Consider the following 55,749-nt stretch of genomic DNA (forward strand, 5'->3'; position numbering starts at 1 on the left):
CCCCACCGCCACCGACATCGCGTTCGCGCTCGCCGTCCTCGCGGTCATCGGCACCTCGCTGCCCTCCTCGCTCCGCGCCTTCCTGCTCACCCTCGCCGTCGTCGACGACCTCTTCGCGATCCTGATCATCGCGGTCTTCTTCACCAGCGACCTGAACTTCGCGGCCCTCGGCGGCGCCGTCGCCGGCCTCGTCCTCTTCTGGTTCCTGCTCCGCAAGGACGTCCGGGGCTGGTACGTGTACATCCCGCTGGCCCTGGTCATCTGGGGCCTGATGTACAACAGCGGCGTCCACGCCACCATCGCCGGTGTCGCCATGGGCCTGATGCTGCGCTGCACCACCCGGGAAGGCGAGAAGCACTCCCCCGGCGAGCACATCGAGCACCTGGTCCGCCCCCTGTCGGCCGGTCTCGCCGTCCCGCTGTTCGCCCTGTTCTCCGCCGGTGTCAGCATCTCCGGCGGCGCGATCCACAGCGTGTTCACCCAGCCGGTCACCCTCGGCGTGGTCCTCGGTCTCGTCGTCGGCAAGGCGATCGGCATCTTCGGCGGCACCTGGTTCGCCGCCCGCTTCACCCGGGCGGAGCTCAACCCCGAACTGGCCTGGCCGGACGTGTTCGCCGTCGCCTCGCTCGCCGGGATCGGCTTCACCGTCTCCCTCCTCATCGGCGAGCTGGCCTTCGCCGGCGACGCCGTCCTCACCGACGAGGTGAAGGCCTCCGTCCTCATCGGCTCGCTCATCGCCGCCGTCCTCGCCTCCGTCCTGCTGAAGCTGCGGGTCCGGAAGTACCAGGCGCTCGTCACCGCCGAGGAGCGCGACGAGGACCAGGACGGCATCCCCGACATCTACGAGGAGGACGACCCCGAGTACCACCTCCGGATGGCCGAGATCTACGAGAAGAAGGCCGCCGAACACCGCGAGCGCGCCCGACTGGCGGGGGCACCGCGCGACGGGGCCGACCGTCCGGCATGATCTGAGTCGGACCGCAGAAGGACTCGGACCGCAGAAGAGAAGAGGGAGCAGCGATGAGCGACCCGTTCGACGGAACCGAGCGCAGCCTCGGCCAGCTGGTCGCCTCGGCGACCGCCGAGATGTCCGCGCTGGTGCACGACGAGATCGCCCTGGCCAAGGCCGAACTCCGCCAGGACGTGAAGCGCGGGGTGTTCGGCAGCATCATGGGGACGGGCGCCATCGTGGTGCTGCTGTTCTCGCTGCCGATGCTGAGCTTCGCGCTCGCGTACGCCATCAACACCTGGACCGGCGGGCACAACGGCAACGGCGGCTGGAACCTCATCTGGTGCTTCCTGCTGTCCTTCGCGTTCAACGTGCTGCTCGCGGGCCTCCTCGGGCTGATCGCCTGGGCCAAGTTCAAGAAGGTCAAGCCGCCGGAGAAGTCCATCGCCTCCGCCAAGCAGACGGCCGCCGTGCTCTCCACCGTCAAGCCGCACCCCCGCCCCGCGCAGGACAAGGCGCTGGAGAAGGCCTCCCCTGTGGCACGCTCGTCCGTATGACCCTCCCCGAGAGCGGCAACGGCGGGCCCGTACGGCTCGACGGGCCGTGGACCCATCGCGACGTCGCCGCCAACGGCGCCCGTTTCCACATCGCCGAGATGGGCGACGGCCCGCTGGTGCTGCTCCTGCACGGCTTCCCGCAGTTCTGGTGGACCTGGCGCCACCAGCTGCCCGTCCTCGCCGAGGCCGGTTTCCGGGCCGTCGCGATGGACCTGCGCGGGGTCGGCGGCAGCGACCGCACCCCCCGGGGCTACGACCCCGCCAACCTGGCCCTCGACGTCACCGGCGTCATCCGCTCCCTGGGCGAGCCGGACGCGGCGCTCGTCGGCCACGACCTGGGCGGCTACCTCGCCTGGACGGCGGCCGTGATGCGGCCCAAGCTGGTCCGCCGGCTGGCGGTCTCCTCGATGCCGCATCCGCGCCGCTGGCGCTCGGCGATGCTCGCCGACTTCGCCCAGTCGCGGGCCGGCTCGCACGTGTGGGGCTTCCAGCGGCCGTGGCTGCCGGAGCGTCAGCTCGTCGCGGACGACGCCGCGCTGGTGGGCGAGCTGATCCGGGACTGGTCGGGGCCGCGGTCCCCGCGCTCCTCGGACGACGAGACCATCGAGGTGTACCGGCGGGCGATGCTGGTCCCGTCGACGGCGCACTGCTCGATCGAGCCGTACCGCTGGATGGTGCGTTCCCTGGCGCGGCCGGACGGCATCCAGTTCAACCGGCGCATGAAGCGCCCGGTGCGGGTGCCGACCCTGCATCTGCACGGCTCCCTCGACCCGGTGATGCGGACCAGGAGCGCGGCGGGCTCGGGCGAGTACGTGGAGGCGCCGTACCGCTGGCGGCTCTTCGACGGCCTCGGGCACTTCCCGCACGAGGAGGACCCGGTGGCCTTCTCCGCCGAGCTGGTCAACTGGCTGAAGGACCCCGAACCCGATCGTTGAAGGACTCGCCCGGTCCGCTGACGGCCCCTCTGTTCCCCCCGGGGCGTACAGACTTCCTTCGAACGGCCATGTGCCCCGCGCATACTCCAATTGGAGTGCCCCGGGGTGGTTACCGACCTTGGGCCCCGGGCAGACGTCGAAGTATGGGCTGGACGCACGACTACGGTGACACGACCGCACACAACCGCCGCTCGGCCGCTGGGCCGGGCCCTCGCGAGGGGGGTGGCGCGCCGGACCTCGGCCGCGCGCACGCCGTGCAGGGGGTGGGGATCTCGCGCATCCTGCGCCGCCGGGCCCGCTGGGTCTCGGCCCGCCTCAGGCATCCACGCGACACCGCCTAGCGGCGGGCACCGGCCCCCGGGGCCGGTGGGCTACAGGGCGCAGGCCTGGGTGTCGACCTGCTGGTCGGCGGTCCTGCCGCGCTCGATGTCCTCGCGGATCTCGTCGGCCGTCAGTGCGTAGCCGGTGTTGGGGTCGTCGAGGGAGCGGGCGAAGATCACGCCGTAGATCTTGCCGTCCTCGGTGAGGAGCGGGCCGCCGGAGTTCCCCTGGCGGACCGTCGTGTACAGCGAGTACACGTCCCTGCGCACCTCGCCACGGCGGTAGATGTCGGGTCCGTCGGCGTTGATACGGCCCCGGACGCGCGCCGAGCGCACGTCGTACGAGCCGTTCTCCGGGAAGCCTGCGACGATCGCGTCGTCCCCGCTGCGGGCGTCCTCGTCGGTGAAGGGCAGCGGTGTGGCCTTGAGGTCCGGCACGTCCAGGACGGCGATGTCGCGCTGCCAGTCGTAGAGGACGACCTTGGCGTCGTAGAGCCTGCCCTTGCCGCCTATCTGGACGGTCGGCTCGTCGACGCCGCCGACGACGTGCGCGTTGGTCATGATCCGGCGGTCGGCGAAGACGAAGCCGGTGCCCTCCAGGACCTTGCCGCAGCTCTGCGCGGTGCCGACGACCTTCACGATGGAGCGCTGGGCGCGGGCGGCGACGGGGCTGTCCGCGAGCTTCGGGTCGGGGGGCATGACCGGGGTGATCGGCTCGTCGGCGAAGGGGTTGAAGACCGGGGGGAACCCGCTGCGCGCGAGGGTGGAGGTGAAGTCGGTGAACCAGCCGGACGCCTGATCCGGCATCACCTCCTGCACACCGAGCAGCACCTTGGAGTTCCGTACCTCCTTGCCGAGGGTGGGCATGGAGGTACGGGCGAGGCCGGAGCCGATCAGCCAGGCCACGAGCAGCATGGCGACGACGTTGACGAGGGCGCCGCCGGTGGCGTCCAGGGCGCGCACGGGCGACCAGGTGATGTGACGGCGCAGCTTGTTGCCCAGATGGGTGGTGAAGGCCTGGCCGACCGAGGCGCAGACGATGACCACCATCACGAAGACGACCGTCGCCGTGGTCGAGACCTCGCTGTGATCGGTCAGCTTGTCCCAGAGGATCGGGAGCAGCAGGACGGCGACGAGGCCGCCGCCGAGGAAGCCGATCACCGACAGGATGCCCACGACGAAGCCCTGGCGGTAACCGATGATCGCGAACCACACGGCGGCGAGCAGCAACAAGATGTCCAGCACGTTCACCGTCAATTGCCTCGCAGATTCGTTTTCCGGTCGCCGGGGGCAGCCTGTTCGTTCGCCGGGATCAGCCTGGTCGCCGGGGATCAGCCTGTCATGAGCGCCAGTCGAGCGGGACCTGCTTCGACCGGTCCCAGGGGAGCTCCCAGCCGGAGAAGTGCAGTAGCCGGTCGATCACACCGGCGGTGAAACCCCAGACCAGAGCGGACGCGACCGTGAACGCGGGGCCCTGGTGGCCGCTCGGGTGGATCGCGGTGGCGCGGTTCCCGGGATCCGTGAGATCCGCCACGGGCACGGTGAAGACCCGGGCGGTCTCGCCGGGGTCGACGACCCCGATGGGGCTGGGGGTGCGCCACCAGCCGAGGACCGGGGTGACGACGAAGCCGCTGACCGGGATGTAGAGCTGGGGCAGCACGCCGAAGAGCTGGACGCCCGCCGGGTCGAGGCCGGTCTCCTCCTCGGCCTCGCGCAGGGCGGCGCGCAGCAGCCCTCCGTCGGCCGGGGCGCCGTCCTCGGGGTCGAGGGCGCCGCCGGGGAAGGAGGGCTGGCCGGCGTGCGAGCGGAGGCTGCCGGCCCGCTCCATGAGCAGCAGCTCGGGTCCGCGCTCGCCCTCGCCGAAGAGGACGAGGACGGCGGACTGGCGTCCGGCGCCGCTCGCGGGCGGCAGGAAGCGGCTCAGCTGCTCCGGCTCGACGGTGCGGGCGGCCCGGTCGACGGGCCCGAGCCAGGCGGGCAGCCCGTCCCTCTTGAGCAGACCGCCGATACCGGGGCCGTGGATCTCTTCGTCAGTGCGCGTCATAGGCACCCCCGTGGTTCTCAACGCGATCGGTGTACGGGTTCGTTCCCTCCGGCGGGTCACCCGGAGGGGTTGAGCGGAGGGGTCTCGCCGGGGCGGGCTCAGTCGCTCGCGCCCAGTGGGGGCGCGGGGCGGCCGGGGTAGTCCGGCGGCGGGTTGAGCCGCTGGCCGGGGAAGCCGCCCTTCTCGTACTTGAGCAGCTTCCTGGCCTTCTCGGGGTCGGTCTCGCCCTCGCCGTACGAGGGGCAGAGGTGGGTGATCGGGCAGGCGCCGCAGGCGGGCTTGCGGGCGTGGCAGATGCGGCGGCCGTGGAAGATCACCCGGTGCGAGAGCATCGTCCACTCGCTCTTCGGGAAGATCTCGGCGATCTCCGCCTCGATCTTCACCGGGTCCTCCTGCTCGGTCCACTTCCAGCGCCGGACGAGCCGCATGAAGTGGGTGTCGACGGTGATGCCGGGGACTCCGAAGGCGTTGCCCAGGACGACGAAGGCGGTCTTGCGGCCGACGCCGGGGAGCTTGACGAGGTCGTCCAGGCGGCCGGGGACCTCGCCGTCGAACTCGTCCCTGAGGGCGGCGGCGAGGCCCATGATCGACTTGGTCTTGGCGCGGAAGAAGCCGGTCGGCCGGATCAGCTCCTCGACCTCCTCGGGCACGGCGGCGGCGAGGTCCTCGGGCGTGGGGTACTTCGCGAAGAGGGCGGGGGTGGTCTGGTTGACCCGCAGGTCGGTGGTCTGGGCGGAGAGGACCGTCGCGACGAGCAGCTCGAAGGGGTTGCGGAAGTCGAGCTCCGGATGGGCGTACGGGTAGACCTCGGCGAGCTCGCGGTTGATCTTCCGGGCCCGTCGGACCATCGCGAGCCGCGACTCGGGCCTGGCGGGCTTCACGGTCCGGACGGGCGTGGCGGGCTTGGCGGACTTGGCCGTTCCGGCGGGCTTCGCGGACTGGGCGGGCTCAGCCGCCCCGGCGGCCTTCGCGGGCTTCCGATTCGGCACGGCAGCCTTCCGATTTGCGGCTTTCGCCCGTTTCGACACGCCGTGTTCGCCCACGGCGGAATTACCTTCGGCCGACACTCTTTCAGCCCCCTTGGCCTGCGCTGTCACCGGCGAGTTGGACACCCGGCCAGCCTAGGGGCCACCACCGACATCCGCCCCGGGCGTGGCCGATCGGACCCCAATCCGGCCCCTGCCGTACGGACGGGCGGCTCGGTGAGTCAAACTTGCTGTGATTGATCGCACTGTTTTGTACGTCCGGCATCATGGGACCCAGGTCCCTGAGCAGGTCGACAGTATGGAGAGAACTCGTGGACGACGTTCTGCGGCGCGCCCCGCTCTTCGCGGCGCTCGATGACGAGCAGGCTGCCGAGCTGCGCGCCTCGATGAGTGAGGCGACCCTCGCCCGAGGCGACGCGCTCTTCCACGAGGGCGACCCCGGTGACCGCCTCTACGTGGTGACCGAGGGCAAGGTGAAGCTCCACCGCACCTCCCCCGACGGCCGCGAGAACATGCTGGCGGTCCTCGGCCCCGGCGAGCTCATCGGCGAGCTGTCCCTCTTCGACCCGGGCCCGCGCACCGCGACCGCGACCGCGCTGACCGAGGTCAAGCTGCTCGGCCTCGGCCACGGCGACCTCCAGCCCTGGCTGAACGCGCGCCCCGAGGTGGCCACCGCGCTGCTGCGCGCCGTCGCCCGCCGGCTGCGCAAGACCAACGACCAGATGTCCGACCTGGTCTTCTCCGACGTCCCGGGCCGTGTCGCCCGCGCGCTCCTCGACCTGTCGCGCCGCTTCGGTGTGCAGTCGGAGGAGGGCATCCACGTCGTCCACGACCTCACCCAGGAGGAGCTGGCCCAGCTGGTCGGCGCCTCCCGCGAGACGGTCAACAAGGCGCTCGCCGACTTCGCCCAGCGCGGCTGGCTGCGCCTGGAGGCCCGCGCCGTGATCCTGCTGGACGTGGAGCGCCTCGCGAAGCGCTCGCGCTAGTACGCGGACGGACATACGAGGAAGGCCGCCCCGGTCACACGACCGGGGCGGCCTTCCTCGTACCTGCGCGGATCGGGTCAGCGCTTGGAGCCGTCCACGATCACCGGGGCGGAGTTGCCGTTTCCGCAGGGGACGGTGTAGATCGCGTTCTTCGCGGCCGCCTCCTTGAACGCGTCGATGCACTGGTTCATCAGGACCTTGTCCGTCAGCGATTCGTTGAGGATCTTGTTGGCGCGGGCGATGCCCTCCGCCTCGATCCGGCGCCGGTCGGCCTCGGCCTTGGCGGTACGGGAGGCCTCGGTGGCCCGCTCGGTGGCCTGCTGCTGCTGGATCTTGCGATCGATCTGGCCCTGGAGGGCGTCCGAGGGCTTCACGTTGCGCAGGTTGACCGTGGTCACGGTGATGCCGCGCGGGGCCAGCCGCTCCTTGATCAGGTCGCCGATCTCGGCGTTGATCTTCTCGCGGTCGGAGGCGTAGCCCTGCTCGCTGGAGTAGCGGGCGAACACGTTGCGGACGATCTCACGGCTGTCGGGGTAGACCAGACGCTGCTGGATGGCGTCCTCGGTGCCCGCGAGCTTGTACAGCTCGACGGCCTTGGAGGGGACGACGGCCCACTTCACCGTCACCTCGGCGTACATGACACCGCCCTGCGAGGAGCGGACCTCGACCACGTCCTTGTCGGAGAGGTTGAGGTCGACCGGGCGGGTCGAGAAGGTCGTGACGCTGGTGAACGGCGACTTCACGTGCATGCCCGAGGTCATGGGCGAGCCGACCTTGCCGAAGGCGACCGGCACACCGACCTCGTACGCGCTGATCACGTACGTCATGCTCGCGATCAACGAGAAGAGACCGGCCAGAACCGCTCCGAGGGCGCCGAACTTCAGGCCCTTGGAGTCGTTGGCGCGGCCGATGAAGAAGAGCACCACTGCGGCTATGACCAGCAGGATGGCGATGACGAACACGGGCGTTCCCCCCGAAAGCTACGACCACAAGTAAGCGGAGCGTAAAGCACGGGTCAAGTCCCCCGCCGCGCCGGGGTCCACCTCGGGACAGGATCGTGACGCGCGCCTACGCCGACCCCCGCTCCCGCAGGTACTCCAGCTGCGCCCGTACGGACAGCTCCGCCGCCGGCCACAGCGAGCGGTCCACGTCCGCGTACACATGGGCGACGACCTCGGCCGGCGTCCGGTGGCCGTTCTCGACCGCCGTCTCGACCTGGGCGAGCCGCCCCGCCCGGTGCGCGAGGTAGAACTCCACGGCCCCCTGCGCGTCCTCCAGGACCGGCCCGTGCCCCGGCAGCACCGTGTGGACCCCGTCGTCGACCGTCAGCGACCGCAGCCGCCGCAGCGAGTCCAGGTACTCGCCGAGGCGCCCGTCCGGATGGGCCACCATCGTCGTCCCGCGCCCCAGGATCGTGTCCCCCGTCAGCACCGCCCCGTCGGCGGGCAGATGGAAGGAGAGCGAGTCCGAGGTGTGCCCCGGGGTCGGGACCACCCGCAGCTCCAGGCCGCCGACCGTCAGCACCTCCCCCGCGCCCAGCCCCTCGTCACCGAGCCGCAGCGCCGGGTCCAGGGCCCGTACGGCCGTCCCGGTCAGCTCGGCGAACCGGCCGGCGCCCTCCGCGTGGTCCGGGTGACCGTGGGTCAGCAGGGTCAGCGCGACCCGCTTCCCGAGCCGCCCGGCGGTCTCGGTCACCCGGCACAGATGGGTCTCGTCGAGCGGACCCGGGTCGACGACCACGGCCAGATCGGAGCCGGGCTCCGAGAGGAGCCAGGTGTTGGTGCCGTCGAGGGTCATCGCGGACGGGTTCGGCGCGAGGACGTTCACGGCGCGGGCGGTCGCGGGACCCGACTCCACGAGCCCGCGCGGCTGGCCCGGCAGGGCGGCGGCGTCGCTCATCGCGCGCCTCCCATCGGGATGACCTTGGTGAACTCCTCGTGCCCCGGCCAGCTCAGGACCAGCTCCTCGCCCTCCAGACGCGCCTGCGCGAGCACCGGGGTCATGTCCTGCTCCCCCGCCGCCGCGAGCGCCCCGGCCGTCGTGCCGTACGGCTCCAGGGCCCGCAGCGTCGAGATCGTCGGCGGCATCATCGTCAGCTCGCCCCGGTCGTAGCCGGCCGCCGCCTCCGCCGGGCGGATCCAGACCGTGCGGTCGGCCTCCGTGGAGGCGTTGCGGGTGCGCTGGCCGGCCGGGAGCACGGCCACGAAGAACCAGGTGTCGTACCGGCGCTGCTCGAACTCCGGCGTGATCCACCGCGCCCACGCGCCGAGCAGGTCGGAGCGCAGCACGAGCCCCCGCCGGTCGAGGAAGTCCGCGAAGGACAGCTCCCGGGCGACGAGCGCCTCCCGGTCCCGCTCCCACTCCTCGCCGGTCGTGTCGCCGACTACCGAGTCCTCGGTCTCCCCGGCGAGCAGGACGCCCGCCTCCTCGTACGTCTCGCGCACGGCGGCACAGACCACCGCCTGGGCCTGCGCGGGCCCGTCGAGACCGAGCCGGGCCGCCCAGGTCTCCAGGGAGGGGCCCGCCCAGCGCACCGGCTGCTCGTCGCGCGGGTCGACGCCGCCGCCCGGGTAGGCGTACGCGCCGCCCGCGAAGGCCATCGAGGTGCGGCGGCGCAGCATGTGGACCTCGGGCCCGGCCCCGGCGTCCCCGTCCCGCAGCAGCAGGACGGTGGCGGCACGGCGCGGGGCCACCGGCGTGAGCTCACCGGCGGCGAGGGCGCGGATACGGTCGGGCCACTCGGGCGGGTACCACTGACCATTCGACATGGCCGGATGCTATGCGCAAGCATCCGAATGCACGAGAGCCGGTTTCCCAGGCTGTGGAAAACCGGCTCCCTGTCGTACGGCTCGGCGGTCAGGCCTCGACCAGCTCCACCTGAACCTCGACCTCGACCGGCGCGTCGAGCGGCAGCACAGCCACGCCGACGGCGCTGCGCGCGTGCACGCCCTTGTCGCCGAGGACCGCGCCGAGCAGCTCGCTGGCGCCGTTGATGACGCCCGGCTGCCCGGTGAAGTCGGGGGCGGAGGCGACGAAGCCGACGACCTTCACGACCCGCTTGATCCGGTCCAGGTCACCGGCGACCGACTTCACGGCGGCGAGCGCGTTCAGCGCGCAGGTGGCCGCGAGCTGCTTGGCCTCCTCGGCGGTGACCTCGCCGCCGACCTTGCCGGTCAGCTGGAGTTCGCCGCCCACCATCGGGAGCTGGCCCGAGGTGTAGACGTACACGCCCGACCGCACGGCCGGCTGGTACGCGGCCAGCGGCGGCACGACCTCCGGCAGGGTCAGGCCGAGCTCGGCGAGCTTCGCCTCCACGGCCCCGCTCACGACTTGGCCCGCTTCAGGTAGGCCACGAGCTGCTCGGGGTTGTTCGGCCCGGGCACGACCTGGACGAGCTCCCAGCCGTCCTCGCCCCAGGTGTCCAGAATCTGCTTGGTCGCGTGCACCAGAAGCGGCACCGTGACGTACTCCCACTTGGTCATGGGGCCGACTGTATCCGCTGGCGCGGGGCGGTTCTCCGAGGCGGCCCTGATCCCGCCCCTAGGGAGCTTCTCCGGGGCGGCCTCCTGATTGGGCGCCGCCGCCAGTGGTTAGGCTCGACAACGTGAGCAGGCTCCAGGTCGTCAGCGGCAAGGGCGGTACCGGTAAGACGACGGTCGCCGCCGCCCTCGCCCTCGCCCTCGCGACGGAGGGGAAGCGGACCCTCCTCGTCGAGGTCGAAGGCAGGCAGGGCATCGCACAGCTCTTCGAGACGGAAGCCCTTCCGTACGAGGAGCGCAAGATCGCCGTCGCCCCGGGCGGCGGTGAGGTGTACGCGCTGGCGATCGACGCCGAGCGCGCCCTCCTCGACTACCTCCAGATGTTCTACAAGCTGGGCGGTGCGGGGCGGGCCCTGAAGAAGCTCGGCGCGATCGACTTCGCGACGACGATAGCGCCGGGCGTACGGGACGTCCTGCTGACCGGCAAGGCCTGCGAGGCGGTCAGGCGGCGCGAGAAGCACGGCGGGCACACCTACGACCACGTGGTCATGGACGCGCCGCCCACCGGCCGCATCACCCGCTTCCTCAACGTCAACGACGAGGTCGCGGGCCTGGCCAGGATCGGCCCGATACACAATCAGGCGCAGGCCGTCATGCGGGTCCTCAAGTCCCCCGAGACGGCGGTGCACCTGGTGACCCTGCTGGAGGAGATGCCGGTCCAGGAGACCGCGGACGGCATCGCGGAGCTCCGCACCGCCGAACTCCCGGTGGGCCGGGTGGTGGTGAACATGGTCCGCCCGCACGTCCTCGACGAGGCGGCGGTACGGGCCGCCTCCGGCGACCACCGGGACGCGATCGCGAGGACCCTGGCCGCCGCGGGCGTCGCCGACGGCGCGACGCTGGTCGAGCCGCTCCTCGACGAGGCCGCCGGGCACGCCCGGCGGGTGGAGCTGGAGCGGACGCAGCGCGTGGTTCTCGACGGCCTCGGCGTCCCCTCGTACGAGCTCCCCTTCCTGGGGGACGGGGCGGACATCGCGGGGCTCTACCGGCTGGCGAAGGAACTGCGGAAGCAAGGGGTGGGCGCGTGACGGAGAAGGCCGCCGACACCGGGGAAGGGCTCGACGCCGTCCCCGTCCTGGACCTGGACCCGCTGATCGACGACCCGGGCACCCGCATCGTCGTCTGCTGCGGCGCCGGCGGGGTCGGCAAGACGACCACGGCGGCGGCGCTCGGCGTGCGGGCGGCGGAGCGCGGCCGGCGGGTCGTCGTCCTCACCATCGACCCGGCCCGTCGCCTCGCCCAGTCGATGGGCATCGACTCCCTCGACAACACCCCGCGCAAGGTGGAGGGCATCAAGGGCTCGGACGGCGGCGAACTGCACGCCATGATGCTGGACATGAAGCGGACCTTCGACGAGATCGTCGAGGCGCACGCGGATCCCGAGCGGGCGCGGGCGATCCTGGAGAACCCCTTCTACCAGTCCCTGTCGGCCGGATTCGCCGGTACGCAGGAGTACATGGCGATGGAGAAGCTGGGCCAGCTCCGGGCCCGCGACGAGTGGGACCTGATCGTCGTGGACACACCGCCGTCCCGGTCCGCCCTGGACTTCCTGGACGCGCCGAAGCGCCTCGGGTCCTTCCTCGACGGGAAGTTCATCAAGCTGCTGATGGCGCCGGCCAAGGTGGGCGGCCGGGCCGGGATGAAGTTCCTCAACGTCGGCATGTCGATGATGACGGGGACCCTCGGCAAGCTGCTGGGGGGTCAGTTCCTCAAGGACGTGCAGACGTTCGTCGCGGCGATGGACACGATGTTCGGCGGTTTCCGGACCCGCGCCGACGCCACGTACAAGCTGCTCCAGGCCCCGGGCACGGCCTTCCTCGTGGTGGCCACGCCGGAGCGGGACGCACTGCGCGAGGCCGCGTACTTCGTGGAGCGGCTGGCCGCCGAGGACATGCCGCTGGCCGGTCTCGTCCTCAACCGCGTGCACGGCAGCGGCGCCGTCCGGCTGTCGGCCGAGCGGGCGCGGGCCGCCGCGGAAGATCTTGAGGAGGGGTGCATTGTGGATCAGGAGGGCGGGAAGACTCGACGGAGTGGCTCCCCGGCCACCGACCCCGAGCCGTCCGAACTCGCCACCGCCGCCGCACTTTCCGTACCCGAGGCTGCCCCCACAGCCGAACCGGCACAGGACACAGACAGAGACACAGACGCGCGCGCCGATCCCGCCGCGGACACCGAAGCGGACCCTTCCGCATCCGCCGACGCGGAAGCGAACCCCGACGCGTCCGCCGATGTGGACGTCGACGTGCGCCGTCTCACCGCGGGACTCCTCCGCCTGCATGCCGAGCGCATGCGGGTGCTCACGCGCGAGCAGCGCACACGCGACCGCTTCACCGCGCTCCACCCCGAGGTGGCGGTGACCGAGGTGGCGGCCCTGCCCGGCGATGTGCACGACCTCGCCGGGCTGCGGGCCATCGGTGACCGTCTCGCGAACGGACGGACTCCCGCCGCCTGAAAGGCCCTTGAGCGGACCCGGGGCGGGCCTAACCCACCGCGGCGTACGCCTCGTACGTCGCGTCGTCCTCCATGGCCACGGGCAGCAGGCCCGCTCCCCGCTCGTACTCGGTGCGCGCGGTCTCCAGGAGCCGTCGCCACGAGGTGACCGTCGGCCTCCGTCGCAGCAGCGCACGGCGCTCGCGCTCCGTCATGCCGCCCCACACACCGAACTCCACCCGGTTGTCGAGGGCGTCGGCGAGGCACTCGGTCCGCACCGGACATCCGGTGCACACCGCCTTTGCCCTGTTCTGTGCCGCTCCCTGCACGAAAAGTTCATCCGGATCGGTAGTGCGGCAGGCCGCCTGCGCACTCCAGTCAGCTACCCAGCCCATACCGGCGCCGTCCTCTCCCGAATCGAGGCTCCCCCACGGCGACAGCGGCATATTCACCGCTGCCAGTTGGGACGTTACGGAAGGCGGGCACAGCGCAACACCCCCTTCGGGCCCAATCTTGGATGGCCCGAACGGACTATGCGTGCGCGTCAGATCACCCAGGGGAGTGATCGAAGGACATGCGTGTGATAGCGGACATATCCCTTGGATACGCCCGAATCCAACGGGCCCACATGGGGGCACCGCATGACGCATGAGCCGGAATCGGACACGAGGTCCCCATGCTTCGGGGTCATGGGAATTCATGCCGATGTCACACCCGGGTCTTGATGCCAGACCACACTGCTGTGACAGTTGGGAGCAGCTTAGGCCAAGGCATATACGCGTGTCCGGCGAATGAGAACGTAGGCTGCCCCCATGGCAAAGAAGCGCTCGGGCGGTGGTCTGACCGGGACCCAGCAGGCCGCCAAGTTCCTCGGTGTCAGTGTGCTCGCGGGAGCCGTACTGGCAGGCATCGCCCTGCCCGCGGCCGGCGCACTCGGACTGGCCGCGAAGGGCACGGTCGAGGGGTTCGACGAGATCCCCTCCAATCTGAAGACCCCTCCGCTGAGTCAGCGCACCAGCATCCTCGACTCCGAGGGCGGTCTGATCGCCACGGTGTACTCACGCGACCGCAAGGTCGTCCCATTGGACAAGATCTCCCCGTACATGCAGAAGGCGATCGTCGCGATCGAGGACGGCCGCTTCTACGAGCACGGGGCGATCGACCTCAAGGGCGTGCTGCGCGCGATCAACCGGAACGCCCAGTCGGGCGGGGTCTCGCAGGGCGCGTCCACGCTGACCCAGCAGTACGTGAAGAACGTCTTCGTCGAGGAGGCCGGTGACGACCCCGAGAAGGTCGCGCAGGCCACCCAGCAGACGATCGGCCGCAAGGTCCGCGAGCTGAAGTTCGCGATCCAGGTCGAGGAGGAGCTGGGCAAGAAGAAGATCCTGGAGAACTACCTCAACATCACGTTCTTCGGGCAGCAGGCGTACGGCATCGAGGCCGCCTCGCAGCGGTACTTCTCGAAGCACGCCGCCGACCTGACCCTGGGCGAGTCGGCGATGATGGCCGGCCTCGTCCAGTCGCCGAGCCGCTACGACCCGGTCAACGACCTCCAGGAAGCGACCAAGCGCCGCAACGTCGTCCTCCAGCGGATGGCCGACGTGAAGGACATCAGCCAGGCCGAGGCGGACAAGGCGAAGGCGACGCCGCTCAAGCTGAAGGTGAAGACCCCGAGGAACGGCTGCATCACCGCCGTCGACGGCTCCGGCTTCTTCTGCGACTACGTCCGCAAGACGATCCTCAGCGACCCGGTCTTCGGGAAGACCGCCGAGGAGCGGCAGAAGCTGTGGAACCTGGGCGGTCTCACCATCAAGACCACGCTCTCCCCGAAGGCGCAGGCGGCGGCCAACGAGGCGGCCGTGGCCAAGGTCAACAAGGACGACGGGGTCGCGACCGCCGTCGTCCAGGTCCAGCCCGGCACCGGCAAGATCCTGTCGATGGGCCAGTCCCGCCCGTACGGCCTGGACCAGAAGCAGCATCAGACGACGCTGAACCTCGCCGTCGGCAGCAAGATGGGCGGCACCACGTACGGCTTCCCGGTCGGCTCGACCTTCAAGCCGATCACGGCGGCCGCCGCCCTGGAGAAGGGGCTCAGCCCGGCGCAGAGCTTCGACACCCCGACGAAGATCACCATGGCGGAGAGCGACTTCACCCGCTGCGACGGCAGGCCGGCCGGAAACCTCGACTGGCCGGTCCAGAACGAGCTTCCGTCCGAGAAGGGGCTCTATGACATGACGAGCGCCCTCGGCAAGTCCATCAACACGTACTTCGCCAAGCTGGAGCAGATGGCCGGCCTGTGCGAGACGCTGACGATGGCCAAGAAGGTCGGGTACGAGCGCGAGCTGGGCAAGCCCATCAAGCAGAGCCCGTCGGCCACGCTCGGCAGCCTGGAGAGCACCCCGCTCGACATGGCCTCCGTCTACGCCACCTTCGCCAACCGCGGCATCTACTGCACCCCGGTCGTCATCGAGTCCGTCCGCGCCGCCAACGGCGACAAGCTGAACGTGCCGGACACCAAGTGCACGCGGGCCATGAGCGAGCGCACCGCCGACACCATCAACCAGATGCTGAAGGGCGTCATCGAGGACGGCACCGGTACGCGGGCCGGTCTGAGCGACCGGGACAACGCGGGCAAGACCGGTACCACCGAGGGCCGCAAGGACGCCTGGTTCGTCGGCTACACGCCGAACCTGTCCACCGCCGTCTGGGTCGGCGACGATGTCGGCAAGCGCGACGAGATGTACGACATCACCATCGGCGGCGAGTACTACGACAAGGTCTGTGGCGGCTGCCTCCCCGGCCCGATCTGGAAGATCGCGATGACGGGCGCGCTCGACGCCTCCCAGACGCCGGGCTTCGCCGCCATCTCCGTACCGCGGGCCGAGAAGCCCAAGGCCCCGGAGGAAGGGAACGAGGGCGCCAACAAGCCCCGGAAGGGCGACGGCAAGCCGGGCGACACCAAGCCGCCGACGAACCCGTTCCCCGGAATCACGATCCCGCCGGACATGCTCCGCGACTCCAACAAGGGCCGCGGCGGAAACCACTGACGCGGTAGGCACGGACAGATACGAGGAAGGGCGCCCCACTTCGAGTGGGGCGCCCTTCCTCGTACGTACGACTCGTGGGGGTCAGCCCGCGAGCAGCTTCTTCACGGAGGCGGCGACCCGCCCGCCGTCGGCCTGGCCGGCCACCTTCGGGTTCACGATCTTCATGACGGCGCCCATGGCACGCGGCCCCTCGGCGCCCGCCGCCTTCGCCTCCGCGACGGCCGCCGCGACGATGGCGTCGAGCTCCTCGTCACCGAGCTGCTTGGGCAGGTACGCGTCGAGGAGGACGCCCTCCGCCTTCTCCCGCTCGGCCGACTCGTGGCGACCGCCCTGCGCGAAGGCCTCCGCGGCCTCGCGGCGCTTCTTCGCCTCCTTGGCGATCACCTTCTGCACCTCGTCGTCGGAGAGTTCGCGCTTGGTCTTGCCCGCGACCTCCTCCTTGGTGATCGCGGTGATGGTCAGCCGCAGAGTCGAGGAGCGCAGTTCGTCGCGCTCTCTGATCGCGACGTTGAGGTCGGCCTTGAGCTTCTCCTTGAGCGTGGTCATGGGGTCAAGTGTGGCAGGTGTCCCGCCCCACCCGCCCGCGCATTTACGCCCGCCGGGTCTGCGACGATGGGGGGATGCGCGCACGGTACGGCATCCCCCTGAAGATCACGGCAGGCCTCACGGCGACGGCCGCCGCCGGAATCGTCTACGCGGCGGGCTTCGAGGCCCGCTCGTTCCGGCTCCGCCGCGTGACCGTCCCGGTGCTGCCGCCGGGCATGAGCGACCTGCGGGTCCTCCAGGTCTCCGACATCCACATGGTGAGCGGTCAGCGCAAGAAGCGGGCCTGGCTCCAGTCCCTCGCGGGGCTGCGCCCCGACTTCGTCGTCAACACCGGCGACAACCTCTCCGACACGGAGGCGGTACCGGAGGTCCTCGACGCGCTCGGGCCGCTGATGGAGTTCCCGGGCGTGTACGTCTTCGGCTCCAACGACTACTACGGGCCCACCCCGCGCAACCCCGCCCGCTATCTGAAGGAGAAGGTGCAGGGCCGGCACGGCCTCAACGGCAACAAGCCGGTCGTCGGCGCCGTCCACAACCCGTGGGAGGGCATGCGGGACGCCTTCGACGAGGCGGGCTGGGTGAACCTCACCAACACCCGCGGCCGGCTCAAGCTGCCCCAGGCGGACCTGGCGTTCACCGGCCTCGACGACCCGCACATCAAGCGCGACCGGTACGAGCGGGTGGCCGGCGGCCCCGACGCCCGGGCGGACTTCACGCTGGGCGTGGTCCACGCCCCGTACCTGCGCTCGCTCGACGCGTTCACATCCGACGGATACGAGCTGATCCTCGCCGGACACACCCACGGCGGGCAGCTGTGCATCCCCTTCTACGGGGCGCTCGTCACCAACTGCGACCTGGACACGGACCGGGTGAAGGGCCTCTCCACCCACACGGTGGGCGACCGCACCTCCTACCTCCACGTCTCGGCGGGCTGCGGCACCAACCGCTACACCCCGGTCCGCTTCGCCTGCCCGCCCGAGGTCACCCTGCTCACCCTGACGGCGCGCGCCTGAGCACCAACGGTGGGGGAATGCTCCCGCCCCGCACCGCGGCCCCCCGAATACCGGATTTCGCCTCAGCGCGCGCGTGGGCTAAAGTAAGCGATGTCGCCGCGACGTGAAGAACAGAACAGCGACATCGGGGTGTAGCGCAGCTTGGCAGCGCGCTTCGTTCGGGACGAAGAGGTCGTGGGTTCAAATCCCGCCACCCCGACTTCGTAACAGCAGGTCAGGGCCGGTTTCCTTTCGGGGAGACCGGCCCTGACTGCGTTGTATCTGGGTGTCATCTGGGTGTGATCTTGAAACGGGGCGTCACCGCTCGGCGGCACGCTGCCGCAACGAATACAAGGAGACGAGCCCCATGGACCAGACGTGGGACGGCGTGCGGAAGCTGCGCGGCTGGCTGGACGAGAAGGACCAGGCCGCTGCCGGCGACGTGCGCCTGCTGCGCGTGCTCAAGATCGGTGAGGAGTTCGGGGAGGCAGCGGAGGCCATCACAGGAGCTCTCGGCGCCAACCCGCGCAAGGGCAACAGCCACACCTGGGAGGATGTCGCGAAGGAGCTGTGCGACGTCATCGTGACTGCCCAGGTGGCCCTGCTCACGATCAACCCGGAGGCGGAGAATGTCCTGGACGCGCGAGTACAGAGGCTCCTGGAGCGGCTGAACCTCAGCTGACCCTCAGCGCGAACGCACCGCGGCCCTGGAGACCAGGAGACTCGGCCCGGGGCAGCGGCATTCCCCGGCCCGGTCTCAGGTGGCGGGGCGCTCGGCCGTGACGAGGAGGGTGGCGGCCGGCCGGGGGCCGTCGCCAGCGGGCAGCACGTCGACGCGGATGTCGGTGAACCCGGCCTGGTCCAGGACCTTGGTCCACACGTGCTCCTGCAACACCCACCGGCGCATGGTGGCGCTCTCGCCCTCCGGGGTCTTCGCCGGCACCTCGGCGGCCGTGACGTCCGGCTGCGCGGGCTTGCCGGAGAGGTAGTGGGCGAGGGTGGAGAAGACCAGGCGCCCACCGGGGCGGAGCGCGTCAGCGGCGGCCGGGAGCAGCTCGCGGGGGTCGGTAAAGTCCACCGCCCCGAAGTGGCTGTAAAGCACGTCGTAGGCGCCCTGGTTCGCGCGGAGGTGGGCGACGACGTCCGCGTGGACGAAGTGCAGGCGCGGGGCGAGGTCGGCGTACAGGGCGGTGGCCATGCTGTGCTGGGCCGGGGACGCGTCCACGGCGTCGATCCGGTTCGGGGCGTGGTGCACGGCCAGGTGCGCGGCGTGGCGGGCGGCACCGGCGCCGAGGTCGGCCACGGTCTTGCCGGTGAGGTCGCCGAGGACTTCCGGGCCCGGCCCGTCCTGCTGGTCCCAGGTCCAGCGGAAGGAGTCGGGGACGGCGTGGTCCTGCGCGGCGCGGGCCCGGCCGTAGTGGTGCCATAGGTCTGTGGTCGTGGTCGTCACCCGCGTCATCCTGGCGGCACCGCGCGGGGGCTGCTGCCGGTTCGAGCGAAAGTCACCCGGGCGTGCCTCGGCGGCCCGAGCCGTGGGCCCGGACCGCCGAGGGCGTCACGTGGGGGTCAGTGCGAGTCGTTGCCCGGGTGGCAGGGGCCGCAGTCGGCGGCGTCCTCCCACAGCGGGGGGTCCACCTCCCAACCGGCGCGGGCGACGAGGTGGGCGGTCTTGATGACCGACCCGTCGTTCTTCATCTCGACCTTGGGCACGTGGTGCAGGAAGTGTCCGCCGTTGTACTTGTCGCACAGCTCGGCGTAGGCGACGGTGTCCAGGATGATCGTGTGGGCGCCGATGTCGACCAGCTTGCTCGGGGCGAGTCCCAGGCCCTGGCCCCGGAGGGACATGGCGGTGAGCAGGTAGGCGTAGCCCTGGCCGAGGACGCGGGTGGCCATGACGGAGTCGTACGGGTAGTCCCGCATCAGCAGGCCGACCTGCTTCTCCCAGAGGTCCGCCGGCACGATGTCACGGGGGGAGCGGGCCAGCCCGGTCACCGGGTCGGTGGCGACGGGGGTGTCGGCTGCGGTTGCCATGGTGCCTCCCTTGGATGGTGCCCCACGAGGTGCGGGGCGATGCAACGAGAACACCGCATCCGGCACCCGGCCGGTGATCAACTGGCTTTCCTTGCAAGGCGTTTGCACGTTGCGCAAGCGGTCTCGACGGGCGCCGTCCCGCGCCCGTACCGTGGTGACCCCCGGTCGTGCAGCAGGGGGAGGGACCAGTGCCCGGTGACCCGCTCTGGAACAGCGCGAAGGTCAGGGAATTAGTCGCCCGGCGGCAACCGGGCGGGCTCGTACGGTTGGGCCGTGAGCACCGAGGATGGACGCTCGCCGAACTCGGCGAGCACCTGGGGTGCTCGGCGGCGACGGTCTCGCGGATGGAACGCCGGACCCAGGTCACCGACCTGACGCTCATTCACCGGGCCGCCTCCACGGTGGGCGTTCCTCGACACGTCCTGGTGAGTTCTCTGGCGCCCCCCGCTCCTTCCGGACAGGCCGGCACTAGAGTGTCGGCCAGTCCGCACGCCGAGGAGGACCCGATGCGCCGCCGCTCGTTGCTCGCCGCCACGGCGACCGTCCCGGCCGCCATGCTGCTCGGCATGGACCGGGCCTTGGCCGACACCCCGCCACCGACGGGCAGGGGTGCCCTGGACGCCCGTTTGGCCTCCGCCCGCGACCTCTACGACAAGGGGGCCCACACGCAGCTCCTCGGGCTGCTGCCGGGCCTCCTGGCCGACGGGCACGCCGGTGCCTCCTCGCGCCGCGAGCTGGACCAGGCCCGAATGTCCTCCGTCTACAGCCTGAGCGCCGCCCTGCTGATCAAGCTCGGCTCGTACGAGCAGGCCCGCCTCACCGCCGACCGCGCGCGCACCTGGGCCGAGGTGTCAGGGTCCCCGCTCGCCGCCGCTGCTGCCTCCCGCGAGCTCGCAATCGTGCTGCGCCACCAGGACCGGGGCGAGGAAGCCCAGACCCTCATGGAGTCGGCCGCGGCCCGGGTGGAGGCGACAGGGCTGCGGACGGACGCGGCCTCGTCGGCCTACGCGCAGATGCTGTGCACCCTGGCCTACACCGCCGCCCGGGGAGGCCGGCGCGCGGAGGCCCTGGCCATGGCCGAGGAGGCACGGCAGGCCGCACGGCGCCTGCCGCTCCAGGCGCCTGCCGGGCGTCTCTTCCCCATCAGCCCGGCCGCCGTGGATCTCTACGCCGTCGGCGTCCACTGGGCCCTTGGCGACGCCGGCGCCGCCCTGGAGGCGGGGCGGAACCTTCGGCCCGAGCACTTCCCCACGGCTGAGCGGAAGGCACGCCTGGGCACAGACATGGCCCGTGCCTGGTGGGCGTGGGGCCGCCCTGAGCAGACCGCCCGCGCCTTGCTCGACGCCCACCGTGCGAGCCCCGGCGAGGTGAGGGACCGCCCCGCGATCCGCAGCATCGTGACCGAGTTGGCGCAGCGGCACCCTCGTGCCGTTGGCGTGCGGGAGCTGCACGCCGCCGTGTCCGCCCCGGCGAGCTGAGACCGCCGCCCGTCGGGCCCCACCGGGTCCGGACAGGCCTCGGTCCCGGCACCAGGGGGTCCCGGCCAGCCGTCGACCCGGCCTGAGTCGGCGCTCGCCTGGGTGCGACACCCACTTCTGGAGGCAACACCCGGGTGTCGGGGGGCAGCCCCAGCGTTGCACCCTTTCCAACCTGGGCATACGTCTGCGGCACTTCTGCCGATTCTGGGTGTGAACTGGGTGTGAGTCTCCAGAACTGAGGGGTGCCGGAGAGGTGTCGCAGAGGTACCGCAGATGCACGACTGGGGGCACGGGCCTTGAACTCGCGCCTCTGAACTGGGCTTATGCGGTGCTGCAGCGCAGGTCAGAGGGTCACGGGTCCTGGACTGGTTTCACAGCCTCCCTGATTCGGGACGAAGAGGTCGTGGGTTCAAATCCCGCCACCCCGACAGCCGCAAGACCAGGTCAAGGGCCTGATCCTCACTGAGGGTCAGGCCCTTCCTGTGTCTCCGGTCCCTCCGGCCGACGGGTCGGCTCAGGGGTGGAGCATCTCCGTCATGGGTGGTTGCGGAGCCTCCAGGCCGGGCAGCAGCCAGGGCTGGAACGGGGCCGGCACCGCCAGGGCCAGGAAGGCGATGCCTACGGCCTTCGAGAGGGCGGGGCCCAGGCGCCACAGCTTCTCGACGAAGATCACCGCGGCCAGTACCGCCATCGCCAGGACGTTCATGACGCCGAGCGGGACGAGGACGATCATCAGTCCCCAGCAGCAGCCCGCGCAGTACAGGCCGCGGTGGAGTCCGACCCGCAGGTCGCGGGCGCGGGGGCGGTAGCCGGCGTACCGGACGAGCCGGCCACCGGGCTCTGGCAGTGGCGCGGGCCCATGTCCTTGAGCGGGCTGAGCTGCTGCGGTCCGGCAGGCAGGAAGACACCGGCGCCGATCCAACGGCCGGCGTCGGGGTGGTCCCGCACCAGGGCCCCGGTCGCGGCGAGGATCCCGTACGTGACGAGGCCGAAATCCGTCCAGGCCAGCAGGTAGCCGCCCACGACGTCCGGGCCCTGACGGGGCCTGGGCGCGTCCCCGTCAGGCGGGCGGGTTCGTGTCCGGTGCGGAGGCCCGTTGCAGGTCGGCCAGCAGTTCGGCCTGTCCGGCCAGGACGCCGGAGAGGATCTCCCGTGCCACCACGAGCAGCGCGGCCACCCGCGCGTCGGGCAGGGAGTAGTACACGCCCGAGCCCTCGCGGCGCGCGACGACCAGATTGGACCGGCGCAGCACGGCGAGCTGCTGCGAGAGGTGCGCGGGCTCGACGCCGATCTCGGTCAGCAGCTCCGCCACCGCGTGCTCGCGCACGCTCAGCAGCTCCAGGACCCGGATGCGTACGGGGTGACCCAGCGTTTTGAAGAACTCGGCCTTCAACTGGTAGAGCGGCGCGCTCACCTGGCGTTCCCCCGGCCCGCACGGGAGATCTCCGTAGCGGCTCTCCAGGACCGCCGTCGCATCCCGACCGTGCATCGCATCCATCCAGAACTCTTCGCCATGGGGACCATCCTCGCGCCTTCGCGCCGACATGACGGCCTCGATAATTGCTAAGATCAGCAATTACTAAACATAAGAGCGACGGAACGGGAGTCGGCGTGAGCACGTTCGTCGAGGCGGTGCGGGAACGTGTACGTGCGGCGCGGCAGCGCCTCGCGGCGGCGCACGAAGCCGAGGACCCGTACGAGGCCGCACTCGCCGCCGACGAGCTGGACGACGCCCTGCGGCTGGCCCGCAAGCACGGGATCGACGCGGCGGACGAGGCGGCCGAAGGGTGAGGGCATGAGCGGGCGTTCGACGCGCGACGACGGCGACATGGAGCGGTGGAAGGAACGCGGCGTGATGCTGCGGGTCTTCGTCTACGTGTTCGCGACCCATCTCTTCGCCGGCTTCGTCTGGCTGCTCTTCCACGTCGGGCAGCACGCGCCGAAATAGGCAGCCGCCGCGTCCTCCGCGGTCAGGCGTGCCGGGCGGCGGGCTCGGGGCGCCGCACGGCCAGCGGCCAGTCGTCGCTCTGCCACTCGCGCGGTTCCTCGACCGGGGCGTCGGGGCGCGCGTGGGCGGCGAGCGCGGTGGGCAGGTCGCAGTGGACGGGAATGGGCCGGTGGTCACCGGCCGGGACGAGGGAACCGTCGGCCGGGATCGCGGCGAGTTCGAGCGGGCGGCCGTCGGCGGCCAGCCGTCGGGCGGCCTCCGCGACCGCGAGCTGACCGCCGACCGACCAGCCCCGCAAGCGGGTCAGGTCGAGGACGACCGGCCCGGCGCCGCGGGCGAGGACCCAGCCGACGGCTCCGTCGAAGCGGGCGACCGCGTCGGCGCCGAGGAACCCCGCGAGGGAGAGGACGGCCAGGTGGGGGTGGGTCGTGTAACGCCATTCGATGGTCATCGGGCTGCCTTCGTCCTTACAGGGGGCATGGGCGGGCGGGCTCACAAGGGGCCGCTTCGGAGGCGTCGGCCCTTCGACGGAGCGCGGCGGCGGTCATCGGGACACCTCCTCGGCGGCCGGGGGTGCGGCGGCGAGGATTCCCGTCGCCCGCAGATGGGCGCGGGCGCCCGCGATCGCCTCGGGCGTCGTCGCGTACTCCCGTCCGTCGAGCCGCAGCAGGTCCAGGGCGCCGACGGAGTCCAGGGCCTGGCGCTGCTCCGGCCGTATCCCGGAGGTCATGACCACGATGCCGCGCCGGTTCAGCTTCTCGACGGCGTCCTTGAGGACGAGCGCGCCGGTGGCGTCGACGGTGGTGACGCGGGACATGCGCAGGATGATGACGCGGACGTCGGCGACCTCGGCGAGTTCGAGGAGGAAGCGGTGGGCGGCGGCGAAGAAGAGGGGGCCGTCGATGCGGTAGGCGACGATGTGCTCGGCGAGCAGCGCGTGTTCCTCGTCACTGTGCCCGCCCGGCAGGTCGGGGCGGAAGTCGACCTCGGCGAGCCGTGCCTGCTTGGCCACGGCGCGCAGGGCGAGCGCCCCGGCGACGACGATGCCGATGATCACCGCGTAGACGAGGTCGAGGACGAGGGTGGCCACGGCGGTGAGCGCGAGGACGACGGCGTCGGAGCGGGTGGCCTTCGCCATGGCCCGCAGCGAGCCGACCTCGACCATGCGGACGGCGGTGGCGAGCAGGACGCCGGCGAGCGCGGCCAGCGGGATCTTCGAGACCAGCGGGGCGGCGGCGAAGACGATCACGGCGAGGACGGCCGCATGGGTGAGGGCGGCGAGCCGGGAGCCGGCCCCGGAACGGACGTTCACCGCGGTACGGGCGATGGCGCCGGTCGCCGGGACACCGCCGAACAGCGGCGCGGCCAGGTTCGCGAGCCCCTGCCCGAACAGCTCCCGGTCCGGATCGTGCTTCTGCCCCACGGTCATGCCGTCGGCGACCTGCGCGGAGAGCAGGGACTCCAGCGCGGCGAGCGCCGCGACCGCGACGGCCGGGGCCATCAGGGACCCGAGCCGGGAGAGGTCGACGAAGCCGAGGGACGGGGCGGGCAGCCCGGCGGGCAGATCGCCGATGGGCGCCGCCGCGTCGAGGTGGCACACCTGCGCCACGACCGTGGCGACGATCACGGCCACGATGGAGAACGGAACGGCCGGCCGCCACCGGGCCCCGAGCAGCATGAGCGCGGCGACACCGAGGGCGAGCCCGACGGCCGTCCAGTTCGGCGCCTCGACAAACTCCCCGACGGCGCGCCAGGTGACCGTGAGGACGCGGTCGCCCTCGGGCTTGGTGACACCGAGCGCGTTCGGCACCTGCTGGAGAGCGATCACCAGGGCGATGCCGAGGGTGAAGCCCTCCACGACGGAGGCCGGGATGTAGGCCATGTACCGGCCGGCCCGGGCCAGCGCCAGACCGACCACGATCAGCCCCGCGAGCAGCCCGACCATGAGGACACCGCTCGGCCCGTACCGCGCCACGATCGGCACGAGGACCACGGTCATGGCCCCGGTCGGGCCCGAGACCTGGAGGTTCGAACCACCGAAGACGGCGGCGACTGCCCCGGCGACCACGGCGGTCGCGAGCCCGGCCTCCGCGCCGAGGCCGGAGGAGACGCCGAAGCCGAGCGCGAGGGGCAGTGCCACGATGGCCACCGTCAGCCCGGCGAGCAGATCACGGCGCGGATCACGGCCCATGGCCGCGGCGTCCGCGCGGGTGGGCAGGAGAGCACGCAGGCGGCGCAGTGCCGTAGCGGCGAGGGCGCCGCTCACCGGCCCGCGACCTCGGCTTCCCGCAGCTCGGTGAGCAGCTCGTTCTGCCCGGCCAGCATCTCGGTGAGGATGCGCCGCGCGGCCTGCATCAGGTCGGCGACGTCACCCCCCGCGAGCGTGTAGACGACCGTCGCCCCGTCGCGTGTCGACGTCACGATCCCCGACCGGCGCAACACCGCGAGCTGCTGCGACAGCGAGGGCGGCTCCACCTCGATCGCGGCGAGGAGGTCCCGTACGGCCATGGGGCCGTTCTGCAGCAGCTCAAGGACCCGGATGCGTACGGGGTGTCCCAGCATCCGGAAGAACTCGGCCTTGGCCTGGTACAGCGGGACCGGCACGATCGCCCACTCTCCTCATACCCGGCGCCCCCGGGGGCGCCGCTCGTCCGGTGCCGCGCCCGCGGCTACCTACGGGTACGACCCCCCAAGGATGTATCGAATTGCCGAATTATGCAATTGAGACACTTGATAGGGGATCAGTCGCGCGTCGGCGGGGTTCACTCCGAGTTGCCCCCGGTCGCTCGCGTGATCGCCTTCTCCACCGCCGTGATGCGGTTCGCCAGGTCGGTCAGGGCCGTTATCGCGCTGGCCAGAGGGGTTTCCTCCGTGGTGCGGTGGGCCGTGGTGATCTGCTTCCAGCGGGCGGACTGGGCGGGCGTCAGCGGGCCTCTCAGCGTGGCCAGCTTGAGGAGGTTGCCCTCCGCTTCCGTCGTCAGGGTCTGGGCTTCCGCCGTGTAGTGGTCGTCGATCACCGCGGCCAGTTCGGTCTCGTTCATCGACGGGGAGAGGCGGGCCGTGATGCGGTTCATGTTGCGGTACGAGCCCTGGAGGCGGAAGGGCGGTTCGGTGCGGGTGGCGTCGGACTGGGCGGCCGAGGCGATGTAGGCGCGGTTGACCGCCAGGACGGTCTCACGGGCCGTGAGGACGTGCCGGAGGACGGCGAGGATCCGGTCCAGTTCGGCCGGCGGGTAGGGGTGGGTCAGGCGGTCGCCTCTGGCGGTCGGGTCGCCGGCCGCCAGACGGGTCAGCAGCTCCAGGTCGGCGCGGTCGCGGCCGGCCAGCGGGGCGAGGACCGGGTGGGAGGTGAGGGCGTTCTCGACGAAGCTGAGGGCGAAGGCCTCCTCCTTGCCGGTCAGGACGTCGCCGAGGTTCCAGACGTCGGCGCGGTTGGCGAGCATGTCGGGGACCTGGAAGCGCCCGCCCGACTCGGTGTACGGGTTGCCCGCCATGCAGACGGCGAAGCGCTTGCCCCGCAGGTCGTGGCCGTTCAGCGTCCGGGTGGCGTCGCAGAGCGGGATGAACTTCTGCAGGAACTCCGGTGAGGTGTGCTGGATGTCGTCGACGTACAGCAGGACGTTGCTGCCCGCCGTCAGCGCGAAGTCGATCTTCTCCAGTTCGCGGCGGGCGGTCGCGTCGGGCGCCTCGGCCGGGTCGAGCGAGGTCGTGCGCTGCCCGAGGGCCGGGCCGTCGATCTTGACCAGGAGCAGACCGAGGCGGTCGGCGACGTACTCGACCAGCGTGGTCTTGCCGTAGCCCGGCGGGGAGAGCAGGAGCAGCAGGCCGTGGGAGTCGGTGCGCTTGGCCGCGCCCGCCGCGCCGAGCTGCTTGGCGAGGCTGTCGCCGACCAGCGGCAGATAGACCTCGTCGACGAGCCGGTTGCGGACGAAGGAGGACATGACCCGGGGCCGGTGCTCGTCCACCCTGAGCCGGGCGCGTTCGGCGGCGACCAGTTCCGAGCGGCGCCGCTGGTAGGCGCGGAAGGCGGGTACCTCCCGGTCCGCGAAGTCCCCCGTCCTGGCCAGGTACTCGTCGAGCCGCAGGTCCAGGGCGCGACCGCGCACCCGGGGGTGGGCGCCGAGCAGTCCGGGGACGGTGGCCGAGGCCGGGGCGGCGATCTCGTAGCGCTGGAGCTCCGGTCCGAGTTCGACGGCGACGGCCTCCGCGATCACCGCCGGGTCGGGGCTCTCCCCCGCCGCCGAGGCGTACGCGGAGAGCCAGACCTCGACGAGCTGCCGCCGGGCGCCCGGGTCGGTGAGACCGGCGAGGGCGTCCTCGTACGCGGAGCCGCCGACGGCGCGGCGGAACTTGTCGAGCAGGGTCCCGGCCGCTCCCGAGAGGGCGAAGCCCGCCGGGGCGCAGGCGAGTTCGGCCACCAGATACGCGGCGGCCACCGGGTCGCCGATCTCCTCCGCCAGCTCGCCCCGCAGCCCGTCGAGCGCCGAGTCCGCGCCGAAAAGGTCCCGGGCCCCGGTGAGCGCCACCGCCCGCCGAGTCCACTGCTCGCGGGCGCCGGCGGTGGTGGAGTGCGCCCAGAACATCTGGGCGGCGGCCCGCGCGCCCGCCGGGTACCGCAGCGGTCCGGCGCCCTCGTGGAGGCCGAGCAGCACCTCCAGGATCGCCGCCGCGTCGTGGTCGTGGACCCCGCGCTCGTACCCCTCGTCGTACGCGGCCTCCGCCGCGCGCCGGGCGAGCGCGGGCAGGTCGGCTTCGGCCAGCCCGTCCGTGCCGTGCTCGGCGAGCAGGCGCGCCGCGAGGTACTCGGAGCGGTAGACCTCCGGCGACTCGGAGGGCAGCGTCCGGTCCCAGTACGGACGGGTCTCCGCGAACTCCGGGTCGGCGACCGGCGACCGGTAGTCCGTCCCGGTCAGCGCGAACGCCAGGGTGTCCCCGTACGGTACGAGCGTCAGCTCCGGGGCCTGCCGGTTGACGGCGAAGCGGTGCCGGCCGAGGCGGATCGTGTCGCCGCCGTCCGCGTACAGGTCGGTGCGGTCCCGCAGGGCGCGTCCGGCCTCCTGGCGGGCGGAACCGAGCCGGCCCTCCAGCTCCTCCGCCCGCACCTGGTCGCCGAGGGCACGCAGTTCGGCGGCGGTGCGGCGGACCTTGCCGACCATGGGGTCGGAGGCGAAGTAGGTGTGCACCTCGTCGAGCGAGCCGAGGGTTCCGGCGCGCCGGGCGACCGCCTCCAGGATGCGGGCGGCCGACTCCGCGAGCCGCTCCGCCCGGCGGGCGCGGGCGTCCTGGAGGGACTGCCCGCGGGCCGTGAAGGCCTCGTGGACCTCGGTGCGCTTCCGGGTGAGGTCGGCGAGGAACCCGTCGTGCTCCGCGAAGCGGGACTCCAGGTTCTCCAGCTGGAGCAGCAGCCGCGCGAGCTGCTCCTCGCAGTGCTCGGGGGTGTCCGCCGCGGCCAGGGCGCCGGTGACGGCCTGCCCGAACAGTGCCGACTCGGCGGCGAACTCGGCCCGGCCCTCGCCGTCGAGGAGTTCGGCGCGGCGGGCGGTGAGCACGGCTCGGGCCCGGTTCAGGGAGCCCAGGACGTCCGCGATCCGCTCCAGGATCGAGGTGCGGACGGTCGCGTCACCGATGTCCAGGCCCGCGACGATCTCGCTGAGCGTCCGTAGTCCGTCGGCGTGCGCGTCGAGCCGTTCCCCGACGGGTCCCGTCTCGGCGACGGTGGCGAGTTCGGCGGCCTCGGCGGCGAGCCGGTCGGCCTCCGCGCGGTGGGCGGTGAAGGCGTCCTCGCGCCGGAGGAACGCGACGGCCCGCCGGCCGGCGGCGACGATGTCGGACTCGACGTCGGCGGCGAGCGCGTCGACGCGTTCCGTGTCCGCGTGCCGCATCTCCTTCAGCGTCACCAACCGCCCCTGTGCCCGGCGGAGTTCGGTGATCCGGTCGATCCACTCCTCGGCGGTCGCGGGCGACTCCCCGCGGATGCGCCGGACGAGACCGGCGATCCGGGCGGCGGCCTCGTCCAGCGCCTCGGCCGCCTCACGGGTGAGCGTGGTCACCGTACGGAACTCGTCGAGGACCTGGGCGGCGGTGGTCCGCAGTTCGGTCAACGGGCCGCGCAGATCGCCCGCTTCGGGGTCGCCCAGCCAGTGGTGGACGTCGGCGGCGCGGACGCAGGCGGCGACCAGCGCCGCGTACACCTCGGTGGCGGGGGTGAGTTCGGTGGCCTGCCGGGCGATCGAGAGGCAGTCGGCGATGCCCCGGACGAGGTCGGCGTTGCCGATGCGGGCCAGCGGGCCGTCCCCGGCGGCGCCCGGGTGGGTGTCGGCGGCGTAGGGCGTGCGCCAGACCTGTACGGGGTGGGCCCGGCCGGCCTCCCCGGGTTCGGCGCGCAGGACGACCATCGTCCCGTCGTCGAGGAGGGTGTGCCCGCCGCAGACGACCGGCGCGGCGATCTCCTTGCGGATCAGGTTGTACGGGAGGAGCAGCCCCCGGCCCTCCGCCGCGGCGTGGAAGACGAAGAGGATGTCCTCGCCGTCGGGCGAGCGGACCGCCCGGTCGAAGGCGAGCCCCGAGGTGTCGGTGTCGAAGGTCTTCGCGCCGCCGGAGGCCAGGCAGTAGCCGCCGGGGAAGACGATCCCCTCGTCCTCGGGCAGCCGCAGACAGGCCTGCCCGATGCCGTCCAGCCTGACCACCTCGCCGGTCAGGGTGTTGAAGACCAGGTGGCGGGTGGTCTCCTCCTTGTACGGGCGGACCCGCACCAGGACCAGGGCGCCCACCGTGGCGTACCCGACCTCGGCGTCCGCCAGGGACTGGAGGGGTTCGTCGACGGGCTCGGAGTGGACGCCCTCACCGGTCTCGGTGTCGTTCTCGGTCTTGACCGTCAGCGTCCCGCCGACCGTCGAGACGAAGATTCCGCCGCCGAGCGCGATGTGCGGGTGCCGGCCCGGCACGTGGTCGTCGCGGGTCGTCGCCGTCCACTCGACGTCGTGCGAGGGCGGCGCGATGTTGTCGCGGTCGCCCCGGGCGTCGAGGAACCTCGTCGCGCCGGACGGATCGACCGACCAGCGCAGGACGCGGAGGTCCTCGGCCTTCGCGCCGGTGCGGAAGACCGCGAGGAGGCGGTCTCCGACCCGGCGCAGCCGCAGCAGCCGGGCGCCCCGGAAGTAGCGGTGCAGCGCGGTGAACTCCGCGAGGAAGGCGGGGTCGTCGAGCAGGCCGGGCACGGCGTCGTCGGCGAGCGGGGCGAGGTCGCGGTCGTGCAGTGTGAAGACGTCGGAGACCGGGCGCTCGGCGTCTCCGGCGACGGCGGTGGCGGCGGTGTGGCTGCCGAGGAGCAGGACGCCGTCGCCGACGGCGACGAGGTCGCGCGGGACCGCGGGGCGCTCGGTGCGCAGGCGGCCGGTGCCGGTGAGGGCGATCTCTCCGGAGCCGAACTGGGCGGTACGGGCCCGGTTCAGGGCCTCGGTGCGGCGGGCCAGCTCCGCCGCCTGCGCGGCGAGCCGGTCACGGAGCACCCCGTACGCGTCCTGGTCCATGCCGGCGCTCATCCGGTCCTGCTCCGTTCCGGAGCCCGGCCGTTCCCGGTCCACGCCGGAGCCCTTCCGGCTCTCGTCCGTCCCGGTGCTCATCCGGCCCGACTCGCTTCCGGTGCTCATCCGGTCCTGCTCCCCTCGTGGCGTGATGATTGCGGGTCCGGTGCCGCCGACTCCCCCGTGCGGCACCGGACCCGTCGTGACCGCTCCCCCCGGTGCGGTCAGCTGGTGAGGGCGGCGGTGTCGCCCCTGTCCGTGCCGTTCGCGGCGGCGGTGGCGTTCGCGGCAGCGTTGGCGTTCGCGGCAGCGTTGGCGCCGTTCCCGTTCCCGTTCATGTTCCCGTTCCCGTTCATGTTCCCGATCGCGGCCGTGAGGCCCGCCCCCGCGGCCCCGTCGAGCACTCCCGAGTTCATGACCTTCGCCAGGAGCGCCGAGACGCTGAGGTTCTGCACATCGCCGGTGGACAGCGAGCCGAGCACCTTGGTGAGGTCCTCCGTGAAGGAGCCCTCGCCGTTCAGCCACGGGCCGGCGAGCGCCTGCGCGGTACGGCTGTGGTCCATGAAGCCGTCGACGGACCGGCCCATCGAGACCGACTGCACGAGCCGGTCGAGGAAGACGGACTCGCCCCCGACGATGTTGATGTCGGCGTTCTCCAGGCCGGTGGCCAGGACCGTCGCCTGGGCCTCCGCGACCTGCCGCTGCACTTCGAGGCCGGCCAGCCGGATGTCCTTCTCGGCCGCCAGGCGGAGCCGGTACTCCTCGTGCGTACGGGAGGCGTCGTCGAGCGCCGCCATCGCCGCCGCCTTCTCGGTCAGACCGGCGGCCTCCGCCTTCAGCTTCTCGCCGATCGCGGTCGCCTCGGCGAGTGCGATCTCGCGGGTGCCGACGGCCTCCGCGAGCGCCTTCTCCCGGGCGCCGGCGGCCTCGGCGCGCAGCCGGGCCTCGGTGGCCTCCGCCTCCGCGCGGCCGGCCTTCTCGATCGCGTCGGCCTCCTTCTCCCTGACCTGCACGGCGGCCAGTCCGGCCGCGGCGGCCTCCGCCTGGACACCCTCGGCGAGCCGGATCTTGGCGCGGGCGTCCATGTCGGCGGCCTTGTTGCGGGCCTCGGCCAGGGTCAGTTCCTCGGCGGCCCGGTGGACGGCCGCCTGCTCGGCCGCCTCCGCCGCCTTGATGTCCTTGACCAGCTTCTCCTGGGCCTCCGCCTCGGCGGCGATCACCACGGCCTGCCGGGTGCGCTCGGCCTCCTCGACCATCCGCAGCCGCTTGATCGACTCCTCCTGCTCCGCGACCGTGCGGTCCACGGCAACGCGCTCGCGGATCACCTCGGCGATGTCGCGGCGCTCCGCCTCGACCTCCTTCTCCGCGGAGATGCGGGTCAGTTCGGTCTCCCGGTCGCGGGCGATGACTTCGAGCAGGCGGTCCTTCTCGATCCGCTCGTTCTCGACGGCGATGACCCGCTCGCGGTTCTTCTGCGCGACCGCGACCTCGCGGGCCTGGTTCTCCCGCTGGACGCCGAGCTGCTCCTCCGTGCGCAGGAAGGCGCTCTGCGCGCGCAGCCGCTCCTCCTCCACCACCCGGGCGGTCTCGGCCTCCTCGCGGGCCCGCGAGGTGTCGATCTCGCGCTTCTGCTTGATCTCGGCGTCCGCCTGGCGCCGCTCCAGCTCCAGGATGGCTTCGCGGGCGTCGACGTTCTGCCGGGTGATCTCCTTCTGCTCGTTCTGCCGGTACTCGTTGGTCCGGACGTTCTCCAGGGCCGTCAGCTCGGTGATCTTGCGGATGCCCTGGGCGTCGAGGATGTTGCCGGGGTCGAGCTGGTTCAGCGGCGTCTGCTCGACGTGGTCGATGGCGGCGTCCTCGAGGTGGTAACCGTTGAGGTCGATGCCGATGAGCTCGATGATCCGGTACCGCAGTTCCTCGCGCTTGGTGTAGAGGTCGGTGAAGTCGAGCTGCTTGCCGACGGTCTTGACGGCCTCGGAGAACTTGGCGTGGAACAGCGCCTCCAGGGTCTCCTGGTGGCTGGCCCGCTCGGTTCCGATGGCCTGCGCGACCTTGATGACGTCCTCGACGGTCTTGTTGACCCGTACGAAGAACGAGATCCGGATGTCCGCGCGGATGTTGTCCCGGCAGATCAGTCCGTCCCGGCCGGTGCGGGAGATCTCGAAGGTCTTCACCGAGATGTCCATGACCTCGGCCTTGTGCAGCACCGGCAGCACGACCTGCCCGGTGAAGGTGACGTCGACCTTCCGCATCTTGGAGACGATCAGCGCCTTGCCCTGCTCGACCTTGCGGAACAGCCGGCTGAGCACGAAGACGAGAGCGAGTACGAAGAGCAGGACGACGGCGCCGAGCACGCCGGCGCCCGTGGTGATGGCATCCATGAGAAGTCCTCGGGTGAGGTGTGCCGCGCGAAGAGACGCGTGGCGTGTGACGTGTGACCAAAGGGGTCAGGGGGGTGCCGTCCGGGCGGGCGGTGACTCCCCTCCCCCTGACGCACGGACACTTCCGGCCCCCGGCACAGGAACTGCCGCCCGTGCCCCGGATGACTTCATCCTGCACCCGGCGTACGCGCCTGCGCATTGCCGGTGACCGGCAACCTTTAACGCCTTCTTTATGCCGGGGACGCTCCCGGCTGGCACTCTTGATCACCGTGTGCCGGTGACGCGCCGGAGCACAGGGGACCCGGGAGGGAAACATGGCGCAACGCACGGGGGGATCGGAGTACCTGGAGGGGTACGCCGAGCTGCTGGCCGAGGTCTGCGCGACCGGCAGACGGCTGACCCGCGAGGAGTTGGAGGGGCTGCGCTCGCGCGGCGAGGGGGCCGCCGAGGCCGGTCTCGGGCTGCGGTTCTTCGTCCGGGCCCATCTCGCCGCCGCGCGCGCGGCCCAGTCCGGTGCTCCGCGTACCGATCCCGACCGGCTCCTGGCCGTCATAGAGCAGGCCGTCGACGCCTTCGCCGAGGGCCACGAGCACGCCCAGACCCTGGCCGTACGCCAGGAGGAGGCCGCCAGGCGGGAGTTCATCGACGACCTGCTCTACGGCCGCAGCGACCTCGGCCGGCTGGCCGAGCGCGCCGAGCGGTTCGGGCTGCTGTTCTCGCAGGCCCACGTGGTGGCCGTCGCCCAGGGGCCGGAGCCGTACGCCGACGGCTACCCGGTCTCCCGGAGCGTCGAGTCCTCCCTGCTCGCCCGGTTCGGCGCCCGCCGCATCCTGCTCACCACCAAGGACGGCCGGCTGATCTGCGTCGCGCCCGCCGACGAGCCCGAGGTGCTCAGCCACTTCGCCAAGCAGGCGTACGCCGCGACGAACGGCGGCCGGGTCGCGATCGGCCGGCCGCACCCCGGTGTGGGCGGCGTCGTCCACTCGTACGAGGAAGCCCTCAACGCGCTCGACCTCGCCGACCGCATGGAACTCGACGACCCCGTCCTGTACGCGGCGGACCTCCTGGTCTACCCCGTGCTCACCCGCGACCGGCAGGCCATGGCCGACCTCGTCAGCACCGTGCTCGGCCCGCTCCAGCAGGCCCGCGGAGGCGCCCGGCCGCTCCTCGACACCCTCACCGCCTACTTCGACGCCGGCTGCGTCACCACCGAAGCGGCCCGACGCCTTTCCCTGAGCGTGCGGGCCGTGACCTACCGCCTCGACCGCGTGCACCGGCTGACCGGCTCGGACCCCGGCGACCCGACCCAGCGCTACACCCTCCAGACCGCCGTCATCGGCGCCCGCCTCCTCAACTGGCCGACGCGGGAGCTCTGATCGCGACGGGGCAGCCCCGACGGCGGCTGCGGCGGCCTCGTACGGCCATGGCAGCCCCGTACGGCGCCGGGAGCGGGTGAACGCTGCCGACATCCGGCAGTGACCCGGCGCACACGGCGGTGCCACGATGGCGGGACCCCGGGCTGCCCGGGGACGGGGGCGGGGCCAGGGCAGGGCGGGGGAGACATGGCGGGAACAGTGCCGCGACAGGAGGACGGGAGCCCCCGGGCCGACGGGCCCATGCTGGTCTGCGGCGACGACGGACTCGCCCACCGCCTCGCCGACGAACTGCGGGACGTCTACCGCCAGCGGGTCGTCCTGGTCGTCCCCGAGGAATGGGCCGCCCAGCGGGCGGCCGAAACCCCGGACGGGCCGGTCGCCGCGCCGGACACCGATCCCGGCGACACGACCGGTGGCGGTCTCGTCCTGCCCGTACGGGTCATGACCGCGCCCGCCCCGACCGCGGCCGCGCTGCTGCGCGCCGGGGCCGACCGCGCGACCGCCCTCGCGCTGCTCTACGAGGACGACGAGACCAACCTCCGGGCCGCGCTCGCCGCCCGCCGCCTCAACCCCGGCCTCCGGCTCGTGGTGCGGATGTACAACCGCAAGCTCGGCCAGCGCCTCGAGGCGCTGCTCGACCAGTCCGCGCTGGTGCGGACGCCCGGCCTGAACCGGGCCGTCCTCGACGCCTCCACCACCGTCCTGTCCGACGCGGACACCGCCGCGCCCGCGCTCGCCGCCACCGCCGTCGCGGGCACGAGCAAGGTCGTCCAGGCCGACGGCGTCCTGCTGCGCGCCGCCGAACGCCCCCCGCCCGCACGCGGCGAGGTGCCGGACGCCGGGCTCTGCACCCTGGCGCTGCTCTCGTCCACCACGACCGACCCGGCGGGCGCCGAGGGCTCGGAGGCCGACCGGGAGGGCCCCCATCTGCTGCCCGACGATCTGACGGTGGCGGGCACCGGCGGGCGCGGCAGCATCGTCCTGGAGACCGTCCGGTACGCCGGTCCCGCCCTGCCCGTACGGCGCCTGGCCCGCCGCGGCGCCCCGCTGCGCGAGCTGTTCTCCGTCCGGCTGCGCTGGGCCGTCGCCGGGTTCCTCGCCTCCGTCCTCGCCCTGACCTGCGTCACCACGCTGCTCACCGACGCCGACCCGGTGCACGCCGCCTACCTCACGCTGCTCGATCTGTTCTCCATCAACGACCCCGCGCTCGGCGCGCCCGTCACCCACCAGGTCCTGCAGCTGCTCTCCGGTCTCGTCGGCCTGGCCCTGCTGCCGCTGCTCGTCGCCGGAGGGCTCGAAGCGCTCGGCACCTTCCGCGACGCGAGCGCGCTGCGCCGCCCGCCCCGGCGGCTGTCCGGCCATGTGGTGCTGCTCGGGCTCGGGAAGGTCGGCACCCGCGTCCTCGCCCGGCTGCGCGAGCTCGACATCCCCGTCGTCTGCGTCGAGGAGGACCCCGACGCCCGGGGCATCCCGCTGGCCCGGAGCCTCCACGTGCCGGTCGTCCTCGGGGACGTCACCGAGGACGGCGTCCTGGAGGCGGCCAAGATCGACCGCGCCCACGCCCTCCTCGCCCTGACCAGTTCGGACACCACGAACCTGGAGGCGGCCCTCTCCGCCCGTACGGCCAAGCCCGATCTGCGGGTCGCGCTGCGCCTGTTCGACGACGACTTCGCCACCGCCGTCTACCGCACGCTGCGCACCGCGTACCCGGACGCGCTCACCCGCAGCCGCAGCGTCAGCCACCTCGCCGCGCCCGCCTTCGCCGGGGCCATGATGGGCCGCCAGATCCTGGGCGCGATCCCGGTCGAGCGGAAGGTCCTGCTCTTCGCCGCGCTGCTCGTCGCCGGGCACCCGCAGTTCGAGGGCCGTACGGTCGCCGCGGCGTTCCGGCCGGGGGGCTGGCGGGTCCTCGCCCTCGACACGGCCGACCCCGCAGCCCGCCGCCCGGACCTCGCCTCCGCGCGCCAGGACGGCGACCGGCCCGAGCTGCTGTGGAAACCCCATCCCGGGTACGTCCTGCGGCCCGAGGACCGCGTGGTCATCGCCGCGACCCGCCGTGGCCTGGCCGAACTGCTCGCGCGGCGGCCCGTGGACCGCGACGCCCGAGGCGTATGAGGCGCATGAGGGCGGACGTGGGCCGGGAGGGGTAGCGGGCCGGGTGCCGCAGCGGGCCGGGCACGGCGGCGGCGCTAGCATCGGCGGATTGTCGATCACTGGAGTTCACCGCCATGCCGCTGCCCCGTATCGGAGTCGTCATCGTGACCATGGGCACCCGCCCGCGGGAACTGGAGGCGCTGCTCGCTTCGGTGGCCGCGCAGGACGTGCCCGCCGCGCGGGTCGTGCTCGTGGGCAACGCGACGCCCCTCACCGAGGTCGTGACCACCGCCACCAAGATCCCGCTCGAAGAGAACCTGGGCTGCCCCGGCGGCCGTAACGTCGGCCTCGAACTGCTGCGGGACTCCGGCGACGTGGACGTCGTCGTCGAGCTGGACGACGACGGCCTGCTCATCGCGGACGACGTGTTCCGCCGGGTCCAGAGGCTGTTCGCGGAGGACCCGGCGCTGGGGATCGTCGGGTTCCGGGTCGCCGACGAGCACGGGCACACCGAGCGGCGCTGGATCCCCCGGCTCCGTGCGGACGACCCGATGCGGCGCGGACTCGTGACCGCCTTCCTCGGCGGCGGGCACGCCTTCTCCATGCCGATGCTCCGGCAGACCGGCCTGTGGGCGGGCGAGTTCTTCTTCGGGCACGAGGAATCCGACCTGGCCTGGCGGGCGCTCGACGCGGACTGGAAGATCCTCTACGAACCCGAACTCGTCCTCCAGCACCCGAGGACCTCCCCGGCCCGGCACGCCGGCCACTACCGGTTCACCGCCCGCAACCGGGTCTGGCTGACCCGCCGCCGGCTGCCCGCCGTCCTCGTCCCGGTGCACCTCGGCGTGTGGATGCTCCTCACCCTGGTGCGGACGCGGTCCCTGACGGCCCAGCGGGCGTGGTGGAGCGGCTTCTTCGAGGGCGTACGGACGCCGTGCGGCCCCCGCAGGCCGATGCGGTGGCGCACGGTGTGGCGCATGACCCGGCTGGGCCGCCCGCCGGTCCTCTGATCCTCCGGTCCTCCGATCCTCCGGTTCCGGAGGCGGTAGCGCCCTCGGCGGAGGCCTGCTCGGGGGGAGCGCGGCAAGAGGCGCCGGCGGGCGGCTCTACGCTGGTTCTCTTCCGTCAAGTTGATCGATCGTCGAAAGGGTGGTCTCCAGGTGCTGGTCGCGGACCGATATCGGCTTCATGTGTGTATCGGCCGGGGCGGCATGGGCGAGGTGTGGCAGGCCACCGACGAGGTGCTCGGCCGGTCCGTGGCCGTGAAGCTGATGCTGGCGCACGCGGCCGACCCCTCCGCCGGTGACCGGTTCCGCCTGGAGGCGCAGACGGCGGCCCGGCTGAGCCATCCGCATGTGGTCGGTGTCTTCGACTTCGGCACCTGGGACGGAAAGCTGTTCCTCGTCATGGAGCTGGTGGAGGGCGACAGCCTCGCCGGTACCCCCGCCGATCCGCTGGTCCTGCCCGCCGAGCGGGTCGCCGTGGTCGCCGCGCACGCCGCCGCCGGGCTCGCCGCCGCGCACCGGCAGGGTGTCGTACACCGGGACATCAAGCCGGGGAACCTGCTCGTCGACGCCGACGGCACGGTCAAGCTCGCCGACTTCGGCATCGCGCGGTTCGTGGACGACCCCTCGGGGGCGCTCACGACGACAGGTCAGATCGTGGGCACCGGGCTGTACCTGGCGCCCGAGCGCGCCCTCGGACAGCCCGCCTCGTCCGCGTCGGACGTGTACTCGCTGGGCTGTGTGCTCTACCAACTCCTCACCGGCCTCACGCCGTTCCGCGCGGACACGGCGACCGCCCTGCTGTACCAGCACATCGACACCCCTCCGGTGCCACCGAGCAGACTCGGGGTGGTGCTGCCGCCCGACTTCGAGACGTATCTGCTGAGCCTGCTCGCCAAGCAGCCCGAGCAGCGGCCCCCGGCCCAGGCCATCGCGGACTGGTTCTCCTCCGGTGCCTGGCGCGCCTACTCGCAGCAGGCCCCGGCACAGACCCGCCCGGCCGCCGCACCGCACCCCGCTCACGCACCGCGGACCGGGCACGGGCACACCACTCACGGCTCGCACACCACGCACAGCTCACATGCCACGCACGGCCCTCACGCCCCGGCGGCCCCGCAGCACCACCCCGGTCCGCCGCCGCCGGCCGTCCGCACCCGGCCCGTTCCCGCACCCGCCTCCGCCGCCCCGCAGGCACCCGCGTCCCGGCGCCGCGAGCGCCCCGGCTCCGTCAGCGGCAGCGGGCTCGCCGAGCTCTCCCGGCGCCGCCCCCGCAAGACGGCCGCCGTGGCCGGGGCCATCGCCTTCGTCGTCTTCCTGGTCATCGGGATGGCCTGGCTCTCCTGAGCGGGCCGCGGGCTTTCTCCCGGCACGCCCCAGGTTTCAGTACAGCCTCGGTGCCATCACCTGCGGATCCGCGTCCGCCGTCGCGAGCAGCAGGCAGCGCGGTACGCCCGGCCCCGGGGTGGCCCGTACCGTCACCGTCGTCGGCGGGTCGGTCGGCAGCTCGATCGGGACCGACACCGGCCGGTCGTCCGTGGTCGTGGCGTGGCCGGTCTCCTTGCCGTCGACGAGGACCTCGACGGCGGGAGTGTGACCGGTCTCGACGGTCGCGGAGACCGAGTGCCCGAGGTAGTCGATGTGGAAGTGGTGGCGTCGCCTCATGGGTCACCTTCCTGCCTCCTCTCAAGAGTAGGCAGGAAGGCCCGCTCCCGCCGCTCACACCGGCCCCGGTACGGGCGTCGGCGGGCGCCCCGGCGCTGATCGCCGCCGGAGTGCGGCCGTACGGCCCCGGTGTTCAGATGGACCGGTACGCCGCACACCGCCCCCGCGGAACGGAGCACCCGGCACATGAGCGACACCCTGCCCTCCTTCGAGGACACCACCGACTTCGAGAACGCCGACCGGGGTTTCCTCGGCGCCCTCGTCCCCGGCGTGATCACGGCCGCCGACGGGCGGACGGTCTGGGACAACGACGCCTACGGCTTCCTGAAGGCCGAGTGCCCCGACACCGCCCACCCGAGCCTCTGGCGCCAGGGCCGGCTGTGCGCCCGGCAGGGCCTGTACGAGGTCACCGAGGGCATCTACCAGGTGCGCGGGCTCGACCTCTCCAACATGACGATCGTCGAGGGCGAGCGCGGCATCGTCGTGATCGACCCGCTGATCTCCGCCGAGACGGCCGCCGCCGGCCTCGCGCTCTACCGGGAGCACCGGGGCGACCGCCCGGTCACCGGCCTGATCTACACCCACTCGCACGGCGACCACTTCGGCGGCGCCCGCGGGATCCTGCCGCACGGCACCGAGGAGGGCGTCCCGATCCTGGCGCCCGCCGGGTTCCTGGAGCACGCGGTCAGCGAGAACGTGTACGCGGGCGGGGCGATGGGCCGCCGCGCCGGGTACATGTACGGCGTGATGCTGCCCAAGTCGCCGAAGGGCCAGATCGGCATCGGCCTCGGACAGGCCACCTCCACGGGCACGATCACCCTCGTCCCGCCGACCGTGGACATCGTCCGCACCGGCCAGGAGGAGACGGTCGACGGGGTGCGGATCGTCTTCCAGCTCACCCCGGGCACCGAGGCCCCGTCCGAGATGAACTTCCTCTTCCCCGACCACCGCGCCCTGTGCCTCGCCGAGAACGCCACGCACAACATGCACAACGTGCTGACCCTGCGCGGGGCCGTCGTCCGCGACTCCCGGATCTGGGCCCGGTACCTCGACGAGGCCATCGAGTACTTCCACGGCCGCTACGACGTCGGCTTCGCCTCCCACCACTGGCCGACCTGGGGCCATGACAACGTGGTGCGGTTCCTGTCCGAGCAGCGCGACCTGTACGCGTACATGCACGACCAGACCCTGCGGCTCCTCAACGACGGCCTGACCGGCGTCGAGATCGCCGAGCGGATCCAGCTGCCGCCCGCCCTGGAGAGGTCCTGGCACGCGCGCGGCTACTACGGCTCGCTCTCCCACAACGCCAAGGCGATCTACCAGCGCTATCTGGGCTGGTACGACGGCAACCCGGCCCATCTCTGGGAACAGCCGCCGGCCGAACTCGCCGAGCGGTACGTGGAGGTGGCGGGCGGACCGGCCGCAGCCCTCGCCAAGGCCCGTACGTACGTCGAGGCGGGCGACCTCCGCTTCGCCGCGACCCTGCTCAACCACCTCGTCTTCGCCGACCCGGAGAACACCGGGGCGAAGGAGACGCTGGCCGAGGTCTACGAGCGCCTCGGGCACGGCGCCGAGAACGGCACCTGGCGCAACTTCTACCTGACGGGAGCCAAGGAGCTCCGCGAAGGGCCCCGCTCCGACATCGTCGAGCTCTCGAACCCCGAGATGCTCATGGCCCTCACGGTCCCCATGCTCGTCGACTCGATCGCGATCCGGGTCGACGGACCGCGCGCCTGGGACGACGAGCTGACCATCGATCTCGTGCTGAGCGACGAGAACGCCCGCCACCGCCTCACCCTCCACAACGGAGCCCTCACCCACCGGGCCGTCACGGGCGAGCCCCGGACGCCCCCCGGGCTCACCCTCACCCTGACCAAGGCCCAGCTGCTCGGCCTGCTGGCCGGGCGGGGCCTCCAGGAGCTGGGGGTCGGGGTGGAAGGCGACCCGGCGCTGCTCGCGCGCCTCTTCTCGTACGTGACGAAGGCCGACCCCGACTTCCCGGTCGTCACCCCGTGAGCCGCCTCCCGACGGCCCCGGCCGGTCAGCGGACCGCCAGCCCGGCGAGCCCGGCGAGCACCCCGAGCAGGATCAGCGTCAGGCAGATCCCCAGGTTCACCACCTTGTACTGGAGGAAGACCGCGACGAACTCGCGCATGATCGCCGACGGCCAGAAGTAGGCGGCGGTCGGTGAGCCCACCACCTGGCCGTCGACGCCCGCTCTTCGGGCCGTGAGGGCGGCCCGGAAGGCGTGGAAGTTGTTGGTGACGATCACGCACGCGGAGCCCGGCCGGTCCCGCTCCATCAGCTCCTTGCTGAACAGCATGTTCTCGTCGGTGGTGCGCGAACGGTCCTCGCGCACCACCGCGTCGGCCGGGAAGCCGCGCTCGACGAGGTAGTCGGCCATGGCGTGCGACTCGGGGACCTCCTCGTCGGGGCCCTGTCCGCCGGAGGTGATGAGGACCGGCGGGCCGCTCCGGCTCCGGTCGCGGGCGGCCAGCATCTCGTACACCTGCCGTCCCCGGTCCAGCCTGCTCGCGAGCAGCGGGGGCACCCGCCGGCCGCCGATCAGGCCGGAGCCGAGGACCACCACGTAGTCGGCGTCCCGGCGGATGCGCATGCTCCCGTACAGGAAGGCGTATCCGATGAAGCAGAGGAAGAGGAAGGAGACGTAGCCGAGGACGAGGAGTGTGGTGCCGACGATCAGGCCGAGGACCCAGGAGCGGGCGACGACGGCGGCCACGGCCAGGGCCATCACCCCGAACATGCCGAGCCCGGCGAGGAGGGACAGCAGGTTGGCCGGGCGTCTGCCCTCCTTGCGGACCATCTTCACGCCGTTCGCGCAGAGCAGCCCGGCGAGGACGACCGGGCCGAGGCCGAGCACGAGCAGCCCGCAGACCATCACGGTCTCGGCCACGCCCGGTGGGGCGTCCTCGATCCCGGCGAGGAGCCCGAGCCCGAGGAAGGTGACGGCGAGGCCGAGGTACACGGCGTTGCCGAAGCGGCGCCGGTCGCGCAGCACACCGGCCCCGAAGAGCAGCAGGAACACGGCGGCCACGACGAAGGCGAACATGTCGGCATCGTAGACAGCGGAACCGGTCTCCGACGGAGCGCGGACGGATCTGTGGAAAACTCCCGGGCGGGCCCCGGCATCCGGTCTCGTGCGTGCGTCCACCGGCGGTCCGAGTGCGGCTGCCGGCGGTCTGTACGCCTACCGGCGTTCCGCCAGGGTGAACAGGCCCAGCCTGGCGCCCTCCTCGTAGGCGTCCCGCAGTTCCGGATCGTCGAGCAGCGAGCCGAGTGCCCGCTCGCTGCGGGCGCGGATCGCCGCGCAGTACTCCGCCGGCCGGTACGACGGCTCGAAGGCCGAGCCCCGCAACACGTCCACCGCGCCCAGGAGATGGGCCGCCCTGTCGTTCCTGCCGCTCATCGACCACATCTGGGCCAGGAGTTCCGCCGCGGCGGCGGCCCCCACCGACGAACCGAGGCGCAGATGCTCGCGCAGGGCCCGTCGGGCGTGGCCCGCGGCCCGCTCCGGGTCCCCGTCCCAGGCGGCGAGTTCGGCCCGGACGTGCGAAGCCCAGGACTCCGAGTAGAGGTCACGGCCCGCCCAGGTGCGCCGGGTCCCGTGCTCCCGGTCCGACTGGTCGAGCGCCTCCTGCGCGGCCTCCGGGTCGGTCCGGCACAGCGAGAGCGCCAGGCCGACCCAGCACCCGTGGCGGCTCGGCCCGAAGTCGGTCCGCTCCCCCACCAGGGCCAGCGCGTCCCGGAACTCCTCCGCCGCCGCGTCCGTCCGCCCCTGGAACAGCGCGGTCGTGCCCCGCAGATGGGCCAGCATCCCGAGGGCGTGCTCGTCGCCGTCCCGTACCGCCGCCGCCCAGGCCCGGACGAGGATCGGCTCGGCGTCCTCGGGCCGGCCGGACTCCAGTTCCAGGAAGGCGGCGAGCCACAGGGCCCGGGCCGAGGGGGGTTCGGTGTGCAGGGAGAGGGCGTGCCGGAGCCGGTTGCGGCCCTCGTCGACCCGCCCGCAGGCCACCCACAGGAACCAGAGGGAGACGGCGACCTCGACGGCCGCGGCGGCCTCGTCGGCCGGGGTGGGCCACGCGTTCGTCGGGTCCATGGCGGCGGCCAGGTCGGGGAGTTCGCGCAGGGCGAGGTCGCGGGCGTCGAGCTGGCGGCCGCTCTGCCACCAGTCCGCGGCCCGCCGGGCGGTCTTCACGCACCAGCGCCGGTGGCGCGGGACGACGGAGCCGCGGTCGCCGCGCCCCGTGAGGTGCCGGGCTCCCACCGCCCGCACCGGGTGCGGCATCCAGTAGCGGGGGGCGTCGGGTTCGCCGTCGAAGAGGTCGTCGACGGGCAGCAGGGCGAGCGGGGCGAGCCGGTCGAGGACCGCGGGGATGCGTGCCGGAGGCAGCAGTTCCGAGGCGCACACCTCCTGGACGGCGTCCAGGCCGAAGGCGCCCTCGAAGACGGAGAGCCGTTCCCACAGGAGACGCTCGGCGGGTCCGCAGAGGGCGTAGCCCTCCTCGGCGGCGTCGAGTTGGGCGGCGCTCACCCGCTCCCCCCACAGCATCGCCGTCCCGGCCGGTCCACCGGACCCTGTGCGCGCCATTGATCACTCTCTCCCCATCAGTCACTCATTCAACATCCTGGGGGTGCTCCCCGCGCCGGGCAAGGTCATGCCCCGACCCGTGACCCGATCCGGGCGGTCGTGTTCTGATGGGGACATGGAGTTCGCCGTGTTCGTGACGCTGCCCGGTCTGGTCATCCTGCTGACCGTGATCGCCTTCGCCGATCAGCTGCTGCGGATGACCGGCCGGGGGAAGCGCACGGGACAGGTCTCCTCGACCGGCTTCGAGCAGCTGCACGCCACCTTCTCGCAGGGAAAGCAGAACGAACTCAAGGAGCGGCGGAGTTCGCTGGTGCTGCGGGACGACGAGGAGGACGGCGCCCCGCCGAACCGCTCGACGGTGGACCTGTCGGGCGGTCGCGCCGTGATCAGGCTGGGCGGGACGCCTTGACCGAGTACATCAGCGGGATGCGCGGGCGGTCCGCCGGGAAGCGGTAGTAGCCGTCCTCGTGCTGCTGGAGCGCGCCGTAGCGGGGGAACAGCGAGGCGTCGTGCTCGTGCAGGAACTCGATCCGCAGCCCCGCCCTCGCGAGCGCCGTGACGACCTCGCCGACCGGGTGCACCCACTCCACGCTGCGGTTGTGGACGGTGACCGCGTCGAGCTCGGCGTATGTGCCGGGCGTCGTGTCCACCCACGGTTCACGGACGAAGTAGTCGTGCACGACCCGGCTGCCGGTCTCGTCGTCGAGCGAGTCGGTGAGCGGATGGAACTCGGCCACGTAGAGGAAACCGCCCGGGGCCACCAGCGACGCGGCGGTCTCCGCCCAGCGCTCGATGTCCGGGAGCCAGCACAGCGCCCCGCTGCCCGTGTAGACGATGTCGTAGGCGTTGTCCGGGACGGCCTCCGCCGCGTCGTACACGTCGGCGGCGACGAAGGCGGCCCGGTCCTGGGAGAGGCCCAGGTCGGCGGCGAGCGAGCGGGCGGTCTCGACGGCCGGCTCGGAGAAGTCGAGACCGACGACCTGGGAGGCGCCGTGGCGCGCCCAGGAGAGCGTGTCCAGACCGATGTGGCACTGGAGGTGCAGCAGGCTGCGCCCGGTGACGTCACCGACCTCGGCGAGCTCGAAGTCCCGCAGGGCGTCCTTGCCCGCGCGGAAGGTGTCGAGATCGTAGAACGCGCTGGCTGCGTGGATCGGGACGCGCTCGTCCCAGCGGGCGCGGTTGGCCTCGCGCCAGTCCTCGGGGGTCGCGGAGTACATGTCCGCGAGGTTATCCACAGGTTGAGGAGGACGCGACCCGATTGTCCGTCGTGCGGAGCATCATGGGTGCCATGACTCAGAGCGACAACGCCGGACCCGGCCCCGTGCCCACCGACCCGATCCCCCTGTGGGAGCAGCGCTTCCGCGCACCCCGCGTCTCCCTGCCCGAGTGGGCCGAGGAGGCCCCGGACCGCTCGCTGTTCGTGTCGAACGCGACGGGGACGTACGAGCTGTACGCCTGGGACCGGGCGAGCGGGGAGCAGCGGCAGGTCACGGACCGGCCGAACGGCACGACGGACGGCACGCTGTCCCCGGACGGCGCCTGGATCTGGTGGTTCGCGGACACCGACGGGGACGAGTTCGGGGTGTGGATGCGCCAGCCGTTCGGCGGCGGAGCCGACGAGCCGGCCGTGCCCGGCCTCGAAGCCTCCTACCCGGCGGGGCTCGCGATCGGCCGGGAGGGCACGCTCGTGGTGGGCCGCTCCACGGACGAGGACGGCTCGACGATCCATCTCGTACGGCCGGGGGCGGACGCCCCGGTCGAGGTCTACCGGCACCGGGAGTCGGCCGGGGTCGGCGACCTCAGCCACGACGGCGCGCTGATCGCGGTCGAGCACACCGAGCACGGGGACGCGATGCACTCGGCGCTGCGGGTGCTGCGCGCCTCGGACGCGGGTGTGGTCGCGGAGCTGGACGACACCAAGGGCGGCACGGAGGAGCTGGGCCTCGCGGTGCTCGGTTTCGCCCCGGTCGACGGGGACACCCGGCTGCTCGTCGGGCACCAGCGGCGTGGCCGCTGGGAGCCGATGCTCTGGGACGTGACGGCGGGCACCGAGACCGATCTCGCGCTCGACCTGCCGGGCGACGTGTCGGCCGAGTGGTATCCGGACGGCAGCGGCCTGCTGATCGTGCACAGCTTCGAGGCCCGCAGCGAGCTGTGGCGGTACGAGATCGCGACCCGCGCCCTGGTCCGGGTGGAGACCCCGGCCGGTTCGGTGTCGAGCGCGACGGCCCGTCCCGACGGCAGCGTGGAGTACTTGTGGTCCTCGGCGGCCCAGCCGCCGGTGGTGCGGTCCACGGACGGCGGTGTCGTCCTCGACCCGCCCGGCCCGAAGGCGCCGCCGTCGGTGCCGGTGGAGGACGTGTGGGTGGAGGGCCCCGGCGGCCGGGTCCACGCACTGGTGCAGCGCCCGGCGGGCGAGGGCCCCTTCCCCACGGTCTTCGAGGTGCACGGCGGTCCCACCTGGCACGACAGCGACGCCTTCGCCTCGGGCCCGGCGGCCTGGCTCGACCACGGGTACGCGGTGGTGCGGGTCAACTACCGGGGCTCGACGGGGTACGGGCGGGAGTGGACGGACGCGCTCAAGCACCGGGTCGGTCTGATCGAGCTGGAGGACATCGAGGCGGTGCGCGCCTGGGCGGTGGCGAGCGGCCTCGCCGACCCGGACCGGCTCGTCCTCGCCGGCGCCTCCTGGGGCGGCTATCTGACCCTGCTCGGCATCGGCACCCGGCCGGAGGCCTGGGCGGTCGGGCTGGCGGGGGTCCCGGTCGCGGACTACGTCACGGCGTACGAGGACGAGATGGAGGCCCTGAAGGCGCTGGACCGGACGCTGCTGGGCGGCTCGCCCGAGGAGGTGCCCGAGCGGTTCGCGGCCTCGTCGCCCCTGACGTACGTGGACGCGGTGACCGCCCCGGTGCACATCACGGCCGGCGTCAACGACCCGCGCTGCCCGATCCGCCAGATCGACAACTACGTGGACCGGCTCAAGGCCAGGGGCGCGATCCACGAGGTGTACCGGTACGACGCGGGGCACGGCTCGCTCGTGGTGGAGGAGCGGATCAAGCAGGTCGCCCTGGACCTCGCGTTCGCCGCGAAGCACCTGGGGACCCGGGCGAAGGAGAGCTGAGGCCGCTTGCGTACCGTGGGGGGCGTGTACCGGTTCCTGAGAACGCCCCGCTGGTGGGGGATCAACGTCTTCGTCCTGCTGGCGATCCCGTTCTGCGTGTTCATGGGGACGTGGCAGCTGGGCAAGTTCGAGGATCGCGTCGACTCCCACAAGGAGGCCGAGAAGCGGCCCGACGCGAGCACGCTGAAGGCGGTACCGCTGGACTCGCTGCTCCCGGTGGACAAGGAGACCTCGGGCCGGCCGGCCGAGGCGCGCGGCCGGTTCGGGGAGCAGTTCCTCGTCCCCGACCGTGAGCTGGACGGCCGGACCGGCAGCTACGTCCTGACGCTGCTGCGGACGGACGGCGGCCGGTCGCTGCCGGTGGTCCGGGGCTGGCTCCCCACGGGCGCGAACGCGCCCGCCCCGCCGTCGGGCGAGGTCACCGTGGTGGGCGCGCTCCAGGCCTCGGAGACCCAGGGCACGAAGGGCGTCAGCGCGGCGGGCGGGCTGCCGGACGGGCAGCTCGGCATGATCAGCGCGGCGTCCCTGGTGAACGTGGTCACCGACGACGTCTACGACGCCTGGGTCACCCTCACGGACTCCCCCGCCGGGCTGACGCCGGTCCCGGCCGCCGCCGCGGCGGGCACGAGCCTGGACGCGAAGGCCTTCCAGAACCTGGGCTACACCGCGGAGTGGTTCGTCTTCGCGGGCTTCGTCCTCTTCATGTGGTTCCGCCTGGTCCGCCGGGAGGCGGAGGCCTCACGCGACGAGGCGCTGGGCCTGTAGGCCCAGCGCCTCGGAACCGCTCAGGAAACCGGCTCAGGAACCGCTCAGGAGCCCGGTGCGGTAGATCGTGCCCGCGCAGGCGTTCGGGACGATCGCCGAGGCTCCCGGGCCGCCCGGCTCCGCGACGTGGCTCACCAGCACGCTGCCGTCGGCCAGGCCGCCGTCCTCGCGGAGCAGCTGCGGGGCCGCGTCGGCGCCCGCTCCCGTGCCCGCCTCCGAGCCGGAGCCCGTGCCCGTGCCGCCGGAGCCCGTGCCCGCGCTGGGGTCGGGGTTGCCGGGGTTGCCGGTGCCGGCCGTCGGGGTGGGCGTCGGCGGCGGCGTGGTCGGCGGCTCGGTCGGCTCGGTCGGGGTGGGCGTCGGGGTGGTGCCGGTGGTCGGGCAGGTCTCACTCGGCACCCAGACGAACTTCACCTCGTAGCTGTCGCTCGGCCTGAGGAGCATCGAGGACATCTCCTGCGAGGGGTCCGGCAGACCGCTCCCGCCGTCCCCCGGGGTGTGCCGGACGACCGAGATCCGGCCCGGGTCGGCCGCCCCGCGCGCCTCGAAGCCGACGACCCCGCTGCCGTCCAGGACACAGTCCCGGGCGGAGACGTTGGAGAAGCGGAAGGTGCCGTAGACCTTGCCCTCGCCGTCGGGTCCGCCGGCCTCCGCCGCGCTGACGCCGAGCTGCCCGGCCTCGCACCGGGGCCCGGAGCCGGGGCCCGAGCCCTGCGACCGCGAGGACCCGCCGCCGGAGACGCCGGTGCCGGGCCGCTGCGGCTTGCCCTGGGAGCCCTCGTCGGCGCCCTGGCTGGGGGACACGGTGCTCGCCGGGGCCTTGGAGCTCTGGCCGCCCTCGACCCCGGTGTCGGTGCCGGTGCCGCCCTGGGCCTCCTCGCCGTGCCCGGCGTTCACCGGGTTGCCGGCGGCGGAGACGCCGCCGGACGCGGCGACGTGCACGAAGGCGGGTACGGCGGTGCCGATGAGGACGGCCGCGGCGGCGGCGCCCACGACGGCCTGCCGCTTACGGGCGCGCCGCGCGGGCACGGCCCGCCGCAGGTGTTCGAGCGAGCCCTTGGAGGGCTCGAGGCCGGACACGGCGCCCTGGAACAGCCGCCGCAGCGCGAGTTCGTCGTCCCCGTCGCCCTCGCCGGGGCCGGGCTCGATGTTCACCATGCGCTGTCCACTCAGGTCGTCACGTTCTTCTCGGGCGCCACCGGCGGCGTGGCTCCGCTGAGCCCCACCGGTCCCGCCGTTCCTGTCGGGGGCCTCGCTCATGTCGTCGCTCCCATCGCGACGCGCAGCGCCGCGATGCCCCGCGAACCGTACGCCTTCACCGAGCCCAGGGATATTCCGAGCGCCTCGGCGACCTGCACCTCGGTCATGTCGGAGAAGTACCGCAGGGCGAGCACCTCGCGCTGGCGGCGCTGGAGGCCGCGCATGGCCTTGATCAGGTCCTCGCGCTCCAGCTGGTCGTACGCCCCCTCCTCCGCGCTCGCCATGTCGGGCATCGGCTTGGACAGGAGCTTGAGGCCGAGGATGCGGCGGCGCAGCGCGGACCGGGAGAGGTTCACGACGGTCTGGCGCAGGTAGGCGAGCGTCTTCTCCGGCTCGCGGACCCGCTTGCGGGCCGAGTGGACCCGGATGAACGCCTCCTGGACGACGTCCTCGCAGGAGGCCGTGTCGTCGAGGAGCAGCGCGGCGAGGCCGAGCAGCGAGCGGTAGTGGGCGCGGTAGGTCTCGGTCAGGTGGTCGACGGTGGTTCCGGCGGCCGTGCTGCCCTCGGCGCTCGTCCGGGGCGCGGGGATGCCGTCCACGGAGCTCGCGCGGGACCCGGTCGGCATGCGGGCGATCACCGGCATCCCGCCGAGCGGGCGCGGTCGCCGGACGGCGCCGGCCGCGGAGCCGCGTACGGCATCGGCGGGAGCGCCGCGCACGGGGAGCAATGCCGTGCCCGCGCCGCGCAGCGGGGCGATGATCGCGATGTCGAGTACCTCTGCCACGCATGTTGGACACGCTTCCCCCCGGCAGGGTTGTACGCGTGCGTCACCCTTTTCGACGGTGAGCCGTTCGTCCCCATGCGTTACCGTTCTCCCCCGATGCCCCGCTTTGCAGCGTGTCCCGCGTCACACGACTTTCGTGCACGCAGAGACGCCCCTGCCCAACCACTGGTTGCAGCAAGGGGGAAGAGCATCCTCGGCCACGGCATCGCCGCAGTTCAAGAGGTATCTGACGCCTTTTTGCTCACAGGTCGTTCACAGACCCTACAAATACGTGACAACCGATTCGGCGATCTGGAGGGCGTTGAGGGCGGCGCCCTTGCGCAGGTTGTCGGCGCAGACGAAGAAGTCGAGCGCCCGCTCGTCGTCCATGGACCGCCGCACCCTGCCGACCCAGGCGGGATCGGTGCCGGCCACGTCGGCGGGGGTGGGGAAGTCGCCCGCGCCGGGGTCGTCGTAGAGCACGACGCCGGGTGAGGTCGCCAGGATCTCGTGCGCGCGGCCGACCGGGACGGGGCGCTCGAAGCGGGCGTGCACGGAGACGGAGTGCCCGGTGACGACGGGCACGCGCAGACAGGTGGCGGCGACCCGCAGCCCGGGCAGGCCGAGGATGCGGCGGGTCTCGTCCCGTACCTGCTCCTCCTCCGAGGAGGCCCCGTCGGCACCGGCCGTGCCCGACCAGGGCAGGACGTTGAGCGCGAGGGGCCCGGGGAAGGGTCCGGTGGTCTCGCCGACGGCCCGGCGTACGTCTCCGGGGTGGGTGCCGAGGTCGACGCCGCCGGTCACCAGTCCGAGCTGGGCGCGGAGCGCCTCCACGCCGGCCTGTCCGGCGCCGCTGGCGGCCTGCTGGGCGGTGACGACGAGCTCGCAGAGCCCGAACTCGGCGTGCAGGGCGCCCACGGCGACGATCAGCGCGAGGGTGGTGCAGCCGGGGCTGGCGACGATGCCCCGGGGGCGTACGCGCGCCGCGTGGGCGTTGGTCTCGGGGACCACGAGGGGGACGTCGGGGTCCGCGCGGAAGGCGGCGGAGGTGTCGACGACGACGGCGCCCTTGAGCGCGGCGACGGGCGCCCAGCGGGCGGCGACGGGCTCGGGCACCAGGAAGAGCGCGAGGTCGACGCCGTCGAGGGCCTCCTCGTCGAGTTCGAGGACCTCGCACTCCTCCCCGCGCAGGGAGACCTTGCAGCCGGCCGAGCGAGGGGAGGCGAGGAGGCGGATCTCGCCCCAGACGTCCGCGTGCTGCGTGAGCATCTGGAGCATGACCGAGCCGACCGCCCCGGTCGCTCCCACGACCGCGAGCGTCGGCTTCGGTGTCATCGGCCGGAGCCTCCGTAGACGACGGCTTCGTCCGAGTCGCTGTCCAGACCGAAGGCGGTGTGGACGGCGCGCACGGCCTCGTTGACGTCGTCGGCGCGGGTGACGACCGAGATGCGGATCTCGGAGGTCGAGATCAGCTCGATGTTCACGCCCGCGTCGGAGAGCGCGCGGAAGAAGTCCGCGGTGACGCCCGGGTTGGTCTTCATACCCGCGCCGACCAACGAGATCTTGCCGATCTGGTCGTCGTAGCGCAGCGAGTCGAAGCCGATCGCGCCCTTGGCCTTCTCCAGGGCGTCGATGGCCTTGCGGCCCTCGGCCTTGGGGAGGGTGAAGGAGATGTCCGTGAGGCCGGTGGAGGCCGCAGACACGTTCTGCACGATCATGTCGATGTTGATCTCGGCGTCCGCGACGGCCCGGAAGATGGCCGCGGCCTCGCCCGGCTTGTCCGGCACGCCGACGACGGTGATCTTCGCCTCGGAGGTGTCGTGGGCGACACCCGAGATGATGGCCTGCTCCACCTTCTGAGCTCCCTGCGGTTCGTTGCTGACCCACGTGCCCTGCAGCCCCGAGAAGGACGAGCGGACGTGGATCGGGATGTTGTAGCGGCGCGCGTACTCGACGCAGCGGTGCAGCAGCACCTTGGAGCCGGAGGCGGCGAGCTCCAGCATGTCCTCGAAGGAGATCCAGTCGATCTTCTTCGCCTTCTTCACCACGCGCGGGTCGGCCGTGAACACGCCGTCGACGTCGGTGTAGATCTCGCAGACCTCGGCGTCGAGCGCGGCGGCGAGCGCCACGGCCGTGGTGTCGGAACCGCCACGGCCGAGCGTGGTGATGTCCTTCTTGTCCTGGCTGACGCCCTGGAAGCCGGCGACGATGGCGATGTTGCCCTCGTCGAGGGCGGTGCGGATACGGCCCGGCGTGACATCGATGATGCGCGCTTTGTTGTGGACCGAGTCGGTGATGACACCGGCCTGGCTGCCCGTGAACGACTGGGCCTCGTGGCCCAGGTTTTTGATCGCCATGGCCAGCAGGGCCATGGAGATCCGCTCTCCGGCGGTCAGCAGCATGTCGAACTCACGCCCGGCAGGGATCGGGGATACCTGCTCGGCGAGATCGATCAACTCGTCCGTCGTGTCGCCCATCGCGGAAACCACGACGACCACCTGGTGGCCGTTCTTCTTGGCGTCCACGATCCGCTTGGCGACGCGCTTGATGCCTTCGGCATCGGCAACGGAGGAGCCTCCGTACTTCTGCACGACAAGGCCCACGTGCGCTCCTCGCTCAGTCTGTGCCGCAGCCGGCGCTGCGATCGGCTCAGTCTAACGAGGGACCCGGAAACGCCGACGTGATATCGCATCCTGAGACAGGGCGCTCACGGAGTGATCATCAGCGGCGTTCGCCCAGGCCCAGCGGGGCGCCGATCTCCTCGGCCATCACCCGGCCCGCCTCCTCCGCGAGGTCGTCCTCCGTGAGGTCCTCGTCCGTGTCGAGGCCGTCCAGGGCCGCCAGCGGCTGGTCCAGGCGGACATGGGCCACGAGGGACTGGAGGGCGCGGAGGGTGGCCGAGGCGGTGGGGCCCCAGTTGGAGAAGTACGAGAACTGCCACCACCACAGGGCCTCGCTGGTGCGGCCCGCCCGGTAGTGGGCCAGGCCGTGCCGCAGGTCGGCGACGATGTCGGCGAGGTTGTCGGAGATCCGGGCCGGGACCGGGGCCTTGCGGGGCTCGTACGGGTCGAAGACCTCGGAGAAGACGTCGACCGGTTCGAGGAGGACCGCGAAGCGCTCGCGCAGGTCGTCCATGTCGGGCTCCGGGCCCGTGTCGGTCTCGTACCGCTCGTCCGGGACGATGTCCTCGTGCGCGCCGAGGCGCCCGCCGGCCAGCAGCAGCTGCGAGATCTCCAGGAGGAGGAAGGGCACCGCGCTGTCCGGCTCGTCGCCCTTGGCGACCTCGGTGGTCGCGACGATGAAGCTCTCGATGGAGTCGGCGATCTGGACCGAGAAGTCGTCGGGATTCTGGGTGATCGCGTGCAGCGTGGGGTCAGACATCGAGGAGCCTCCCTGAGAGCGCGCCGGCCCGGTCGTCATACATCTAGCAGCCTCCGCCCCTCGAAGGCACGGCCGAGGGTCACCTCGTCGGCGTACTCCAGGTCGCCGCCGACCGGAAGCCCGCTCGCGAGGCGGGTGACCCTGAGCCCCATGGGCTTGATCATCCGCGCCAGGTACGTCGCGGTGGCCTCGCCCTCCAGGTTCGGGTCGGTCGCGAGGATCAGCTCGGTGACCGCGCCGTCGGCGAGCCGCGCGAGCAGCTCCCGGATGCGCAGGTCGTCCGGGCCGACACCGTCGATCGGGCTGATCGCGCCGCCGAGGACGTGGTACCGCCCCCGGAACTCGCGGGTCCGCTCGATCGCGACGACGTCCTTCGGCTCCTCGACCACACAGATGACGGTCAGGTCGCGGCGAGGGTCGCGGCAGATGTTGCACTGCTCCTGCTGTGCGACGTTCCCGCAGACCGCGCAGAACCTGACCTTCTCCTTCACCTCCAGAAGCGCGTGCGCGAGCCGGCGGACGTCCGTGGGCTCGGCCTGGAGGATGTGGAAGGCGATCCGCTGCGCGCTCTTGGGACCGACGCCGGGCAGCCTGCCCAGTTCGTCGATGAGGTCCTGAACCACGCCTTCGTACAACGGAACGCCCTTCTCGGGGTGCTTGATTCTTACGGTAGTGGCTGGAAGCGAGCCTTAGAAGGGGCTCAGAAGCCCAGACCCGGCATGCCGCCCATGCCCTGCGCCAGCGGACCGAGCTTGGCCTGCTGGAGCTGCTGCGCGTTGTCGTTGGCGGCCTGCACCGCGGCCACCACCAGGTCGGCCAGCGTCTCGGTGTCCTCCGGGTCGACCGCCTTGGGGTCGATGACCAGGCCGCGCAGCTCGCCGGAGCCGGTCACGGTCGCCTTGACCAGACCGCCGCCCGCCTGTCCCTCGACCTCGGTCGCGGCCAGTTCCTGCTGCGCGCGGGCGAGGTCCTGCTGCATCTTCTGGGCCTGCTGGAGAAGCTGCTGCATGTTGGGCTGACCACCACCGGGGATCACGGTCACTCCTGAGGTTCGGTACGTCCGTATGTCGGTACGCCGAGCCTACGTGGTCGCCGCCCGCCCCGCCTCCATCACTCTTTCGGGTGAGAAACCCCGGGCTCCTCTACCTGATCAACACCCCCTTGCGGGCGGAAATCCTGGGATTCCGGGCCCGCCGCCCACCATTCGGCGGTAGGAAGGGCACGCACCACGTGCACCGCACGTCACAGATAGGCCACGAGCGCTGAGCTGAACAGAGGAGTCCCCCGGTGAGCCAGCAGCCGGAGATGCAGCCGCCGGGGCCCCCCGGGGGAGACGTCCACCGCGACCTGACCGGTACGCCGTTCCCCCTGGGCGACTGGGGTGAGCCGGCCGAGCGCCTCGACGAGCTGTACCGCTGGGTGGAGGCCAACGCCCTGCGGACCGTCGAGTGGTACCTCTCCGACCGGGTCTGGAAGCGCCGCGCCGCCCGTCTGCTGCGGATCGGCACGGCCGTCGGGGTGACCGCGGGTGCCGCGCTGCCGCTGCTCGATCTGACCGGGGTCGCGGAGGGCGTCGCGGGCTGGGGCTATGTGTCGCTGCTGCTCGGCGCCGCGTGCCTGGCCTGCGACCGGTACTTCGGGGTGACGGCCGGCTGGATGAGGGACGTGGCGACGGCGCAGGCCGTGCAGCGGCGGCTGCAGGCCCTCCAGTTCGACTGGGCCTCGGAGAGCGTCCGGGAGGTGCTCGGCCCCACCGAGGGCACCGCGAGCGAGGCTGCCGACCGCTGTCTCGGCGTGCTGCGCCGCTTCTCGGAGGACGTGACGGAGCTGGTACGGGCGGAGACGGCGGACTGGATGGTCGAGTTCCGCTCGGGCCCGGCGCCGCTGGCGCTCCAGTCGGTCGGCGTGCTGCCCGCCCGCTCCGAGAGCGCCTACCCGGCGGGCCGCTTCCCCCTGCCACCGGGCACCCGCCCGAACATGCCGCGCCAGCGGCCCCCGGAGACCCGCTGACGCGGGTCTCCGAGCCGTCGGAAGCAGCCCGTCGGAAGCAGGCCGCCGGAAGCAGGCCGCCGGAAGCAGGCCGCCGAGAGCAGGCCGCCGGGAGCAGCAGGCCGGCTCAGCTCAGGATGATCATCGAGCCCTGGGCCAGGCTCCGGGTCGCCGCCGCGTGCAGCCCCAGCCACACGTGCCGCTCCCGCGCGAAGGGGTGCCCGTCGTACGGAGGGGCCTCGGCCGGCTCCTCCAGGGAGGTCGGCCGCTCCGGGGCCGCCGGGGCCGCCGGCGGGTTCCTCGGGTCGATGCCGATCGCGGGCGCCACGAACTCCAGCTCCCGCAGCAGCCCGTACGAGGAGCCGAGCGGCCCGCCGCCTTCGAGCAGCTCGTCGCTGGCGAGCGGCACCGGGAACTCGACCGGCACGTACGCGCCGGCGTGGTCGTAGTGCCAGACCAGGTGCGACTGCTGGGCCGTCGCCTCGAACATCTCAAGGAGCTGTTCGTAGTCCCCTCCGAGCTCGCCGACCGGCTCGACCGGCAGCCCGCACACCTGGAGCAGGTAGGCACGCCGCAGGAAGTGCAGGGCCTCGTAGTCGAAGCCCGCGATGGGGGCGACGTCGCCGGAGAGTCCCGGCATGTACGCGTAAACGGGCACGGTCGGCAGACCGGACGCGGTCAGCACGGCGTCGTAGGCGGCTATCTCTTCGGCGAAGGGGTTGTCGGGGCTGTGGCACAACACGTCGACGAGGGGGACCAGCCACAGGTCACAGGCCAAGGGAGGCTCGCTCTCCGTCAGTTGCAGGGACGGCCAGGGTAGTCGGCCGGGCCGACCACGCCCACCCGCTGAGCACCTGCCCCCCAAGGCCCCGGCTCAACCCGATGGGGCTTCAGCGGGTCCGGGCCTCCAGCCGGTCCGCCCACTCCATCGAGTGCGCGTTGTACTCCCGGACGACCTCGGCGGCGGCTTCGCCGTCGCCGAGGGTGATCGCGTCGACGAGGTCGACGTGGCCGGCCCACAGCCAGCCGAGGAGGTCGCGCTCGGAGCGCAGATAGGGCACGGAGAAGACCCAGGCCTGGACGCGGAGCCGG

General features: G+C 72.3%; 55 protein-coding genes and 1 tRNA gene (2 of these 56 running past the window's edge). 23 read left to right on the forward strand and 33 right to left on the reverse strand.

The genetic code is table 11. From position 1 onward, the window contains the following. From nhaA to ABT154_RS00250, 4 genes are all read left to right on the forward strand, one after another. Positions 1-967 carry the 3' portion of a Na+/H+ antiporter NhaA gene (nhaA, locus tag ABT154_RS00235; protein WP_351850904.1) on the forward strand. 425 nt of this gene lie to the left of the window's left edge, so the window shows 967 of its 1,392 coding nt (coding positions 426-1,392); its start codon lies beyond the left edge, outside the window; its stop codon occupies positions 965-967. A 53-nt stretch (positions 968-1,020) separates the two neighbouring features. After that, positions 1,021-1,506, forward strand: a complete 486-nt coding sequence (locus tag ABT154_RS00240) for a phage holin family protein (RefSeq protein WP_351850907.1) — start codon at positions 1,021-1,023, stop codon at positions 1,504-1,506. Beyond that, positions 1,503-2,441: an alpha/beta fold hydrolase gene (locus ABT154_RS00245; protein ID WP_351850910.1), complete on the forward strand. Its 939-nt coding sequence runs from the start codon at positions 1,503-1,505 to the stop codon at positions 2,439-2,441. Before ABT154_RS00240 ends, ABT154_RS00245 begins: the two co-directional genes overlap by 4 nt. A 143-nt stretch (positions 2,442-2,584) precedes the next feature. Further along, entirely contained in the window at positions 2,585-2,782 is a 198-nt protein-coding gene (locus ABT154_RS00250; RefSeq protein WP_317876067.1) for a hypothetical protein, read from the forward strand. 30 nt (positions 2,783-2,812) lie between these two features. On the opposite strand, the gene ABT154_RS00255 is transcribed toward ABT154_RS00250, so the two are convergent. The 3 genes from ABT154_RS00255 to nth form a co-directional block, all read right to left on the reverse strand. After that, on the reverse strand, positions 2,813-4,012 hold the full coding sequence (locus ABT154_RS00255) for a MarP family serine protease (protein ID WP_351850913.1): 1,200 nt from the start codon (positions 4,010-4,012) through the stop codon (positions 2,813-2,815). Positions 4,013-4,100: 88 nt separating this feature from the next. Continuing rightward, complete coding sequence (locus ABT154_RS00260; protein WP_351850915.1) at positions 4,101-4,805, reverse strand: NUDIX hydrolase; 705 nt, start codon at positions 4,803-4,805, stop codon at positions 4,101-4,103. 98 nt (positions 4,806-4,903) lie between these two features. Continuing rightward, a complete protein-coding gene (nth, locus tag ABT154_RS00265) occupies positions 4,904-5,917 on the reverse strand; it encodes an endonuclease III (RefSeq protein ID WP_502969406.1) in 1,014 nt (337 codons plus the stop codon). A 185-nt stretch (positions 5,918-6,102) separates the two neighbouring features. Between nth and ABT154_RS00270 the strand changes: the two genes are divergently transcribed. Next, entirely contained in the window at positions 6,103-6,777 is a 675-nt protein-coding gene (locus tag ABT154_RS00270) for a Crp/Fnr family transcriptional regulator (protein ID WP_015034542.1), read from the forward strand. Positions 6,778-6,854: 77 nt separating this feature from the next. On the opposite strand, the gene ABT154_RS00275 is transcribed toward ABT154_RS00270, so the two are convergent. The 5 genes from ABT154_RS00275 to sp36 form a co-directional block, all read right to left on the reverse strand. Continuing rightward, the gene (locus tag ABT154_RS00275) at positions 6,855-7,739 is read right to left on the reverse strand and encodes a prohibitin family protein (RefSeq protein WP_351850921.1); all 885 of its coding nucleotides are present in this window, start codon (positions 7,737-7,739) and stop codon (positions 6,855-6,857) included. A gap of 106 nt (positions 7,740-7,845) precedes the next feature. Continuing rightward, a complete protein-coding gene (locus tag ABT154_RS00280) occupies positions 7,846-8,676 on the reverse strand; it encodes an MBL fold metallo-hydrolase (protein WP_351850924.1) in 831 nt (276 codons plus the stop codon). Continuing rightward, on the reverse strand, positions 8,673-9,545 hold the full coding sequence (locus ABT154_RS00285) for an NUDIX hydrolase (RefSeq protein WP_351850927.1): 873 nt from the start codon (positions 9,543-9,545) through the stop codon (positions 8,673-8,675). Before ABT154_RS00285 ends, ABT154_RS00280 begins: the two co-directional genes overlap by 4 nt. A gap of 88 nt (positions 9,546-9,633) precedes the next feature. After that, positions 9,634-10,104, reverse strand: coding sequence for a RidA family protein (locus tag ABT154_RS00290; protein WP_351850929.1), 471 nt, complete (start codon positions 10,102-10,104; stop codon positions 9,634-9,636). Further along, positions 10,101-10,259 (reverse strand): Sp36 family protein, encoded by a 159-nt coding sequence (gene sp36, locus ABT154_RS00295; protein WP_015034547.1) that lies wholly within the window; start codon positions 10,257-10,259, stop codon positions 10,101-10,103. Before sp36 ends, ABT154_RS00290 begins: the two co-directional genes overlap by 4 nt. Before the next feature lie 122 nt (positions 10,260-10,381). On the opposite strand from sp36, the gene bagA reads away from it, so the two are divergent. Together bagA and bagB are read left to right on the forward strand one after the other, a co-directional pair. Next, positions 10,382-11,344, forward strand: a complete 963-nt coding sequence (gene bagA / locus ABT154_RS00300; protein ID WP_351850932.1) for an ATPase BagA — start codon at positions 10,382-10,384, stop codon at positions 11,342-11,344. Continuing rightward, a complete protein-coding gene (bagB, locus tag ABT154_RS00305; RefSeq protein WP_351850934.1) occupies positions 11,341-12,768 on the forward strand; it encodes an ATPase BagB in 1,428 nt (475 codons plus the stop codon). Before bagA ends, bagB begins: the two co-directional genes overlap by 4 nt. A 28-nt stretch (positions 12,769-12,796) precedes the next feature. Here the strand turns inward: bagB and ABT154_RS00310 are convergent, their stop codons facing one another. Further along, entirely contained in the window at positions 12,797-13,141 is a 345-nt protein-coding gene (locus ABT154_RS00310) for a WhiB family transcriptional regulator (RefSeq protein ID WP_026058363.1), read from the reverse strand. A 417-nt stretch (positions 13,142-13,558) separates the two neighbouring features. Between ABT154_RS00310 and ABT154_RS00315 the strand changes: the two genes are divergently transcribed. Then, complete coding sequence (locus ABT154_RS00315) at positions 13,559-15,793, forward strand: transglycosylase domain-containing protein (protein ID WP_351850937.1); 2,235 nt, start codon at positions 13,559-13,561, stop codon at positions 15,791-15,793. A gap of 81 nt (positions 15,794-15,874) precedes the next feature. Here the strand turns inward: ABT154_RS00315 and ABT154_RS00320 are convergent, their stop codons facing one another. Next, positions 15,875-16,339, reverse strand: a complete 465-nt coding sequence (locus ABT154_RS00320) for a GatB/YqeY domain-containing protein (protein WP_351850940.1) — start codon at positions 16,337-16,339, stop codon at positions 15,875-15,877. A gap of 74 nt (positions 16,340-16,413) precedes the next feature. On the opposite strand from ABT154_RS00320, the gene ABT154_RS00325 reads away from it, so the two are divergent. From ABT154_RS00325 to ABT154_RS00335, 3 genes are all read left to right on the forward strand, one after another. Then, positions 16,414-17,352, forward strand: coding sequence for a metallophosphoesterase (locus ABT154_RS00325; protein WP_351850942.1), 939 nt, complete (start codon positions 16,414-16,416; stop codon positions 17,350-17,352). Between the two features lie 125 nt (positions 17,353-17,477). Then, positions 17,478-17,551 (forward strand) — tRNA-Pro (locus ABT154_RS00330). A gap of 147 nt (positions 17,552-17,698) precedes the next feature. Then, positions 17,699-18,013 (forward strand): MazG-like family protein, encoded by a 315-nt coding sequence (locus ABT154_RS00335; RefSeq protein ID WP_030845613.1) that lies wholly within the window; start codon positions 17,699-17,701, stop codon positions 18,011-18,013. A 75-nt stretch (positions 18,014-18,088) separates the two neighbouring features. On the opposite strand, the gene ABT154_RS00340 is transcribed toward ABT154_RS00335, so the two are convergent. Together ABT154_RS00340 and ABT154_RS00345 are read right to left on the reverse strand one after the other, a co-directional pair. Further along, positions 18,089-18,790: a class I SAM-dependent methyltransferase gene (locus tag ABT154_RS00340; protein ID WP_502969408.1), complete on the reverse strand. Its 702-nt coding sequence runs from the start codon at positions 18,788-18,790 to the stop codon at positions 18,089-18,091. A 107-nt stretch (positions 18,791-18,897) separates the two neighbouring features. Then, positions 18,898-19,362 (reverse strand): glycine-rich domain-containing protein, encoded by a 465-nt coding sequence (locus ABT154_RS00345; RefSeq protein WP_030845606.1) that lies wholly within the window; start codon positions 19,360-19,362, stop codon positions 18,898-18,900. A 188-nt stretch (positions 19,363-19,550) separates the two neighbouring features. On the opposite strand from ABT154_RS00345, the gene ABT154_RS00350 reads away from it, so the two are divergent. Next, complete coding sequence (locus tag ABT154_RS00350; protein WP_351850948.1) at positions 19,551-20,840, forward strand: helix-turn-helix domain-containing protein; 1,290 nt, start codon at positions 19,551-19,553, stop codon at positions 20,838-20,840. Between the two features lie 514 nt (positions 20,841-21,354). Here ABT154_RS00350 and ABT154_RS00355 read toward each other — a convergent pair. From ABT154_RS00355 to ABT154_RS00365, 3 genes are read right to left on the reverse strand one after another with little or no spacing between them, the layout of a single operon-like run. Further along, positions 21,355-21,573 carry a copper chaperone gene (locus tag ABT154_RS00355; RefSeq protein ID WP_351850951.1) on the reverse strand — a complete coding sequence of 73 codons (219 nt, stop codon included), beginning with the start codon at positions 21,571-21,573 and terminating at the stop codon, positions 21,355-21,357. Further along, positions 21,573-21,863, reverse strand: coding sequence for a copper chaperone (locus ABT154_RS00360; RefSeq protein ID WP_351850952.1), 291 nt, complete (start codon positions 21,861-21,863; stop codon positions 21,573-21,575). Before ABT154_RS00360 ends, ABT154_RS00355 begins: the two co-directional genes overlap by 1 nt. Before the next feature lie 37 nt (positions 21,864-21,900). Next, on the reverse strand, positions 21,901-22,254 hold the full coding sequence (locus ABT154_RS00365; RefSeq protein WP_317875721.1) for an ArsR/SmtB family transcription factor: 354 nt from the start codon (positions 22,252-22,254) through the stop codon (positions 21,901-21,903). 197 nt (positions 22,255-22,451) lie between these two features. Here ABT154_RS00365 and ABT154_RS00370 point away from each other — a divergent pair, with 197 nt between their 5' ends. Next, positions 22,452-22,631, forward strand: coding sequence for a hypothetical protein (locus ABT154_RS00370; protein WP_351850954.1), 180 nt, complete (start codon positions 22,452-22,454; stop codon positions 22,629-22,631). Positions 22,632-22,635: 4 nt separating this feature from the next. Then, positions 22,636-22,788 (forward strand): DUF6126 family protein, encoded by a 153-nt coding sequence (locus ABT154_RS00375; protein WP_351850956.1) that lies wholly within the window; start codon positions 22,636-22,638, stop codon positions 22,786-22,788. A gap of 22 nt (positions 22,789-22,810) precedes the next feature. Here ABT154_RS00375 and ABT154_RS00380 read toward each other — a convergent pair whose 3' ends face one another. The 5 genes from ABT154_RS00380 to ABT154_RS00400 form a co-directional block, all read right to left on the reverse strand. Continuing rightward, entirely contained in the window at positions 22,811-23,239 is a 429-nt protein-coding gene (locus ABT154_RS00380) for an STAS domain-containing protein (RefSeq protein ID WP_351850959.1), read from the reverse strand. Positions 23,240-23,332: 93 nt separating this feature from the next. Then, entirely contained in the window at positions 23,333-24,979 is a 1,647-nt protein-coding gene (locus ABT154_RS00385; RefSeq protein WP_351851980.1) for a SulP family inorganic anion transporter, read from the reverse strand. A gap of 71 nt (positions 24,980-25,050) precedes the next feature. Then, on the reverse strand, positions 25,051-25,392 hold the full coding sequence (locus tag ABT154_RS00390; protein ID WP_351850961.1) for an ArsR/SmtB family transcription factor: 342 nt from the start codon (positions 25,390-25,392) through the stop codon (positions 25,051-25,053). Positions 25,393-25,550: 158 nt separating this feature from the next. Continuing rightward, the gene (locus ABT154_RS00395; protein ID WP_351851983.1) at positions 25,551-30,329 is read right to left on the reverse strand and encodes a DNA repair ATPase; all 4,779 of its coding nucleotides are present in this window, start codon (positions 30,327-30,329) and stop codon (positions 25,551-25,553) included. A gap of 206 nt (positions 30,330-30,535) precedes the next feature. Further along, the gene (locus ABT154_RS00400) at positions 30,536-32,692 is read right to left on the reverse strand and encodes a flotillin family protein (protein WP_351850964.1); all 2,157 of its coding nucleotides are present in this window, start codon (positions 32,690-32,692) and stop codon (positions 30,536-30,538) included. A 314-nt stretch (positions 32,693-33,006) separates the two neighbouring features. Between ABT154_RS00400 and ABT154_RS00405 the strand changes: the two genes are divergently transcribed. The 4 genes from ABT154_RS00405 (at position 33,007) to ABT154_RS00420 (ending at position 38,510) form a co-directional block, all read left to right on the forward strand. Further along, on the forward strand, positions 33,007-34,068 hold the full coding sequence (locus ABT154_RS00405; protein ID WP_351850967.1) for a PucR family transcriptional regulator: 1,062 nt from the start codon (positions 33,007-33,009) through the stop codon (positions 34,066-34,068). Between the two features lie 186 nt (positions 34,069-34,254). Further along, complete coding sequence (locus ABT154_RS00410; RefSeq protein ID WP_351850970.1) at positions 34,255-36,183, forward strand: potassium channel family protein; 1,929 nt, start codon at positions 34,255-34,257, stop codon at positions 36,181-36,183. Between the two features lie 113 nt (positions 36,184-36,296). Then, entirely contained in the window at positions 36,297-37,172 is an 876-nt protein-coding gene (locus ABT154_RS00415) for a glycosyltransferase family 2 protein (RefSeq protein ID WP_351850973.1), read from the forward strand. A gap of 150 nt (positions 37,173-37,322) precedes the next feature. Continuing rightward, the gene (locus tag ABT154_RS00420) at positions 37,323-38,510 is read left to right on the forward strand and encodes a serine/threonine-protein kinase (RefSeq protein WP_351850975.1); all 1,188 of its coding nucleotides are present in this window, start codon (positions 37,323-37,325) and stop codon (positions 38,508-38,510) included. A gap of 36 nt (positions 38,511-38,546) precedes the next feature. Here the strand turns inward: ABT154_RS00420 and ABT154_RS00425 are convergent, their stop codons facing one another. Further along, entirely contained in the window at positions 38,547-38,828 is a 282-nt protein-coding gene (locus ABT154_RS00425; protein ID WP_351850978.1) for a hypothetical protein, read from the reverse strand. Between the two features lie 186 nt (positions 38,829-39,014). Here ABT154_RS00425 and ABT154_RS00430 point away from each other — a divergent pair, with 186 nt between their 5' ends. Further along, positions 39,015-40,844: an alkyl/aryl-sulfatase gene (locus ABT154_RS00430; RefSeq protein WP_351850979.1), complete on the forward strand. Its 1,830-nt coding sequence runs from the start codon at positions 39,015-39,017 to the stop codon at positions 40,842-40,844. 25 nt (positions 40,845-40,869) lie between these two features. Here the strand turns inward: ABT154_RS00430 and ABT154_RS00435 are convergent, their stop codons facing one another. Beyond that, positions 40,870-41,898 (reverse strand): YdcF family protein, encoded by a 1,029-nt coding sequence (locus ABT154_RS00435; protein ID WP_351850981.1) that lies wholly within the window; start codon positions 41,896-41,898, stop codon positions 40,870-40,872. A 138-nt stretch (positions 41,899-42,036) separates the two neighbouring features. Beyond that, positions 42,037-43,437 (reverse strand): tetratricopeptide repeat protein, encoded by a 1,401-nt coding sequence (locus ABT154_RS00440; protein ID WP_351850983.1) that lies wholly within the window; start codon positions 43,435-43,437, stop codon positions 42,037-42,039. A 115-nt stretch (positions 43,438-43,552) separates the two neighbouring features. Here ABT154_RS00440 and ABT154_RS00445 point away from each other — a divergent pair, with 115 nt between their 5' ends. Further along, entirely contained in the window at positions 43,553-43,846 is a 294-nt protein-coding gene (locus ABT154_RS00445) for a DUF6191 domain-containing protein (RefSeq protein ID WP_351850986.1), read from the forward strand. Here ABT154_RS00445 and ABT154_RS00450 read toward each other — a convergent pair. Then, positions 43,824-44,654, reverse strand: coding sequence for a class I SAM-dependent methyltransferase (locus ABT154_RS00450; RefSeq protein WP_351850988.1), 831 nt, complete (start codon positions 44,652-44,654; stop codon positions 43,824-43,826). The genes ABT154_RS00445 and ABT154_RS00450 overlap by 23 nt on opposite strands. Before the next feature lie 71 nt (positions 44,655-44,725). Here ABT154_RS00450 and ABT154_RS00455 point away from each other — a divergent pair, with 71 nt between their 5' ends. Next, positions 44,726-46,561: a S9 family peptidase gene (locus ABT154_RS00455; protein WP_351850991.1), complete on the forward strand. Its 1,836-nt coding sequence runs from the start codon at positions 44,726-44,728 to the stop codon at positions 46,559-46,561. 24 nt (positions 46,562-46,585) lie between these two features. Beyond that, entirely contained in the window at positions 46,586-47,326 is a 741-nt protein-coding gene (locus ABT154_RS00460) for an SURF1 family protein (protein WP_351850994.1), read from the forward strand. A 33-nt stretch (positions 47,327-47,359) separates the two neighbouring features. Here the strand turns inward: ABT154_RS00460 and ABT154_RS00465 are convergent, their stop codons facing one another. The 7 genes from ABT154_RS00465 to ABT154_RS00495 form a co-directional block, all read right to left on the reverse strand. Further along, complete coding sequence (locus ABT154_RS00465) at positions 47,360-48,481, reverse strand: hypothetical protein (protein ID WP_351850997.1); 1,122 nt, start codon at positions 48,479-48,481, stop codon at positions 47,360-47,362. A 98-nt stretch (positions 48,482-48,579) separates the two neighbouring features. Further along, entirely contained in the window at positions 48,580-49,308 is a 729-nt protein-coding gene (locus tag ABT154_RS00470) for a SigE family RNA polymerase sigma factor (protein WP_351851000.1), read from the reverse strand. A gap of 261 nt (positions 49,309-49,569) precedes the next feature. Beyond that, positions 49,570-50,622, reverse strand: coding sequence for an aspartate-semialdehyde dehydrogenase (locus ABT154_RS00475; RefSeq protein WP_351851003.1), 1,053 nt, complete (start codon positions 50,620-50,622; stop codon positions 49,570-49,572). Beyond that, a complete protein-coding gene (locus ABT154_RS00480; RefSeq protein ID WP_317875175.1) occupies positions 50,619-51,890 on the reverse strand; it encodes an aspartate kinase in 1,272 nt (423 codons plus the stop codon). Before ABT154_RS00480 ends, ABT154_RS00475 begins: the two co-directional genes overlap by 4 nt. Positions 51,891-52,008: 118 nt before the next feature. Further along, positions 52,009-52,668, reverse strand: coding sequence for a DUF5063 domain-containing protein (locus ABT154_RS00485; RefSeq protein WP_351851006.1), 660 nt, complete (start codon positions 52,666-52,668; stop codon positions 52,009-52,011). Positions 52,669-52,703: 35 nt separating this feature from the next. Continuing rightward, on the reverse strand, positions 52,704-53,303 hold the full coding sequence (recR, locus tag ABT154_RS00490) for a recombination mediator RecR (RefSeq protein WP_317875173.1): 600 nt from the start codon (positions 53,301-53,303) through the stop codon (positions 52,704-52,706). A 65-nt stretch (positions 53,304-53,368) separates the two neighbouring features. After that, positions 53,369-53,704, reverse strand: coding sequence for a YbaB/EbfC family nucleoid-associated protein (locus ABT154_RS00495; protein WP_317875172.1), 336 nt, complete (start codon positions 53,702-53,704; stop codon positions 53,369-53,371). A 269-nt stretch (positions 53,705-53,973) separates the two neighbouring features. On the opposite strand from ABT154_RS00495, the gene ABT154_RS00500 reads away from it, so the two are divergent. Next, complete coding sequence (locus ABT154_RS00500) at positions 53,974-54,678, forward strand: SLATT domain-containing protein (RefSeq protein ID WP_351851986.1); 705 nt, start codon at positions 53,974-53,976, stop codon at positions 54,676-54,678. Between the two features lie 106 nt (positions 54,679-54,784). On the opposite strand, the gene ABT154_RS00505 is transcribed toward ABT154_RS00500, so the two are convergent. Beyond that, positions 54,785-55,435, reverse strand: coding sequence for a putative DNA-mimic protein (locus ABT154_RS00505; protein WP_317875171.1), 651 nt, complete (start codon positions 55,433-55,435; stop codon positions 54,785-54,787). 112 nt (positions 55,436-55,547) lie between these two features. Beyond that, positions 55,548-55,749, reverse strand: the 3' end of a protein-coding gene (locus ABT154_RS00510) for a GntR family transcriptional regulator (RefSeq protein ID WP_351851010.1). The gene runs 518 nt beyond the window's last position; 202 of the gene's 720 nt are visible here — the last part of the coding sequence; its start codon lies beyond the right edge, outside the window; its stop codon occupies positions 55,548-55,550.

Origin of the sequence: Streptomyces sp. NPDC001728, from assembly GCF_040297565.1 — a bacterium.
In the GTDB taxonomy this organism is placed as follows: Bacteria; Actinomycetota; Actinomycetes; order Streptomycetales; family Streptomycetaceae; genus Streptomyces.

Coding starts and splice junctions, on each gene's coding strand:
- ABT154_RS00240 (WP_351850907.1), top strand. CDS start 1,021: ATGAGCGACCCGTTCGACGGAACCGAGCGCAGCCTCGGCCAGCTGGTC.
- ABT154_RS00245 (WP_351850910.1), top strand. CDS start 1,503: ATGACCCTCCCCGAGAGCGGCAACGGCGGGCCCGTACGGCTCGACGGG.
- ABT154_RS00250 (WP_317876067.1), top strand. CDS start 2,585: ATGGGCTGGACGCACGACTACGGTGACACGACCGCACACAACCGCCGC.
- ABT154_RS00260 (WP_351850915.1), bottom strand. CDS start 4,805: ATGACGCGCACTGACGAAGAGATCCACGGCCCCGGTATCGGCGGTCTG.
- ABT154_RS00280 (WP_351850924.1), bottom strand. CDS start 8,676: ATGAGCGACGCCGCCGCCCTGCCGGGCCAGCCGCGCGGGCTCGTGGAG.
- ABT154_RS00285 (WP_351850927.1), bottom strand. CDS start 9,545: ATGTCGAATGGTCAGTGGTACCCGCCCGAGTGGCCCGACCGTATCCGC.
- sp36 (WP_015034547.1), bottom strand. CDS start 10,259: ATGACCAAGTGGGAGTACGTCACGGTGCCGCTTCTGGTGCACGCGACC.
- ABT154_RS00310 (WP_026058363.1), bottom strand. CDS start 13,141: ATGGGCTGGGTAGCTGACTGGAGTGCGCAGGCGGCCTGCCGCACTACC.
- ABT154_RS00315 (WP_351850937.1), top strand. CDS start 13,559: ATGGCAAAGAAGCGCTCGGGCGGTGGTCTGACCGGGACCCAGCAGGCC.
- ABT154_RS00320 (WP_351850940.1), bottom strand. CDS start 16,339: ATGACCACGCTCAAGGAGAAGCTCAAGGCCGACCTCAACGTCGCGATC.
- ABT154_RS00325 (WP_351850942.1), top strand. CDS start 16,414: ATGCGCGCACGGTACGGCATCCCCCTGAAGATCACGGCAGGCCTCACG.
- ABT154_RS00335 (WP_030845613.1), top strand. CDS start 17,699: ATGGACCAGACGTGGGACGGCGTGCGGAAGCTGCGCGGCTGGCTGGAC.
- ABT154_RS00340 (WP_502969408.1), bottom strand. CDS start 18,790: ATGACGCGGGTGACGACCACGACCACAGACCTATGGCACCACTACGGC.
- ABT154_RS00345 (WP_030845606.1), bottom strand. CDS start 19,362: ATGGCAACCGCAGCCGACACCCCCGTCGCCACCGACCCGGTGACCGGG.
- ABT154_RS00355 (WP_351850951.1), bottom strand. CDS start 21,573: ATGATCGTCCTCGTCCCGCTCGGCGTCATGAACGTCCTGGCGATGGCG.
- ABT154_RS00375 (WP_351850956.1), top strand. CDS start 22,636: ATGAGCGGGCGTTCGACGCGCGACGACGGCGACATGGAGCGGTGGAAG.
- ABT154_RS00380 (WP_351850959.1), bottom strand. CDS start 23,239: ATGACCATCGAATGGCGTTACACGACCCACCCCCACCTGGCCGTCCTC.
- ABT154_RS00385 (WP_351851980.1), bottom strand. CDS start 24,979: ATGGGCCGTGATCCGCGCCGTGATCTGCTCGCCGGGCTGACGGTGGCC.
- ABT154_RS00395 (WP_351851983.1), bottom strand. CDS start 30,329: ATGAGCGCCGGCATGGACCAGGACGCGTACGGGGTGCTCCGTGACCGG.
- ABT154_RS00400 (WP_351850964.1), bottom strand. CDS start 32,692: ATGGATGCCATCACCACGGGCGCCGGCGTGCTCGGCGCCGTCGTCCTG.
- ABT154_RS00405 (WP_351850967.1), top strand. CDS start 33,007: ATGGCGCAACGCACGGGGGGATCGGAGTACCTGGAGGGGTACGCCGAG.
- ABT154_RS00410 (WP_351850970.1), top strand. CDS start 34,255: ATGGCGGGAACAGTGCCGCGACAGGAGGACGGGAGCCCCCGGGCCGAC.
- ABT154_RS00415 (WP_351850973.1), top strand. CDS start 36,297: ATGCCGCTGCCCCGTATCGGAGTCGTCATCGTGACCATGGGCACCCGC.
- ABT154_RS00425 (WP_351850978.1), bottom strand. CDS start 38,828: ATGAGGCGACGCCACCACTTCCACATCGACTACCTCGGGCACTCGGTC.
- ABT154_RS00430 (WP_351850979.1), top strand. CDS start 39,015: ATGAGCGACACCCTGCCCTCCTTCGAGGACACCACCGACTTCGAGAAC.
- ABT154_RS00435 (WP_351850981.1), bottom strand. CDS start 41,898: ATGTTCGCCTTCGTCGTGGCCGCCGTGTTCCTGCTGCTCTTCGGGGCC.
- ABT154_RS00440 (WP_351850983.1), bottom strand. CDS start 43,437: ATGGCGCGCACAGGGTCCGGTGGACCGGCCGGGACGGCGATGCTGTGG.
- ABT154_RS00445 (WP_351850986.1), top strand. CDS start 43,553: ATGGAGTTCGCCGTGTTCGTGACGCTGCCCGGTCTGGTCATCCTGCTG.
- ABT154_RS00450 (WP_351850988.1), bottom strand. CDS start 44,654: ATGTACTCCGCGACCCCCGAGGACTGGCGCGAGGCCAACCGCGCCCGC.
- ABT154_RS00455 (WP_351850991.1), top strand. CDS start 44,726: ATGACTCAGAGCGACAACGCCGGACCCGGCCCCGTGCCCACCGACCCG.
- ABT154_RS00465 (WP_351850997.1), bottom strand. CDS start 48,481: ATGGTGAACATCGAGCCCGGCCCCGGCGAGGGCGACGGGGACGACGAA.
- ABT154_RS00475 (WP_351851003.1), bottom strand. CDS start 50,622: ATGACACCGAAGCCGACGCTCGCGGTCGTGGGAGCGACCGGGGCGGTC.
- ABT154_RS00485 (WP_351851006.1), bottom strand. CDS start 52,668: ATGTCTGACCCCACGCTGCACGCGATCACCCAGAATCCCGACGACTTC.
- ABT154_RS00500 (WP_351851986.1), top strand. CDS start 53,974: ATGCAGCCGCCGGGGCCCCCCGGGGGAGACGTCCACCGCGACCTGACC.